Source organism: Actinosynnema sp. NPDC023587, assembly GCF_040640215.1.
In the GTDB taxonomy this organism is placed as follows: Bacteria; Actinomycetota; Actinomycetes; order Mycobacteriales; family Pseudonocardiaceae; genus Actinosynnema.
The window spans coordinates 509,064-563,073 of record NZ_JBFABG010000001.1; the positions used below are offsets into that span (position 1 = coordinate 509,064).

Annotated in this window: 65 protein-coding genes and 1 tRNA gene (1 of these 66 running past the window's edge); 21 read left to right on the forward strand and 45 right to left on the reverse strand. The window is 69.3% G+C overall.

The annotated features are described in order from the left end of the window. On the reverse strand, positions 1 to 356 hold the 5' portion of the coding sequence (locus tag AB0G01_RS02505) for a TlpA disulfide reductase family protein (protein WP_360938853.1). It extends 274 nt beyond the left edge of the window; 356 of the gene's 630 nt are visible here — the first part of the coding sequence; it begins with the start codon at positions 354 to 356; its stop codon lies off the left edge, out of view. Then, complete coding sequence (nth, locus tag AB0G01_RS02510; RefSeq protein ID WP_360938855.1) at positions 353 to 1,120, reverse strand: endonuclease III; 768 nt, start codon at positions 1,118 to 1,120, stop codon at positions 353 to 355. Before nth ends, AB0G01_RS02505 begins: the two co-directional genes overlap by 4 nt. A 179-nt stretch (positions 1,121 to 1,299) precedes the next feature. On the opposite strand from nth, the gene AB0G01_RS02515 reads away from it, so the two are divergent. The 4 genes from AB0G01_RS02515 to dnaN all read left to right on the forward strand — a co-directional run bounded on the left by AB0G01_RS02515 (position 1,300) and on the right by dnaN (position 5,264). Then, positions 1,300 to 1,551, forward strand: coding sequence for a hypothetical protein (locus AB0G01_RS02515; protein WP_360938857.1), 252 nt, complete (start codon positions 1,300 to 1,302; stop codon positions 1,549 to 1,551). Between the two features lie 199 nt (positions 1,552 to 1,750). Further along, entirely contained in the window at positions 1,751 to 2,425 is a 675-nt protein-coding gene (locus AB0G01_RS02520; RefSeq protein ID WP_033441932.1) for a Crp/Fnr family transcriptional regulator, read from the forward strand. Positions 2,426 to 2,833: 408 nt separating this feature from the next. Beyond that, positions 2,834 to 4,069 (forward strand): MFS transporter, encoded by a 1,236-nt coding sequence (locus tag AB0G01_RS02525; RefSeq protein ID WP_360938858.1) that lies wholly within the window; start codon positions 2,834 to 2,836, stop codon positions 4,067 to 4,069. A 94-nt stretch (positions 4,070 to 4,163) separates the two neighbouring features. Further along, entirely contained in the window at positions 4,164 to 5,264 is a 1,101-nt protein-coding gene (dnaN, locus tag AB0G01_RS02530; protein WP_360938860.1) for a DNA polymerase III subunit beta, read from the forward strand. A 265-nt stretch (positions 5,265 to 5,529) separates the two neighbouring features. Here dnaN and AB0G01_RS02535 read toward each other — a convergent pair whose 3' ends face one another. Beyond that, positions 5,530 to 5,862 carry a helix-turn-helix domain-containing protein gene (locus tag AB0G01_RS02535; protein WP_360938862.1) on the reverse strand — a complete coding sequence of 111 codons (333 nt, stop codon included), beginning with the start codon at positions 5,860 to 5,862 and terminating at the stop codon, positions 5,530 to 5,532. Positions 5,863 to 5,887: 25 nt separating this feature from the next. Between AB0G01_RS02535 and AB0G01_RS02540 the strand changes: the two genes are divergently transcribed. Beyond that, positions 5,888 to 6,178 (forward strand): hypothetical protein, encoded by a 291-nt coding sequence (locus AB0G01_RS02540; protein ID WP_360938864.1) that lies wholly within the window; start codon positions 5,888 to 5,890, stop codon positions 6,176 to 6,178. Here AB0G01_RS02540 and AB0G01_RS02545 read toward each other — a convergent pair. Next, a complete protein-coding gene (locus AB0G01_RS02545) occupies positions 6,164 to 6,919 on the reverse strand; it encodes an MBL fold metallo-hydrolase (protein WP_360938865.1) in 756 nt (251 codons plus the stop codon). The two genes, AB0G01_RS02540 and AB0G01_RS02545, sit on opposite strands and share 15 nt — an antisense overlap. Continuing rightward, positions 6,916 to 7,680, reverse strand: coding sequence for an NUDIX hydrolase (locus AB0G01_RS02550; protein ID WP_360939850.1), 765 nt, complete (start codon positions 7,678 to 7,680; stop codon positions 6,916 to 6,918). The genes AB0G01_RS02545 and AB0G01_RS02550 overlap by 4 nt, the downstream gene beginning before the upstream one ends. Before the next feature lie 70 nt (positions 7,681 to 7,750). On the opposite strand from AB0G01_RS02550, the gene AB0G01_RS02555 reads away from it, so the two are divergent. Together AB0G01_RS02555 and AB0G01_RS02560 are read left to right on the forward strand one after the other, a co-directional pair. Then, positions 7,751 to 8,107: a hypothetical protein gene (locus AB0G01_RS02555; RefSeq protein ID WP_360938867.1), complete on the forward strand. Its 357-nt coding sequence runs from the start codon at positions 7,751 to 7,753 to the stop codon at positions 8,105 to 8,107. A 21-nt stretch (positions 8,108 to 8,128) separates the two neighbouring features. Then, positions 8,129 to 9,028 carry a Gfo/Idh/MocA family oxidoreductase gene (locus tag AB0G01_RS02560; protein WP_360938869.1) on the forward strand — a complete coding sequence of 300 codons (900 nt, stop codon included), beginning with the start codon at positions 8,129 to 8,131 and terminating at the stop codon, positions 9,026 to 9,028. Between the two features lie 303 nt (positions 9,029 to 9,331). Here AB0G01_RS02560 and AB0G01_RS02565 read toward each other — a convergent pair whose 3' ends face one another. The 6 genes from AB0G01_RS02565 to AB0G01_RS02590 all read right to left on the reverse strand — a co-directional run bounded on the left by AB0G01_RS02565 (position 9,332) and on the right by AB0G01_RS02590 (position 13,487). Further along, on the reverse strand, positions 9,332 to 11,071 hold the full coding sequence (locus tag AB0G01_RS02565) for a hypothetical protein (RefSeq protein WP_360938871.1): 1,740 nt from the start codon (positions 11,069 to 11,071) through the stop codon (positions 9,332 to 9,334). Between the two features lie 38 nt (positions 11,072 to 11,109). Next, a complete protein-coding gene (locus AB0G01_RS02570; protein ID WP_360938873.1) occupies positions 11,110 to 11,712 on the reverse strand; it encodes a hypothetical protein in 603 nt (200 codons plus the stop codon). Position 11,713: 1 nt separating this feature from the next. Next, entirely contained in the window at positions 11,714 to 12,172 is a 459-nt protein-coding gene (locus AB0G01_RS02575) for a RidA family protein (RefSeq protein WP_360938875.1), read from the reverse strand. Next, on the reverse strand, positions 12,169 to 12,324 hold the full coding sequence (locus tag AB0G01_RS02580; protein ID WP_360938877.1) for a hypothetical protein: 156 nt from the start codon (positions 12,322 to 12,324) through the stop codon (positions 12,169 to 12,171). Before AB0G01_RS02580 ends, AB0G01_RS02575 begins: the two co-directional genes overlap by 4 nt. A gap of 126 nt (positions 12,325 to 12,450) precedes the next feature. Beyond that, positions 12,451 to 12,627: a DUF397 domain-containing protein gene (locus AB0G01_RS02585; RefSeq protein WP_360938879.1), complete on the reverse strand. Its 177-nt coding sequence runs from the start codon at positions 12,625 to 12,627 to the stop codon at positions 12,451 to 12,453. Then, positions 12,624 to 13,487, reverse strand: a complete 864-nt coding sequence (locus AB0G01_RS02590; protein ID WP_360938881.1) for a helix-turn-helix transcriptional regulator — start codon at positions 13,485 to 13,487, stop codon at positions 12,624 to 12,626. The genes AB0G01_RS02585 and AB0G01_RS02590 overlap by 4 nt, the downstream gene beginning before the upstream one ends. 124 nt (positions 13,488 to 13,611) lie before the next feature. On the opposite strand from AB0G01_RS02590, the gene AB0G01_RS02595 reads away from it, so the two are divergent. Genes AB0G01_RS02595 through AB0G01_RS02615 form a run of 5 tightly spaced genes read left to right on the forward strand, consistent with a single transcriptional unit; the run spans position 13,612 to position 16,524 of the window. After that, on the forward strand, positions 13,612 to 13,863 hold the full coding sequence (locus tag AB0G01_RS02595; RefSeq protein ID WP_360938883.1) for a hypothetical protein: 252 nt from the start codon (positions 13,612 to 13,614) through the stop codon (positions 13,861 to 13,863). Further along, on the forward strand, positions 13,860 to 14,114 hold the full coding sequence (locus tag AB0G01_RS02600; protein WP_360938885.1) for a hypothetical protein: 255 nt from the start codon (positions 13,860 to 13,862) through the stop codon (positions 14,112 to 14,114). The genes AB0G01_RS02595 and AB0G01_RS02600 overlap by 4 nt, the downstream gene beginning before the upstream one ends. Positions 14,115 to 14,118: 4 nt before the next feature. Continuing rightward, positions 14,119 to 14,370, forward strand: a complete 252-nt coding sequence (locus AB0G01_RS02605; protein WP_360938887.1) for a hypothetical protein — start codon at positions 14,119 to 14,121, stop codon at positions 14,368 to 14,370. Between the two features lie 43 nt (positions 14,371 to 14,413). Beyond that, on the forward strand, positions 14,414 to 15,406 hold the full coding sequence (locus AB0G01_RS02610; RefSeq protein ID WP_360938889.1) for an ArsA-related P-loop ATPase: 993 nt from the start codon (positions 14,414 to 14,416) through the stop codon (positions 15,404 to 15,406). Continuing rightward, the gene (locus AB0G01_RS02615; RefSeq protein WP_360938891.1) at positions 15,403 to 16,524 is read left to right on the forward strand and encodes an ArsA-related P-loop ATPase; all 1,122 of its coding nucleotides are present in this window, start codon (positions 15,403 to 15,405) and stop codon (positions 16,522 to 16,524) included. Before AB0G01_RS02610 ends, AB0G01_RS02615 begins: the two co-directional genes overlap by 4 nt. Here the strand turns inward: AB0G01_RS02615 and AB0G01_RS02620 are convergent, their stop codons facing one another. Then, entirely contained in the window at positions 16,525 to 16,815 is a 291-nt protein-coding gene (locus AB0G01_RS02620; protein WP_184695454.1) for a WhiB family transcriptional regulator, read from the reverse strand. A gap of 259 nt (positions 16,816 to 17,074) precedes the next feature. Between AB0G01_RS02620 and AB0G01_RS02625 the strand changes: the two genes are divergently transcribed. Beyond that, entirely contained in the window at positions 17,075 to 19,522 is a 2,448-nt protein-coding gene (locus AB0G01_RS02625; protein WP_360938893.1) for a transglycosylase domain-containing protein, read from the forward strand. Continuing rightward, positions 19,519 to 19,974: an ATP-binding protein gene (locus AB0G01_RS02630; RefSeq protein ID WP_360938895.1), complete on the forward strand. Its 456-nt coding sequence runs from the start codon at positions 19,519 to 19,521 to the stop codon at positions 19,972 to 19,974. The genes AB0G01_RS02625 and AB0G01_RS02630 overlap by 4 nt, the downstream gene beginning before the upstream one ends. On the opposite strand, the gene AB0G01_RS02635 is transcribed toward AB0G01_RS02630, so the two are convergent. Continuing rightward, positions 19,971 to 20,438, reverse strand: coding sequence for a GatB/YqeY domain-containing protein (locus AB0G01_RS02635; protein WP_360938897.1), 468 nt, complete (start codon positions 20,436 to 20,438; stop codon positions 19,971 to 19,973). The genes AB0G01_RS02630 and AB0G01_RS02635 overlap by 4 nt on opposite strands. 64 nt (positions 20,439 to 20,502) lie before the next feature. Here AB0G01_RS02635 and AB0G01_RS02640 point away from each other — a divergent pair, with 64 nt between their 5' ends. Both AB0G01_RS02640 and AB0G01_RS02645 read left to right on the forward strand, forming a co-directional pair. Next, positions 20,503 to 21,462 carry a metallophosphoesterase gene (locus AB0G01_RS02640; protein WP_360938899.1) on the forward strand — a complete coding sequence of 320 codons (960 nt, stop codon included), beginning with the start codon at positions 20,503 to 20,505 and terminating at the stop codon, positions 21,460 to 21,462. A 25-nt stretch (positions 21,463 to 21,487) separates the two neighbouring features. After that, positions 21,488 to 21,561, forward strand: a tRNA-Pro gene (locus AB0G01_RS02645). A 627-nt stretch (positions 21,562 to 22,188) separates the two neighbouring features. On the opposite strand, the gene AB0G01_RS02650 is transcribed toward AB0G01_RS02645, so the two are convergent. From AB0G01_RS02650 to AB0G01_RS02760, 23 genes are all read right to left on the reverse strand, one after another. Beyond that, positions 22,189 to 23,652 (reverse strand): hypothetical protein, encoded by a 1,464-nt coding sequence (locus AB0G01_RS02650; RefSeq protein WP_360938901.1) that lies wholly within the window; start codon positions 23,650 to 23,652, stop codon positions 22,189 to 22,191. A 1-nt stretch (position 23,653) separates the two neighbouring features. Continuing rightward, on the reverse strand, positions 23,654 to 24,244 hold the full coding sequence (locus AB0G01_RS02655) for a hypothetical protein (protein WP_360938903.1): 591 nt from the start codon (positions 24,242 to 24,244) through the stop codon (positions 23,654 to 23,656). Between the two features lie 565 nt (positions 24,245 to 24,809). After that, complete coding sequence (locus AB0G01_RS02660; RefSeq protein ID WP_360938905.1) at positions 24,810 to 26,321, reverse strand: LacI family DNA-binding transcriptional regulator; 1,512 nt, start codon at positions 26,319 to 26,321, stop codon at positions 24,810 to 24,812. A 64-nt stretch (positions 26,322 to 26,385) separates the two neighbouring features. After that, entirely contained in the window at positions 26,386 to 26,784 is a 399-nt protein-coding gene (locus AB0G01_RS02665; RefSeq protein ID WP_360938907.1) for a helix-turn-helix domain-containing protein, read from the reverse strand. A gap of 221 nt (positions 26,785 to 27,005) precedes the next feature. Next, on the reverse strand, positions 27,006 to 28,694 hold the full coding sequence (locus AB0G01_RS02670; protein WP_360938909.1) for a hypothetical protein: 1,689 nt from the start codon (positions 28,692 to 28,694) through the stop codon (positions 27,006 to 27,008). A gap of 49 nt (positions 28,695 to 28,743) precedes the next feature. Beyond that, on the reverse strand, positions 28,744 to 29,784 hold the full coding sequence (locus tag AB0G01_RS02675; protein WP_360938911.1) for a bifunctional DNA primase/polymerase: 1,041 nt from the start codon (positions 29,782 to 29,784) through the stop codon (positions 28,744 to 28,746). Positions 29,785 to 29,861: 77 nt separating this feature from the next. Continuing rightward, positions 29,862 to 31,436, reverse strand: coding sequence for a DNA cytosine methyltransferase (locus tag AB0G01_RS02680; protein ID WP_360938913.1), 1,575 nt, complete (start codon positions 31,434 to 31,436; stop codon positions 29,862 to 29,864). 80 nt (positions 31,437 to 31,516) lie between these two features. Beyond that, positions 31,517 to 32,548, reverse strand: a complete 1,032-nt coding sequence (locus AB0G01_RS02685) for a hypothetical protein (protein ID WP_360938915.1) — start codon at positions 32,546 to 32,548, stop codon at positions 31,517 to 31,519. A gap of 38 nt (positions 32,549 to 32,586) precedes the next feature. Then, positions 32,587 to 32,757, reverse strand: coding sequence for a hypothetical protein (locus AB0G01_RS02690; RefSeq protein ID WP_360938917.1), 171 nt, complete (start codon positions 32,755 to 32,757; stop codon positions 32,587 to 32,589). 74 nt (positions 32,758 to 32,831) lie between these two features. After that, positions 32,832 to 33,008: a hypothetical protein gene (locus tag AB0G01_RS02695; protein ID WP_360938919.1), complete on the reverse strand. Its 177-nt coding sequence runs from the start codon at positions 33,006 to 33,008 to the stop codon at positions 32,832 to 32,834. Positions 33,009 to 33,028: 20 nt separating this feature from the next. After that, entirely contained in the window at positions 33,029 to 33,769 is a 741-nt protein-coding gene (locus AB0G01_RS02700; protein ID WP_360938921.1) for a hypothetical protein, read from the reverse strand. A 319-nt stretch (positions 33,770 to 34,088) separates the two neighbouring features. After that, positions 34,089 to 36,389 (reverse strand): hypothetical protein, encoded by a 2,301-nt coding sequence (locus AB0G01_RS02705; protein WP_360938923.1) that lies wholly within the window; start codon positions 36,387 to 36,389, stop codon positions 34,089 to 34,091. A gap of 4 nt (positions 36,390 to 36,393) precedes the next feature. Continuing rightward, on the reverse strand, positions 36,394 to 37,473 hold the full coding sequence (locus AB0G01_RS02710; protein WP_360938925.1) for a hypothetical protein: 1,080 nt from the start codon (positions 37,471 to 37,473) through the stop codon (positions 36,394 to 36,396). After that, positions 37,470 to 37,748 (reverse strand): hypothetical protein, encoded by a 279-nt coding sequence (locus AB0G01_RS02715; protein ID WP_360938927.1) that lies wholly within the window; start codon positions 37,746 to 37,748, stop codon positions 37,470 to 37,472. Before AB0G01_RS02715 ends, AB0G01_RS02710 begins: the two co-directional genes overlap by 4 nt. Then, entirely contained in the window at positions 37,741 to 37,902 is a 162-nt protein-coding gene (locus tag AB0G01_RS02720; protein ID WP_360938929.1) for a hypothetical protein, read from the reverse strand. The genes AB0G01_RS02715 and AB0G01_RS02720 overlap by 8 nt, the downstream gene beginning before the upstream one ends. Further along, positions 37,899 to 38,858, reverse strand: a complete 960-nt coding sequence (locus tag AB0G01_RS02725) for a hypothetical protein (RefSeq protein ID WP_360938931.1) — start codon at positions 38,856 to 38,858, stop codon at positions 37,899 to 37,901. The genes AB0G01_RS02720 and AB0G01_RS02725 overlap by 4 nt, the downstream gene beginning before the upstream one ends. A 101-nt stretch (positions 38,859 to 38,959) precedes the next feature. Next, positions 38,960 to 39,217: a hypothetical protein gene (locus AB0G01_RS02730; protein ID WP_360938933.1), complete on the reverse strand. Its 258-nt coding sequence runs from the start codon at positions 39,215 to 39,217 to the stop codon at positions 38,960 to 38,962. Next, positions 39,199 to 39,357, reverse strand: coding sequence for a hypothetical protein (locus tag AB0G01_RS02735; RefSeq protein ID WP_360938935.1), 159 nt, complete (start codon positions 39,355 to 39,357; stop codon positions 39,199 to 39,201). Before AB0G01_RS02735 ends, AB0G01_RS02730 begins: the two co-directional genes overlap by 19 nt. Before the next feature lie 100 nt (positions 39,358 to 39,457). Then, the gene (locus AB0G01_RS02740; protein WP_360938937.1) at positions 39,458 to 39,922 is read right to left on the reverse strand and encodes an NUDIX hydrolase; all 465 of its coding nucleotides are present in this window, start codon (positions 39,920 to 39,922) and stop codon (positions 39,458 to 39,460) included. A 70-nt stretch (positions 39,923 to 39,992) separates the two neighbouring features. Then, on the reverse strand, positions 39,993 to 40,121 hold the full coding sequence (locus AB0G01_RS02745) for a hypothetical protein (protein WP_360938939.1): 129 nt from the start codon (positions 40,119 to 40,121) through the stop codon (positions 39,993 to 39,995). Positions 40,122 to 40,195: 74 nt separating this feature from the next. Further along, complete coding sequence (locus AB0G01_RS02750; protein WP_360938941.1) at positions 40,196 to 40,774, reverse strand: hypothetical protein; 579 nt, start codon at positions 40,772 to 40,774, stop codon at positions 40,196 to 40,198. After that, positions 40,774 to 41,241: a transcriptional regulator gene (locus tag AB0G01_RS02755; RefSeq protein WP_360938943.1), complete on the reverse strand. Its 468-nt coding sequence runs from the start codon at positions 41,239 to 41,241 to the stop codon at positions 40,774 to 40,776. The genes AB0G01_RS02750 and AB0G01_RS02755 overlap by 1 nt, the downstream gene beginning before the upstream one ends. Then, a complete protein-coding gene (locus AB0G01_RS02760) occupies positions 41,241 to 41,591 on the reverse strand; it encodes a hypothetical protein (RefSeq protein WP_360938945.1) in 351 nt (116 codons plus the stop codon). The genes AB0G01_RS02755 and AB0G01_RS02760 overlap by 1 nt, the downstream gene beginning before the upstream one ends. Positions 41,592 to 41,815: 224 nt before the next feature. Here AB0G01_RS02760 and AB0G01_RS02765 point away from each other — a divergent pair, with 224 nt between their 5' ends. Then, complete coding sequence (locus AB0G01_RS02765; RefSeq protein ID WP_360938947.1) at positions 41,816 to 42,625, forward strand: GntR family transcriptional regulator; 810 nt, start codon at positions 41,816 to 41,818, stop codon at positions 42,623 to 42,625. Next, entirely contained in the window at positions 42,615 to 43,571 is a 957-nt protein-coding gene (locus AB0G01_RS02770; RefSeq protein WP_360938949.1) for an NAD(P)-dependent oxidoreductase, read from the forward strand. Before AB0G01_RS02765 ends, AB0G01_RS02770 begins: the two co-directional genes overlap by 11 nt. A 229-nt stretch (positions 43,572 to 43,800) precedes the next feature. On the opposite strand, the gene AB0G01_RS02775 is transcribed toward AB0G01_RS02770, so the two are convergent. Next, on the reverse strand, positions 43,801 to 43,995 hold the full coding sequence (locus tag AB0G01_RS02775; protein WP_360938951.1) for a MerR family transcriptional regulator: 195 nt from the start codon (positions 43,993 to 43,995) through the stop codon (positions 43,801 to 43,803). Between the two features lie 117 nt (positions 43,996 to 44,112). Here AB0G01_RS02775 and AB0G01_RS02780 point away from each other — a divergent pair, with 117 nt between their 5' ends. Next, a complete protein-coding gene (locus AB0G01_RS02780) occupies positions 44,113 to 44,346 on the forward strand; it encodes a hypothetical protein (RefSeq protein WP_360938953.1) in 234 nt (77 codons plus the stop codon). Positions 44,347 to 44,546: 200 nt separating this feature from the next. On the opposite strand, the gene AB0G01_RS02785 is transcribed toward AB0G01_RS02780, so the two are convergent. The 8 genes from AB0G01_RS02785 to AB0G01_RS02820 all read right to left on the reverse strand — a co-directional run bounded on the left by AB0G01_RS02785 (position 44,547) and on the right by AB0G01_RS02820 (position 51,176). Beyond that, positions 44,547 to 46,970 (reverse strand): tetratricopeptide repeat protein, encoded by a 2,424-nt coding sequence (locus AB0G01_RS02785; protein WP_360938955.1) that lies wholly within the window; start codon positions 46,968 to 46,970, stop codon positions 44,547 to 44,549. 10 nt (positions 46,971 to 46,980) lie between these two features. Beyond that, positions 46,981 to 47,352, reverse strand: a complete 372-nt coding sequence (locus AB0G01_RS02790) for an RIP homotypic interaction motif-containing protein (protein WP_360938957.1) — start codon at positions 47,350 to 47,352, stop codon at positions 46,981 to 46,983. 667 nt (positions 47,353 to 48,019) lie between these two features. After that, positions 48,020 to 48,475: a site-specific integrase gene (locus AB0G01_RS02795; protein WP_360938959.1), complete on the reverse strand. Its 456-nt coding sequence runs from the start codon at positions 48,473 to 48,475 to the stop codon at positions 48,020 to 48,022. After that, a complete protein-coding gene (locus tag AB0G01_RS02800; RefSeq protein ID WP_360938961.1) occupies positions 48,442 to 49,041 on the reverse strand; it encodes a hypothetical protein in 600 nt (199 codons plus the stop codon). Before AB0G01_RS02800 ends, AB0G01_RS02795 begins: the two co-directional genes overlap by 34 nt. Beyond that, complete coding sequence (locus AB0G01_RS02805; protein WP_360938963.1) at positions 49,041 to 49,304, reverse strand: helix-turn-helix domain-containing protein; 264 nt, start codon at positions 49,302 to 49,304, stop codon at positions 49,041 to 49,043. Before AB0G01_RS02805 ends, AB0G01_RS02800 begins: the two co-directional genes overlap by 1 nt. Further along, positions 49,301 to 50,653: a replication initiator gene (locus tag AB0G01_RS02810; RefSeq protein ID WP_360938965.1), complete on the reverse strand. Its 1,353-nt coding sequence runs from the start codon at positions 50,651 to 50,653 to the stop codon at positions 49,301 to 49,303. The genes AB0G01_RS02805 and AB0G01_RS02810 overlap by 4 nt, the downstream gene beginning before the upstream one ends. Then, a complete protein-coding gene (locus AB0G01_RS02815) occupies positions 50,650 to 50,847 on the reverse strand; it encodes a hypothetical protein (RefSeq protein ID WP_360938967.1) in 198 nt (65 codons plus the stop codon). Before AB0G01_RS02815 ends, AB0G01_RS02810 begins: the two co-directional genes overlap by 4 nt. Then, positions 50,838 to 51,176, reverse strand: a complete 339-nt coding sequence (locus tag AB0G01_RS02820; protein WP_360938969.1) for a hypothetical protein — start codon at positions 51,174 to 51,176, stop codon at positions 50,838 to 50,840. Before AB0G01_RS02820 ends, AB0G01_RS02815 begins: the two co-directional genes overlap by 10 nt. Positions 51,177 to 51,459: 283 nt before the next feature. On the opposite strand from AB0G01_RS02820, the gene AB0G01_RS02825 reads away from it, so the two are divergent. Then, positions 51,460 to 52,221 (forward strand): GntR family transcriptional regulator, encoded by a 762-nt coding sequence (locus AB0G01_RS02825; RefSeq protein ID WP_360938971.1) that lies wholly within the window; start codon positions 51,460 to 51,462, stop codon positions 52,219 to 52,221. A 1,043-nt stretch (positions 52,222 to 53,264) separates the two neighbouring features. Further along, positions 53,265 to 53,840 (forward strand): hypothetical protein, encoded by a 576-nt coding sequence (locus tag AB0G01_RS02830; RefSeq protein WP_360938973.1) that lies wholly within the window; start codon positions 53,265 to 53,267, stop codon positions 53,838 to 53,840. Positions 53,841 to 54,010 lie beyond the last annotated feature (170 nt).

The window sequence follows — 54,010 nt, forward strand, 5'->3', positions numbered from 1 at the left end:
AGCTCTCCTTGACAGGGAAGGCACCAGGTGGCCCAGAAGTTCACCACCGCCGGACCCGACAGGGCGGTCGCGGCGTCGACCTCGGAGCCGTCGCCCAGGCACCGCGCGGTCACCCCGCGCAGCACGGCCGGCCCGCCCTGCCCGGTCGCACCGGACGCACCGGCCTGCCCGGCCGGTCCCGCCGGGCACGGTCGCAGCGCGGCCCGCTCGCGCAGCGGACCCAGGTCCTGCGCGGGCCGTCCGGGGGGCGGACCGCTCCCCGACGGCTCGGGGTCCGGCGTGCGGGGCCACAGGGCCACCACCCCGGCCACCGCGAGCACCAGGACGACGGCGGCCCACCGAGCTCCCCGGCTCACGCCAGCTTCTCCCCCGCCCGCACCCGCTCGGCCAGCGCGATCAGGTGCGGGGCCTCCTCGCCCTTGACCAGCTTCTCGGCCTTGGCCGGGTCGACCTGGCCGAGGCCGTAGGACGGGCACTGCGGGGCCAGCAGGCACGCGCCACAAGCGGGCGTGCGGGCGTGGCAGACGCGCCGGCCGTGGAAGATCGTGCGGTGCGACAGGAGCGTCCAGTCCTTGCGCTCGATCAGCGCGCCGATGGCGTGCTCGACCTTGACCGGGTCCTCCTCCTCGGTCCAGCCCCAGCGGCGCACCAGCCGGCCGAAGTGGGTGTCGACCGTGATCCCGGGCACGCCGAACGCGTCGCCGAGCACCACGTTCGCCGTCTTGCGGCCGACGCCGGGCAGGGTGACCAGCTCGGCCAGCGTGCCGGGCACCTCGCCGCCGAACCGCTCGACCAGGGCCGAGCCGAGGCCGATCAGCGAGGTGGCCTTGTTCCGGTAGAAGCCGGTGGAGTGGATGAGCTCCTCCAGCTCGGCGCGGTCCGCCGAGGCGTAGTCGGCGGCCTTCCGGTAGCGCCGGAACAGCGCCGGGGTCACCATGTTGACCCGGACGTCGGTGGTCTGCGCGGAGAGCACCACGGCGACCAGCAGTTCCAGCGGGGTGGTGAAGTCCAGCTCGCAGTGCGCGTCGGGGTAGCCCAGGTCCAGCACGCGGACCATCCGGCGGGCGCGCCTCGTGCGGCCGAGCGGGGTCTCCGGTTTCTTGATCGTGCTGCGAGCCATGGTGAGAAGGTTACTGCCCCCCACCGACACGCCCGGTTGACCGCGCGGTATCCGGGATACCCGGAGAACGTGCGCAACCACCGGGTGGTGACGCACGTCCCCCTACGAGACGACCTCGAAGCGGACAAGAGACCCCTCGGATGCGCGTCCACGGGGGATGCGCAAGGATCGGAGCCATCATGACTGCCTGGTTCGTCATCGCCGTTCCGATCGTGATCATGTTCTTCGCGCTCTTCATGGAGCGCGTGGAAGCTCGTCTGCGCCACGTCGCCGTCCAGGAGGACGAGGTCGAGGAGTTCCTGGAGTCGGTGCGCCCCGACGAGGTCAGGGCGCTCTACGGGCACGGCATCGGCCGCGCGCTGGAGCTGTTCCGGCTGCGCAGGCTGGGCGGTCGTGCCAGGAACCTCCGCCAGCGGCGCACCCGCCGCTAGCGGGACAAGCGAACCGGCGAGGCCCGCGGGGTCACCCCCGGTGGGCCTTTTCGGGCTGTCCGGGCGCTGTGCGGCGGCGCGCCGAAAGGCGATCCACCACACAGCGCCTAGACTGCACTCAGTGATCGACGGCAGGCGCTGATCCGCCAGAAGGCGGAACGCGCTCGACCAGCCGTCGCGTCTCGACAGGAGGGACGAGGTGGACGAGACCCTGGCCCGCGCGGGCATTTTCCAGGGGGTTGAACAGGCCGCAGCGGAGGCGCTGGCGCAGACGCTGGAGTCCGTTGAATTCCCGCGCGGCCACGTGATCTTCGCGGAAGGCGAGCCGGGCGACCGGCTCTACATCATCCAGTCCGGGAAGGTGAAGATCGGCCGCAAGTCGCCGGACGGTCGGGAGAACCTGTTGGGGATCTTCGGGCCCTCCGACATGTTCGGCGAGCTGTCGATCTTCGACCCCGGTCCGCGCACGTCCACCGCCACCACCGTGACCGAGGTGCGCGCGGTGAGCATGGACCGACCGGCACTGCGGCAGTGGATCACCAACCGGCCGGAGATCGCGGAGCAGTTGTTGCGGGCGCTGGCCCGGCGGTTGCGCCGGACGAACTCCATGCTGGCCGACCTGATCTTCACCGACGTGCCCGGCCGCGTCGCCAAGGCGTTGTTGCAGCTCGCGCAGCGCTTCGGCAGCCAGGAGGCCGGTCTGCTGAGGGTCACCCACGACCTGACGCAGGAGGAGATCGCCCAGTTCGTGGGCGCGTCGCGGGAAACGGTGAACAAGGCCCTGGCCGACTTCGCCCACCGGGGCTGGCTGCGGCTGGAAGGCAAGAGCGTGCTGATCCTCGACCCGGAGCGCCTGGCGCGCCGGGCCCGGTAGGTCCTCGGACCCGCACCGGAGGACGTTCTCGTACAACAAGACCGGGCGCCGCCCCCGACGCGGCGCACCGGTCTTGTTGTGTGCGCGGCCCATCCCCCGACAGACCGCGCTTCTCCACACCTCCGACGCCCGCAGGCCCCGACCCTCTGGCGCCGGAAGGAGGCTTGGTTACCCCGCCTGACCTCGGTGGAAACGATCCTGCGGTGGTACTGCCCACGATCGCACGCCACCCACCACCCAACTCAAGCCCGTTCACCCTCAAGGACCTTCTGTACAGCGCTTTCGTTGCGTGGTTTCACCCGGTCATCCCATTGTTGTGACCGAATCGCAACTCAACGCCACCTGGTGACGGACCACACCGGCGAAAACACTGGTACGCGCGTACCAGTATCGTGCACACTGGTACGCATGTCCCAGTCCGCCCGCCTGTCCGACTACCGCGCCGCCCTGACCACGCCGGGCATGCGCGGCCCGGTGGTCGCGTCGCTGCTCGCCCGGCTGCCCATCGCCATGGTCGGCCTCTCCCTGCTGCTCTACGTCAAGCTGGAGACGGGCTCGTTCGCCGCGGCCGGTCTGGTGTCGGCCGCGTCGCTGATCGGCGTGGCGGTGGGCTCGATCGTGCAGGGCCGGCTGATGGACCGCTACGGCCCCACCCGCCCGCTGCTCGGCGCGGTGTCGCTGTTCACCCTGTTCGTCACGCTCGCCGTGCTCGCCGTCGAGAGCCGGGCCCCGCTCGGGCTGCTGGTGCCGGTGGCGTTCGCGGTCGGCCTGAACGAACCGATGGTCGGCTCCGCGTCGCGGGCCCTCTGGGCGCACATGGTGCCCGCCGGCTCGGTCCGCCTCGCCGGCTACGCCTACGAGGCGATCAGCATGGAGGTGTTCTTCATCCTCGGCCCCGGCCTGGCCGGTGTGCTGGTCACCGCCCCGTGGGCGGGCACCGGCGTGGTGATCGGCGCGGGCTCGATGGTGGTCGGCGCGCTGTGGTTCGCGCTGAACCCCACGGTCCGGAGGGTGAAGCCGGAGAAGACCACCCGCAACCTGCTGGGCGCGCTCGCCTCGCCGGGCATGCGCACGGTGGCGCTGGCCGCGCTGGGCTTCGGCGTGACCATCGGGTTCATCGAGGTCGCCGTTCCGGCGGCGGCCGAGGAAGCGGGCCACTTCGGCCTCGGCGGGCTGCTGCTGAGCCTCTGGTCGGTCAGCTCGGTGCTGTTCGGCGTGCTGTACGCGATGAAGCCGTTCCCCAAGGCCATGCACCTGCGGCTGCCGGTGCTGCTCGGCGGGTTCGCGCTGCTGTCCCTGCTGCTGGCGATCCCGACCACGCTGATCGGCCTGGGTCTGGCGCTGCTGGTGGTCGGCACCCTGATCACGCCCCAGGCCACCTCGCACTCGGCCGCCATCGAGCAGGTCGCCCCGGCGGGCACCGCCACCGAGGCGTTCGGCTGGGTGATCACCGCGGTCACCGTGGGCCTGGCCTTCGGCCAGTTCTTCAGCGGCCTGCTGGTCGAGAGCGGCGGCACGAGCGCCGCGTTCATCGCCGCCGCCGGGGCCGGTCTGGCGATCGCCGCGCTGGTCTGGGCGTTCCGCGGGACGATCGCCGCCGGCGTGCCCCCGCGCCAGGACGAGGTGGAGCTGGTCTCGCGCTGAGCCCGCTCCCGGCCTCGGCGGCGATGTGCCCTCATTCGCCCTCTGACCTGCGCTTGTCGTGGGATTGTCGGTGCTCGTCGTTACCGTCCGCGCCATGGATCTCACCGCGACCACCGCCGACCTCGCCGCCGCCGCGACCGAGGTGGCCCGCCTCCTGCCGACCAGGGTGTTCGACCCCGTGCTGGCCGGGCTGGTGCTGCGCGCGAACCGGGACGGCGTCGAGCTGGTGGGCAGCGACCGGGAGCACGCGGTCCGGCTCAACCGGCCAGCGACCGTGCACGAGGACGGCGCGGTCCTGGTGCCCGCCCGGCCCCTGGCGGACACCCTGCGCGGTGTGGAGGACGACCAGGTCCGCCTGGTCGTGGAGGGGTCCAGGCTGGCCGTGCGCACGAGCGCGGCCCGGTTCGCCCTGCCGGTGCTCGACCTCGCCTCCCACCCCGGCGTGCCACCGCTGCCCCCGGTGGCCGGCCGGATGCCGTCCGACGTGCTGACCGCCGCGCTGACCCCGGTGGCCGGCGCGACCTCGAAGGACGACGCACTGCCGATCTTCACCGGCGTCCGGATGCTCGCCGTCGGCGACCACCTGGAGCTGATCGCCACGGACCGTTACCGAATGGCCTTCGCGACCGTCCCCTGGTCGGCTGAAGGTTCCCTGAACGTCCTAGCCCCCGCCGCTCTAATGGCTGACGTCTCGCGCCTCCCGCAGCACACTGTCGTGACCATCCACGCGGACGAAGACCGCATCGCCCTTTCGTGGCCGGGCGGCAGTGTCAGCACCACCCTCCTGGCCGCACCCTTTCCCGACGACAGAGCCCGCAAACTGCTGGAGGCGATCATCGACAGCACTGTGGTGGTGGAGGCGGATGCCCTGGCGGGAGCCGTCCGCCGGGCGACTCCGTACTCGGGCCCGCACGGTTCCGTGACGTTGCAGGTCGAGGACAGCGAGCTGCGCGTGCGCGGCAGCGACCCGCAGACCGGCGAATCCGAGGAGTCGGTCAAGGCCACCATCGAAGGCAACCGCGTCACCAAGACGTTCCAGGCCAGGTACCTGGCCGACGCCCTCCGGGCGTTCAGCGGCAGGCGGGTGGAGCTCCGCATCCAGGACGGCCTGCGCTCGACCGTGCTCACCTCACAACCCGGAGAGGACGGTGTCGAGCTGAAGTACCTGGTGGTCCCCCTGCGCACGGTCGCCTAGCCCCAGGCCCGAGTCGGCACCTCCGCAGCCGACCCGATCCGGGTGCAGGTCGCACGGCCCACTCCGCAGGGCCACGCACGCCCCGCCCGGCACACCGGGCACCACGCGCGCAGCGGGACCGCCCCACAACCGAACACGACACAACCGAACACGACACGGCCGAGCCCGACGACGGCCGAGCCCGACACGGCAGGCTGGGACACGACCGCTCACGCACCACCGACGCGGCACGCCCCAGCCCGCCACGGGCACCGGCTGGCTTGGCTCAGGCCGAGCCCCACTCCCACATCGCGTCCAGCACTCCGCGCAGACGTTCGCCGCGCGGGGTGAGCGAGTAGTGCACGCGGGCCGGCCAGCCCGGCGTGCGCACCCGCTCTGCCACGCCGTGCGCCACGAGCTGCGCCAACCGGTCGGCCAGCACCTTGTCCGACAGCGCCAGCGCCGCCGCCAACTCGCCGTAGCTCCGCACCCCGCCGAGCAGCTCCCGCACCACCAGCGTCGTCCACCGCCCGCGCAACGCGGCCAGCGTGACCTCCACCGGGCAGTCCGGCGAGGGCCGGTCGACCAGCAGGTGGTCACTCACCGTTTGGTTGGTCACGAATCCCCCTCCTACCGTCCCCGACATGCCCGCTCCGACACCCGAAGACCTCCCCGCCCTGTTCGCGAAGCTGTTCAACGAGGGTGACCCGTCCAGCCTCCACGAACCCGGCGCGCACCCGCCCGAGCTCGCCGGCCACCTCTCCGCCGACGCGACCATGCACGTCACCCCGCGCAAAGTCCTCACCAACGGCGACATCGCCCTCCTGGTGGTGGACTGGCGACTCGGCGACGAGCACGGCACCGCCGTCGACGTGGCCCGCCGAGGTCCGGACGGCTGGCGGTACGTGATCGACAACCCGTCAGGACTCGGCTAGGTAGTCCAGTTGCGCGCGCACCGACCACTCGGCGGCCTGCCACAGCGAGCGGTCGACGTCCGCGTAGACCAGCTCCACCACCTGTCGCGCCGTCGGCGACCCGCCGAGTTCCACCACCGCCGCGCGCACCTGGGCCAACCGCTGCTCGCGGTGCGCCAGGTACTGCCGCGCGACGGTCCCGACGTCCGCGAGCTCGGGCCCGTGACCGGGCAGGGCGATCGTGCCCGGCGGCAGGTCGGCGAGCACGTCCAGCGACGCCAGGTAGTCCCGGAGGCTCCCGTCCAGGACGGTGGTCCCCCGGCCGAGCACGGTGTCCCCCGTCAGCACCGCGTTCTCCACCAGGAAGCACACCGAGTCGTCGGTGTGCCCCGGTGTGGCCAGCACCCGGATCTCCAGCCCGCCGGCCCGCACGACGTCCCCGCCGGCCAGCCCCTCGGTGCCCAGCTCCGGGTTCCGGGCCCGGACGGGCGCACCGACCAGCGCACCGAACTCGGCCGCGCCTTCGGAGTGGTCGTGGTGGCCGTGCGTGAGCAGCACGACGTCGACCGGCCCGTGCGCGGCGACCCGCGCCAGGTGCTCCCGGTCCAGCGGTCCCGGGTCGACCACCGCGCAGGACGCCGACCTCGGCGCGCGCAGCAGCCAGGTGTTGGTGCCCTCCAGCGTCATCACCGAGGGGTTCTCCGCGAGCACGACCGACGCGAACGGCGTGACCTCGCGCAACTGCCCGTAGGCCGGGTTCACGGCACGATCACCCGGATCGCGTCCCCGTCCCGCACCAGCTTGGGCACGATCTTCTCCACCGCGCGCGGTGCGTTCAGCACGTCCGACACCCCCGAGTACTCGGCCAGCTCCGTCAACGTCACCCACGTGGGCGGCATCAGCGTCCGCCGCCCCTGCTGCCAATCCTGCAACGCTTCCAGCGGCGTCTGCCAGACCGCGTCCGAAGCTTCCGTGGTCCACCCGTCGGCCCGCTGGCCCACCGGCAGCACGGCCACGAAGAACCGCGTGTCGTAGCGCCGGGGCTCCTCGACGGGCGTCACCCAGTTCGTCCACGGTCGCAGCAGGTCGGCGCGCAGCGCCAACCCCTCGTCCGCCAGGAACCGGGCGAAGGACAGCTCACGCGCCACCAGCGCCCGGCGCGCGTCGCGGTACGAGGTGGTGTCGGCGACGACGGAGTCGGCGGACGTCCCGGCCAGCAGCACGCCGGACTCCTCGAACGTCTCCCGCACCGCCGCGCACACCAGCGCGCGGGCCAGCTCCTCGGACACCGCGAACCGCTCGGCCCACCACCCGGGCGACGGTCCGCTCCACGCCACGGACGCGTCCCCGTCGCGCGGGTCGACCCCGCCGCCGGGGAAGACCGTCATCCCGCCCGCGAACGCCATGCCCCGCACCCGCCGCTGGAGGAACACCTCCAGGCCGGCTTCGCCGTCGCGCAGCAGCATCACGGTGGCGGCGTCCCGAGGGGTCACCGGCACCGCCGGGACGACGTCGGGCAGCATGCCGGGCGGCAGAACCAGTTCCTCGGGGAGTTCGCGCACGGTCCCGAGCCTACGACGAGGATCATCTCCCGTGGACACCACGACAAGAGGCTGCCTGGTCAAGGTGCTGCTGTTCGTCCTGGGCGCGATGGTCGGGACGGGGATGACCGCCGTGCTCGCGGTGGTCCTGCTCCTGCCGTCGACCGAGACGGTCGGCGCGGACCCGGGCACACCGGGCGTGTGGGTGAAGAAGCGCGAGAGCCTGCTGGGCACCGCCGACTACCAGGTGTGGGTGGGGCAGGACGAGGACCGGGGGCACGTGGTCGAGATCCCGCCCGGCTGGGACCACACCCCCGAGGTGGTGCGCGGTGGCGACGGCGTAGAGCTCGCGTTCGACAACGGCGGCCGGATCTTCGTTCCCGAGTCGGCCTATCGCGGCGGCCGGTGACGGTGTGGTGGACGTGACAGCATGGAACGCGTGGACGAGCAGCTACGCGTAGGACTTGTCGGAGCCGGACCGTGGGCGCACCGGGTGCACGCCCCCGGCCTGGCGGACCACCCCGGGACGCGGCTGACCGCCGTCTGGGCCCGCCGCCCCGAAGCCGCCGCAGAGCTGGCCGACGCCTACGGCGCGACGGTCGCCACGTCCCCGGACGACCTCCTGTCCACTGTGGACGCCGTCGCCTTCGCCGTGCCGCCGGGAATCCAGGCCGAGATCGCGACGAAAGCAGCCCTGCTGGGCAAGCACGTGATCCTGGAGAAGCCCATCGCGTCCACGGTCGACGACGCCGAACGCCTGGCCGACGCGGTCACCCAGGCCGGCGTGGCCTCGTTGGTGGTGTTGACCAAGCGCTTCGCCCCGGAGACCGAGGAGCAGTTGACCCAACTGCGCGCCGTCGGCGGCTGGGTGGGCGGCAACGCGCGGTGGCTGACCGGAGCGCTGTTGGACGGCCCGTACTCGCACTCGCCGTGGCGGCACGAACGCGGACCACTGGACGACATCGGCCCGCACGCGTTCGACCTGCTCGATGCGGCCCTGGGCACGATCACCGACGTCATCGCGGCGGACCGCTCGGACGCGGGACTGTGGCAGTTCGTGTTCGCGCACGAGGGCGGGGCGACGAGTAGCGCGACGCTGACCATGAACGTGCCGCTGAACCCGGCCATCTCCGAGGTGAGTGTGTTCGGGAAGCACGGGTACCGGGTGTTGGCGGATCGGGGGACGACGGCGCAGCAGTGCTACACGAACCTGCTGGACGATTTCGTCGCGATGGTCCACAGCGGAACCACGACGCACCGGTGCGACGTGCGCCGGGGCTTGCACTTGCAGCGAATCCTCGACCAGGCAAGGCAGCGGGCAGAAGCGTAGGGACTGAAAGGCGCGCCAGCCCCCGCCCCCCGCCGCCGCCATTGCCCTAGGCCTCGGCCCCGATCCCTCGGCCGCCGGGTGCCTGCCGTCAGGTGCCTGCCGCCGGTCGCCATCGGGCAGTCAGCGGTGCCCGAACTTTCAGGCAGCCTGCCTGAAGATTCACGATGGCACATCTTTCAGGAAGGATTCCTGAAAGTTAGCGCGACGAGAACACCCCGCCGGTCCGGCCGGAAAGACACTTCGCGGGTGTCAGACCGGGCGCGGTGGCGGGGTGGCGGTGGCGGGGTGTGCGACTCGGGTCGCTCAGCCGGAGTACTTGCCGTTGTTCGGCTTGTGAACACCGTTCACGTATTCCGGCCCGTGCGGCCACGACTGCTGTTCGCGTTGGGCGAGTTCCTCGTGGAGCTGCTGCAACAACGCCCGCTCCCGGTCGCTGAGTTTCGCGTCCACGGTCGGCGACAACTGCACCGCCGACGGTGCCTGGCCTTCGGCCAACGCCGCTTGCAACGCGGCGAGGTCGTCCGGCCTCAGCTCGGTCGTCACCTCGGCCCGCGACAGCGGGTGCTCCTCGGGGCGCGAGACGCCGAATGGATCGATGTGCGCAGGGCCCGGTTGATCGGTGTGCGCGGTACTCGGTTGATCGGAGTGCGCGATAGCCGGTTGATCGATCTGCGGGACGACAAGCGGATCGGTCGGCAGCTCCTCGCGCGACTCGTCGTGCGACTCGTCTCGCAACTCGTCACGCGACTCTTCGTGCTCATTGTGCGACTCACCGTTGCGGGACCGGCCGTTTCGCTGGCGTGGGTAGTCCTCGTGGAGCTCGGGCTCGTCGTTCCGCGAATCGTTTCGCACGTCGGCACGCAAGTCGGTGTGCGAGTCGGTGTGCGAGTCAGCGCGCGTGTCGTCATGGGAGTCATCGTGGGAGTTGTGACGCGAGCCGTTGCGCGAGTCCGAGCGCGAACCGTTGATCGACACGACAGGCGAGTCCTGGCGCGAGTCGTTCAGCGAGTCCGGTCGGTCGTCGACAGTCGGCTCGGAGGGCGCGCTGTCGAAGCTCGCGTTGACGTTCGAGCCGAACTCGACCCGGATGTCGTGCGAACCGTTGTACGAACTGTCGTGCGAGTCGGCGCGCGAGTCGTTCGGCTCAGCCGACCCGCCCGACCCGCCCGACCCGTCAAGCCCGGCAGGGCCGCCAGGGCCGCCAGGGCCGTCCAAAGACGGCACCGGGTCGGGTGCGGCCTCTCGCACCGGCAGCCGTTTCACGGGCTTCGGCGGGAAGGGCTGGGCACCCTCGAACGGGTCCACGCGCGCACGTCGGGACTTGGAGCCGGCTTCGGGTTCTTCGGGCACCGGTTCCGGCTCGACCACCGGTGCCTCGTCACGGACCTCGCCGTCGAACCAGGTCGCGGCGTCCGGGGGCGGCAACGCGGGGGCTGTCATGGTCTGGAAGAAGACCTCGCGCGCCGTGGTCACGGCCGCCGCGTGGTACTCGTTCAGCGGCACGCCGACGGTCAGCACCTCGACCGCCGCCCGGATGCCGGCTTGGCGCAGCACGGTGTCCACCCGGTACGCCGTCGCCGGCGCGAACCCGGAGGGACCGATGTCCACGAGGACCACCCGCTGCGGCAACGGGCCGGGGGTCGCGCCCGCCGGGCTGGACCGCCACGTCGCCCGCACCGAGCGCACGTCCGGCAGCACCGACGCGGTCTTGCCGATCACCTCGGCCAGGCCGTCCGCCGGGTCCGACTCGACCGTGAACCGGTGTCGCGCCACGGGGACCTGCTCGACCGCGAACAGCTTGTCGGCCAGGCCCCGGTCCGACCGGACCTCGCCCAGCAACCAGCCGATCTCGCGCCGCTCGTCGACCGACACCGGGATGCGCCCGGCCAGCAGCACGCCCACCGCCAGCTCGACCGCGCGGTCGAGCTCGGCGACGGCCAGCAGCTCCCGCGCCTGGGTCAGCGCGTCGTCGTCAACGCGTCCGGCCAGCGCCAACAGGAGGTCGTGTAAACGGACGGGAAGCCCCACTCCGTCGTTCGTCACGCCTGGTCTCCTTCCGGCCCGCGCGGCAGCGACGAGCTCTACACGGGCACCAGGTGCCCGTCGGCCTCGGCTCCGGCGCAAACCAGCTCCGATGCCGCCAACGCCGCCCGGTGGTAGGGCGGCAGGTCATGTCCGGTGGGCAGGACCTCAACGCAGGGGTCGTGCTCGCCGAGCGCCCGCAGCACCCGCTGGAGTTCGCCTGCCAGCCGGGCGGGCTCGGTCGTGGCCGCGACCAGGATGATCCTCCTGGTCGCGTCCCCGCCCTGCCGCCACGTGGTCCGGACTTCGCCGACCCCGAGGCGACCGCGCAGGGTCGCGCCGAGCACTACGGTCGCGGAATCCCCCATCACCACCCGTTCGGGTGATTCCGGGGTGAATGTGTAACCGGGATCGGGCTCGTCGTCCAGTCCCTTGACAGAACTGATCGCGGAAAGATCGGCTCCGTGCGGCACCAGGGCGTCCGCCAGCAGGCGCTGTTCGCGGTCGGTCAACCCGATCCGGTCGTGCAGCAACGTCCGGGGCAACGCCCGCGCGAGCACCGCTACCGCATCCGTGGCGGCCCAGTCGCGGAACCTCCACAGCACGTCGTCCGGCAGCCGGCCGGCGAGTCTCAGCAGCAGCTCGTGCAGGGTGTCGGACATCTCACTCCCCGATTTCGACGATCAGGTCCACCTCGACCGGCGCGCCCAGGGGCAGCTCGCCCACGCCGACCGCCGCACGCGCGTGCTTGCCCGCGTCCCCGAAGATCTCGCCGAGCAGCTCCGACGACCCGTTGATCACGGCCGGCTGCCCGGTGAACCCCTCGGCGGAGGCCACGTACCCGGTCAGCTTCACGATCCGGACCACCGAGTCGAGCCCCACCAGGGCGTCGATCGCGGCCAGCGCGTTCAGCGCGCACGTCCGGGCGTGGCCCTTGGCCTCCTCGGGGCTGACGTCCGCGCCGACCTTGCCGGTGGCGGCGAGCGTCCCCGAGACGAACGGGAGCTGCCCGGAGGTGTACACCAGCGACCCGGTGCGGACCGCCGGGACGTACGCCGCGACGGGGGCCGCGACCTCGGGCAGTTCGACTCCCAGTTCCGCCAGCCGGGACGTCCAGCTCATGCCTTGGATCGCTTCAGGTAGGCCACGTGCTGCTCACCGCTGGGGTTGGGCAGAACGGTCACGAGCTCCCAGCCGTCATCGCCCCACTGGTCCAGGATCGCCTTGGTGGCGTGGATCAGCAGCGGGACGGTGGCGTACTCCCACTTGGTCATGGGGCGCAGCCTAGTCGCACCCGGTGGCCGGGCACCGTGCTGCGGTCCCGCGAGTGGGCGCGAGGGCTCGAACGCCCCTTCTCACGACGCGGGGCGGGACACCCGGGAAGGGTGCCCCGCCGCACGTCAACCAGCTTTCACCACGGACAGGAAGGCCCGGAACGCCCGTGCCTTGAAGATCAGCGTCCCGCCGTCGCGGTTCTTCGTGTCCCGCACGCCGGTGACCGCGTCCGCCACCGCCAGTTCGACGCACTGCGCCGCCGACGCGCTCCGACTGCTCTTGCGCCAGGTCTGCTCGATCATCGGTCTCCTAGTGTGCTCCGAACCGCCTTGATGAAGTCGACGGACTCCGCGGGCGGGAGCGCGACCGCTGCCGCGTCCCGCCACACCCCGTCGAGCGGTTCCACCTCGTGCTGCTCCTCCAGCATGGCAAGACCCGAGATTTCCTCGGTATAGGCCGCACAGGGGGCGTCTTCCTCCGGAAAGTCCAACAGCAGGAGCAACGCGGTCGGTTGCGGCCCGTACGCGCCGACGCCGAACGGCAGCACCTGCACGGTGATGTTCGGCCGGGCCGCCGACTCGACCAGGAAGTCGAGCTGCTCCCGCATGACCTCGGAGCCGCCCACCAGCCGGCGCAACGCGGCCTCGTCGACCAGCGCGTGGAACTCGAACGGCTCCTCGCGGTCGAGCAACTGCCGCCGGGTCGACCGCTCGGCCGCCGCCGTCCGGTCCCAGCCGTCGCCGACGATCAACCGGTGCGACGCGTGCGCGATCGCCTCGGCGTAGGCCGGGGTCTGGAGCATCCCCGGCACGTGCGTGACGTCGAGCGTGCGCTCGCGGTACGCCTCCAGTTCGTCCATGCGGAACCGGCGGTACTTGATCGGCAGGGCGGCGGCGTACTCGACCGTCGCGTTGTCGACGTCCGCGACCTCCCACATCTGGAGCAGGAAGGTCTTCTGCTCCGGTGTCGCCTCCAGCACGTCGAGGATCACGGAGAGGGACGGCCACCGCGCCAGGTGCGTGCCGGCGAGCAATCGGGTGACCGTGGGGCGCGACACCCGGATGCGCTTGGCGATCTCCTCGGGGGTGAGACCGGACTTCTCCTGGAGTTCCCGCACGAATCGGGCCAGCCTGCGCTTCCCGCGGGTAGTGCCGTCTGCCATTCACTTATTCCAATCACCGTGGGCGATGGTCTGTCACGAGACTTCACCCTGCTGAACTCCCAGGCTGTGCACAGTACAGATGTTAGGCTCGTCTCATTCGAGGGGCAATTCGGGGGCAGGGCGGATGGATCGCGACGAGTTGGAAATGGCGGCCGGGGCCGGGCGCGCGCTGGACGAGTGCAAGCGGTTCATCGCGCGGGTGCTGGACGAGACCGGGGGTCGCAGCACCACCGACTACACCGAGTCGATCGAGCAGTGGGCGCGCGACCTCGGCGTGGTGCTGCTCGACGTCGGGTGGCAGGCCATGAAGTGGGCCGAGGCCCGGGGGCACGTCGTGGTCGACGGCCACGTCGAGATCGAGGAGGACGGGCAGTGACCGGAATCGACGTGGACCGGCTCGCCCCGCGACTGTTCGCCGTCGTCCAGCAGGACGACGAGGACGACTGGGTGGCCGCGTGGGGCATGGCGTTCGAGGACCACGCGGAGGTCGCGTCGACCTCCGGCGACCTGAGGATGCTCACCGCGACGGCCGAAGGCGCGCTGCGGTACTTCGAAGAGGGCGACGAGGTGCGAACCACGATCGTGTGGGTGAACTCGGCGCGGTGCCGTGCTCCGGCGCTACGTTGATCGCGTGGAGACGTGGCGGATCGTCGCGGCGGGATCGTTCATCGTCGGCGGGCTGATCATGGTGCTCGTGGGCATGGCGCAGGCCCGGGACCGCAAGAACGCGCGGGGGGCCGACGTGTGGCGGGCCGCGCTGATCGGGTTGGGCGTGGTGGCGGTGGTCGCCGTGCTCATCGCGTACGTGCTGCCCTCGGTCGCGGCGTGGGGGATCGTCGCGGCGACGGCGATCGCGGTGCTCTTCGTCACGATGATGGACTGAGCGTGTCCAGCGGGTCTCAGCTCGGCGCACTTAGGCTGAGCAGGTGAACGGCTGGACCGACGAACTCGCCCGCGCACGCCTGCACGTGGTCACCGGGAAGGGCGGCACCGGCAAGACGACGGTGGCCGCCGCGCTCGCCCTGGCGCTCGCCACCGGCGGGCGGCGGGTGCTGCTGGTCGAGGTCGAGAACCGGCAGGGCATCGCGCAGCTCTTCGACCGCGCGCCGCTGCCGTACTCGGAGGAGCGGATCGCGTCCGCGCCCGGCGGCGGCGAGGTGCGCGCTCTCGCCGTCGACCCGGAGGCGGCACTGCTGGAGTACCTGGACATGTTCTACAACCTGGGCTTCGCCGGGCGGACCCTGCGCCGGATGGGCGCGATCGAGTTCGCCACGACGCTGGCCCCCGGCCTGCGGGACGTGCTGCTGACCGGGAAGGTCAAGGAGTGCGTGCGCCGGGCGGGCAAGGCCGGGCGGCACGAGTACGACGCGGTGGTGCTGGACGCGCCGCCGACCGGGCGGGTCGTGCGGTTCCTCGACGTCACGCGGGCGATGGCGGACCTGGCGAAGGTCGGGCCGATCAAGGGGCAGAGCGACGGCGTGGTGAAGCTGCTGCACTCGGGCGACACGGCGGTGCACCTGGTCGCGCTGCTGGAGGAGATGCCGGTCCGGGAGACGCTGGACGCGGTGGCCGAGCTGGACGCGGCCGACCTGCGGCCCGGCGCGGTGTTCGTGAACCGGGTGCGCACGCCCCGGCTGCCGGACCACGCGCTGCCCTCGGCCGCCGGCGGGCAGGTGGACGTCGAGGGGTTGCGGGCCGGGCTGCTGGAGGGCGGTCTGGACGTCGCCGACGACGTGCTGACCGCCCTGGTCGACGAGACCGTCGAGCACGCGATCCGGGTGCGGATGGAGCAGGACGCGAAGGAGCTGCTCGCCGAAGCCGACCTGCCCACGCTCGAACTGCCCGAGCTGCCCGACGGCGTGGACGTGGGTGCCCTCTACGAGCTGGCCGAGGTGCTGGTCGAACGGGGTGTGCGGTGAACCGGCTGGACATCGACGCGCTGCTGGACAACCCGGCGACCCGGGTGCTGGTGTGCTGCGGCTCGGGCGGGGTCGGGAAGACCACGACCGCCGCCGCGCTCGCCGTCCGGGCCGCCGAGCGCGGGCGGCGGGCGGTCGTGCTGACCATCGACCCGGCGCGCCGGCTCGCCCAGTCGCTGGGCCTGCGCGAGCTGGACAACCACCCGCGCCCGGTGAAGGTCGACGGGTTCGAGCCCGCGGGCGAGCTGCACGCGATGATGCTCGACATGCGTCGCACGTTCGACGACATGGTCTGGCAGCACGCCGGCCGCGACCGGGCCGAGCAGATCCTCCAGAACCCCTTCTACCAGACGATCTCCACGTCGTTCTCCGGCACGCAGGAGTACATGGCGATGGAGAAGCTCGGCCAGCTCGTCGCGCAGGACGAGTGGGACCTGATCGTCGTGGACACCCCGCCCAGCCGCAGCGCCCTGGACTTCCTGGACGCGCCGCAGCGCCTGTCCACGGTGCTCGACGGCAAGCTGATCCGGATGCTCTCCGCGCCCGCGCGGGCCGGCGGCCGGGGCCTCCGCAAGATCGTCGGAGCGGGGTTCGGCCTGTTCACGAAGGCCGTCTCCACCATCGTCGGCGGTCAACTGCTCCAGGACGCGTCGACGTTCGTCCAGGCGTTCGACAGCATGTTCGGCGGCTTCCGCCAGCGCGCGCAGGCCACCTACGAGCTGCTCCGCTCGCCCGGCACCGGCTTCCTGGTGATCGCCGCCGCCGAGCCGGACGCGCTGCGCGAGGCCAGCTACTTCGTGGAGCGCCTCTCGACCGAGGACATGCCGATCACCGGCCTCGTCGCCAACCGCACGCACCCGGTGCTGGCCTCCCTGCCCGCACCGGGCGCGCTCGCGGCAGCCGACCGCCTGGAGCGCTCCGGAGGCGCTCCGCTGGCCGAGGCCGTGCTCCGGGTGCACGCGGACCGCGTGGCCGTCGCCGATCGGGAAAGGCGACTGCTCGCGCGGTTCACCCGCGCACATCCCGGGGTCCCGCTCGTGGGTGTGCCCGCACTGCCGGCCGACGTGCACGACCTGGTCGGCCTGCACGAGATCGGCCGGCGGCTCGCGGGCGAGTGACTACCCGACCTTCTCCTCGTGGTGCTCCTGGCGCGCGGTGTCCAGGAGCTCGTGCCAGGACGTGACGTCGGGCCGGCGGCGCAGGAGCGCTCGACGCTCCCGTTCCGTCATGCCGCCCCAGACGCCGAACTCGATCCGGTTGTCGAGCGCCTCGGCGAGGCACTCGGTGCGCACCGGGCATCCCAGGCACACCACCTTGGCCTTGCGCTGCTCCGCACCGCGGACGAAGAGCTGGTCCGGCTCCTCATCACGGCACGAGGCCTTGATCCGCCAATCCCCCTGCTGCTGCATAACCCCCACCTCAGTTCACACAGTGCCCAGACTCTTTTAAATCCGCCACACCCCTGCCGCGGATGCCGTAGGCTCCCCACATCGAGTGGTCGTGCCGTCGGCTGCTGTCTTGGACAGTGACGGACTGTAGAGCCTTCTGGTTCCACCTCCAACCCTGGGTTGCCCACCTGTTACCTGTCTTGAGTACGAGTACTCATCCTGGGTAATGAACGTTGCGCGATGCTGATCACCCGTTCAGGTCCCCGCTACGCTCTGGACCATGCGAGCCAGGAACGGCGTGCTGAAACTGCTCGGCCTGTGTCTGCTAGCCGGCGTGTTGCTGGCAGGCATGATGTTCCCTGTCATCGGCTCGCTGGGGCTCGTGTCGAACAGAGCCAGCGACACGGTGGACAGCATCTCCGCAGATCTCGTGACCACGGACCCGCCGCTGATCTCGACGATCACGGACAAGGACGGCGCGCCGATCGCGTACCTGTACGACCAGTACCGGGTGCTGGTTCCGCCGGACAAGATCGCCGCGTCGATGAAGGCGGCCCTGGTCTCGGTCGAAGATCGGCGTTTCTACGAACACGAGGGCGTCGACTGGCGGGGCACGATCCGCGCCGGCCTGACCAACCAGTTCAGCGGGGCGGTCACGCAGGGTGCCTCCACGCTCACGCAGCAATACGTGAAGAACTACCTCGTTCACGTAGTTGCACGGAACAACCAGGTCGAGCAGCAGAAAGCACAAGAGCAGACAATTGCTCGCAAGGCCCGCGAAGCGCGCATCGCGTTGCAGCTCGAACGCAAACTCGGCAAGGACGAAATCCTCGCCCGCTACCTCAACGTGGTGCCGTTCGGCTCGACGATCTACGGCATCGCGGCGGCGTCCCAGGCGTACTTCAACACCACGCCCGAGGCGCTGACCGTGCCCCAGGCCGCGATGCTGGCCGGCATGGTCAACAGCCCGTCCGCGCTCAACCCGGAGGTGTTCCCGGAGAAGGCGCTGGAGCGGCGCAACCAGGTGATCGACAAGATGGTCGAGAACGACAAGCTCTCCCGCGACGCCGCCGAGGCCGCCAAGAAGGAGCCGCTCGGCCTGGCCGACCCGGTCCGCACCCCGCCCAACGGCTGCGTCGGCGCGGGCCCGGAGAACGGCTTCTTCTGCTCCTACGCGGTGACCTACCTGGAGCGCAACGGGTTCAGCCTGGAGCAGTTGAAGAACGGCGGCTACACCATCCAGACCACGCTGGACCGCGGCATCACCAGCCAGGCCAAGGTGGCCGCCGAGGGCCAGGTCGGCAAGGACACCGAGGGGGTCGCCAACGCGATGGCGATCGTCCGGCCCGGCCGGGACAAGCACGAGGTCGTGGCGCTGGTCGCGAACCGCGACTACGGCCTGAAGGCCGACCAGTTCCAGACCACCTACGACCTGCCGTCCGGCGTCGAGAACAAGTTCGGCGCGGGCAGCATCTACAAGGTCTTCACCGCGGCGGCGGCGCTGGAGAAGGGCATGGGCATCGACAACACGATGGCCACGCCGAACTCCTACGTGTCGCGGGTGTTCAAGGGCGGCGGCGCGAAGTGCCCGGGTACCGGTGAGCCGGACACCCGGTGGTACTGCCTGGGCAACTCGTCGTCCGGGTACCCGCCGCAGATGTCGTTGCAGACCGCGTTGCAGACCTCGCCCAACACCGGGTTCGTCATCCTGGAGGAGCAACTGGGCATGGACCCGGTGGTGGACATGGCGTCCCGGCTCGGCATGCGCGAGACCATGGCGACCAACATCGCCGGCACCCGACCCGACCCGAAGGCCAAGGACAAGCAGCTCCGGATCTCGCAGACCGAGTTCTACAAGGCCAACGGCGGCAACGCGTCGTTCACGCTCAGCCCCGCCCCGGTGAGCACGCTGGAACTGGCCAACGTGGCGGCCACCGTCATGAGCGGCGGCGTGTGGTGCCCGCCCACCCCGATCGCAAAGGTGCTGGACCGCAACGGCAAGGCCGTCCCGGTCAACGAAGCACCGTGCGAGCAGGTGGTGGCCGAAGGTCTGGCGAACGGCCTGGCCACCGGGATGAGCAAGGACGACCAGGGCAGCGGCACGGCCGCCGCCGCCGCGCGCAACGCGAAGTGGTCCCGGCCGATGCTCGGCAAGACCGGCACCACGGAGGACTACAAGTCGGCGGCGTTCATCGGGGCCACCCCGGACTTCGCCGCGTCCGTGCAGACGTTCAACGACGGCACCAACCCGCGCGGCATCTGCGTCAACGGCGGTCCGCCGAGGCTGTGCGGCAACGGTGACATCTACGGCGGCACCGTGCCCGCGAGGACCTGGTTCGACACCATGACGAAGGTCCACGAAGGACTCCCGGTGCGCGACCTGCCGCCCGTCGAGGAGCGGTACCGCAAGGGCGGCAAGGAGATCCAGATCCCCGAGGTGGTGGGCAAGCAGGTCAACGACGCCACCCGGGTGCTGGAGGAGGCCGGGTACAAGGTGACCACGTCCAACCGGAACTCCGAGCAGCCCAAGGGGACCGTGGTCAGCCAGACCCCGCGCGGCAGCGCGCTGCGCGGCACGGTCGTGACCCTGTTCGTGTCGACCGGGTACGTCCCACCACCGCAACCCGCCGACCCGACCACGCCGCCGCCGGCGGTCGAACCGCCGCCCGGCGGGCGACCGGGCGACCCGCCGCAGATCACCATCCCGACCGATCCGCCGGGCCGGTGACCGCGCGTCCGGTCGTGCACCTGCTGGTCGGGCTGCCCGGGTCGGGCAAGTCCACGTACGCGCGCGGCCTCGGGGTCGTGCGGCTGTCGGTGGACGAGCGGGTGAAGGCCCGGCACGGCAGGCTCGGCAAGGACTACCCGTCCGCCGACCACCTGGCGCTGCTGGGCCCGGTGGTCGCGGAGGTGCGCGCGGAACTGGTGGCGCACGTGCGCGCGGGCCGGTCGGTGGTGCTGGACCACGGGTTGGGCCGGCGTGCGGAGCGCGACGAGTACAAACGGCTGGTGGAGGACGCCGGCGGGACGTGGCGGCTGGTGCACTTCGCCGTGCCGCACGACGAACTCCTGCGGCGCTTGGCGGCCCGCAACGAGGACCCCGAGGCCGGTCGGATCACGCCGGAGGTGCTGACCTGGATCGCCGACCGGTCCGAGGAACCGGCCGACGACGAGTTCTAGACCAGGCGGGACTTCACCGCGGCGGCCACCTTGCCGCCCTCGGCGCGGCCCGCGACCTTGCCGCTGACCAGCTTCATGACCTGGCCCATCTGCCGCTGGCCCGGCTGCTCGCCGAGCTGCGCCGCGACCTCCGCGACCGCGGCGTCCACGATCGAGTGCAGCTCGGCGTCGTCGAGCTGGGCGGGCAGGTAGTGCTCCAAGATCGCGGACTCGGCCTGCTCCAGCTCGGCCTGCTCGGTGCGCCCCGCGCCGGCGAACGCCTCGGACGCCTCGCGGCGCTTCTTCACCTCGCGGGTGATGACCTTCAGCACCTCGTCGTCGGTGAGCTCGCGCGCGGTCTTGCCGGAGACCTCTTCGGTGGTGATGGCGGCCAACGTCATGCGCAGCGCACCCGCCCGGACCGTCTCCCGCCCCTTGATCGCCGTCGTCAGATCGGCCTGCAACCGCGCCTTGAGCTCCGCCATGCGGGCAAACGTTACCGGGCACCGCGCTGCGCCCCGAACCGGTCAACCCCCTACCCTCGGAACTGTGAACACGTTCGGTCGCGCGCTCCTCGCCACCACCGCCCTGGGCACCGCCACCGTCGCGTACGCGGCCGGGATCGAGCGGAGGCACTGGACCCTGCGCCAGGCCACGGTGCCGGTGCTCGCGCCGGGCTCCGCGCCGATGCGCGTGCTGCACATCTCGGACCTGCACATGCTGCCCGGACAGAAGTCCAAGCAGCGGTGGGTGGCGGCGCTGGCCGAGCTGGAGCCGGACCTGGTCGTGAACACCGGGGACAACCTGGCGCACCAGCAGGCCGTGCCCGGCGTGATCCGCGCCCTGGGCCCGCTGCTGAACCGGCCGGGCGCGTTCGTGTTCGGCAGCAACGACTACTTCGCACCGCGCCCGAAGAACCCGGTCCGGTACCTGCTGCCGTCGTCGAAGACGAAGCGCATCCACGGGATCACCCTGCCGTGGCGGGACCTGCGCGCGGCGATGATCGAACACGGGTGGCTGGACCTGACGCACGTGCGCGAGACGTTCACCGTGGCGGGCCAGTCGGTTTTCGCCGCCGGGCTGGACGACCCGCACCTGAAGCGCGACCGGTACGAGGAGATCGCGGGACGGGTGCCCGCAGCGGCACTGCGGCTGGGCGTGACCCACTCCCCGGAGCCCCGCGTCCTGGACCCGTTCGCGGCGGACGGCTACGACCTGGTGCTGGCGGGCCACACGCACGGCGGACAGCTCCGCATCCCGGGGTACGGAGCACTGGTGACCAACTGCGACCTGGACCGCTCGCGGGCGCGCGGCGTGTCGAGGTGGGGGTCGCACATGTGGCTGAACGTGTCGGCGGGCCTGGGCACGTCCCCGTACGCCCCGGTCCGCTTCGCCTGCCCACCGGAGGCGAGCTTGTTGACCCTCGTGGCCCGCCCCGTCGACGCTGGTCAGGACCGGTCGGGCGCGGAAAGCGATACCCGGTTCGGAGTCGGTGGGAACGTCAGGTAGAGTTCTCCTCGTTCGAGAGCAAGACCGGGGTGTGGCGCAGTTTGGTAGCGCGCTTCGTTCGGGACGAAGAGGTCGCAGGTTCAAATCCTGTCACCCCGACTCGTGTACTTGCAGGTCAGGCCCTGTCCGCAGAGGTTGTGGACAGGGCCTGATTCGTCTCCGGGGGTGGTCCTGGGAGAAATCTGGGAGAAGATCTTGAAAATCTCCCCGCGAACCTCCTGGAGACGAACGCCCAGCGCCTTGACGAGCGCGGTCGCGCAGCGCACCTACCTCCACGTCACCCGGCCGTGTTCAGAGTTTCTCTTCTTGGTTTCAAGGCGGCCCTCTCCAGGGGTCACTGGCCGTTGGTGCCAAGCCGACGCCGAAGAACCGACGCCCCTGTAGTGCGGCACGCCCAAGCGGGCCTGGCGGCCCGTGGGCGTGCCACGCGAGTAAGGGCACCGGTCCAGACGTCAGCGAGGAACGGCCAGCGACCCCGAAGGCGACCGCAAAGATCACAAGAAGCGCTCGCCGCGCGGCAGGCCAGCAGGATGACCGGGACGGCACCACCAGCTCGGCTACCAGCGTGGGCCGGGGCAACGTGTCATCCCGCCGACCTCCACGAGGGCAACCACACGTGTCAAGGGGGCAGACCCAGCCCAAGCGTCCAAGCCGTGCAAGGTGCCCCCTTGACACGCGCGGTTGGGGCGAGCCAGGTCGGCGGGATGACACGAAGCCCCTCTTTAATTAAGTACCCGCGTCGGCTTGAGTTTCCCCCAGAAGTGTTGCCATATCCGCAGGGCTCACAGGATAGCGGTGTCCGAGAACCCCCAAAGAGGCGCGCGTCAAGTAGTCAACTGGAACATTTGCGCCCGTCGCCATGAGAGTTGAGAAGTCGAGATTGACGTCAGCAGATTCTTCACCCGCTGGCCGAACCTCCACACTGCGAACGAAGAAGGTATCGTCAATATTTCCCTGGACCGACACTACGTCACCAAGAACATTGACAGCCGCTTCAGCGTCCGCCGCGATCGAAATCCTGCGGGTGATTCCCTGCAGTTCAACCTTGGACACACTGAAAGATTGTACACTTGGAAGCACTTTTTCCCATCGCGGGAGCGTTGAATCCTCGCGGGATCGCAGCCCACGCCGCAGATCAGAAGCGAAGTGGATATTCCATGCACCTGCCGACGCACAAAGACTTCCACCATGCATACGCCAACGAGGCCCTTGGTAGCCTTCTTCTTCAAGCGCGTCAGCGTTGAAGGACAGTACTGCCTTGGCCGCACGCCAGGCTGGTAGATTTGCCTGAGCCAGGGGGGTCAAGTCGTGATCACTGAGCGTTGAGGCCATATTCTCTAGCTGTGCAAGCGTAAGCATCTGCCCTAGGTGCTGCCAGAATCGGACGTCATCAATAGACTGACCTCGATCCAACAAAAATGGCAGCAAGGCACGCAACTCTGTGTCGTCAAGCTTGCCGGAAATCGTCGCGACTCCGTCGTCACCATCGTCAGGACGATCGAGAATAGAAACTTCTCCCGACAAGGCAATCTTTACAAGGTCGGCAGCACGTCGCAGTCTCAGCGTAGCCGCTTCATCAAAAATCCCGGATACCGCTTCTGTGAACCTATCAACATAGAGAAAGTCTTCCTCAACATCCGTCGACGTTGACCGCTCTAGACGTTCCGCTACATTCGCGACGATCAGGCCCCGCCCGCCGCGCACGACGTTCCGCCTGAAAAGATTCAGCAACGGAGGAGCCGGTGAGTCTCTATGCTGCGGTTCTTCAGTCTCCGCATCGAGTGTGATTCGATCTATAGCAGGAGCATTGGTAAAAAGTGATCGCGGAGCGCGCATAAGCTCTTCGCGAATCGATCCCGCGAACTCTTCGTCATCGTTTGAAGAATTCAAGGAGAAAAATATCGGCCCACCCTTCCCGAGAATGTCCACATCCCCGGCGGCTTGCGACGAACCCAAACTGTAGCGCACATAGAGCTCGCGTGTCTCTTCTTTCCTGGCAGCAGTTTTCCAGGTGAGAACCAGATCCGGCGCGAAACTGTGGTTGAAGTAATCTGTTTTCTTAATCTGCACCGCCGGGTCAAGATTCTCAATTTCAGCGATAACAGCCGATTTGACGTCGTCTATTACGTCTTGAGGAGAGTCTTGATTGAGGGCATCCGCGATTGCGTCCCGAAGTGGGCTACCCGGCATTTCAGGCCCCCTCTCGCTTGAGTACGGTCATTGCTAGCTTAACTTCTTCAGGAGATAGAACAAGTTCCTGTTGACGTTCAGTTAGGACAACCATCCAAAGTCGCCTGGAAACCTGACGACAAATATTCTCGTCAACAACCTCTTCGGGAGGCTTACTATCTATTTCTCCCAAGACATCCGGACGCTTAAGGACCGCCTCTTTGATGTAATCAAAGTCCATAAGGCGGGTCCAGTGATTAAGTCGAAAAGGGTGCCACGTAATCCACATGAACTCAATTTCTTGGTCCATGTCCTCTTTAATCGCGCGAGCCGTAATGCTGTACGCGTTCGCAAGATACTCGTCGTATGCCGTACCCTGCCCGCCCGGCGTCGTGTACTTTTTCGACTCCACGTAGAGCGGAAAGCGGCGATCGCCGAGGAAAAAACCGCTCAGATCGTACTGTTTTTTGTTGCCGTCAAGTTTTTGCAGCAAACACAGCTTGCCGTGGTCGTATGCAGTCCAGGGCATCTGGAGGTAGGTCGTGCTCTCCAAGTACTGCTTTACTCGCATGACGCCCCTGCGTCCGAGTTCCTGAGACTCCTCGGCTGACATGGCTCCGTAGCGTAGCGGTTGGATACAGAGAGGTGTGAGAGTCAACTCACTCCACCTCCTCACTGTGTCCAATCCGTTGCAGCCGCCCACCTAGCATCACGGATCTTGAGTTTGTTTCACATCCTTCCTTCGGAGCATCGTTGAGTGCCTGCCACAGTGCTACAGGTGCTAGCTCACATCCAGTGGCAGAGGTGTCCCCAAGGCAGGGTGCCGCCTGGTAGGCCGACCCCGTAGGACGCCCGACTGCACCGTCTGCAAAGGAGTCGAGGCGCTCAGCACTGCATTCACCGGACGAGAGAAAGATCATCTCCATGCCTTTCCCCTGTGAAACGACAGCAGATGACCATCGCGGACAGTTGGCCATGCTAAACCTGCGTCCAGCATCGCCCCAGGTCAGGAGCGCTGTTCACTGATTACAGCGGACGATGGCAGACGTCTCGCTCTAATCCCGAGATGGAAGGTCGGGACGACCTCCGAGTGGTCAGGCCCTGTCCACAGAGAACGCGAACAGGGCCTGACTCGTCTCCGGGCCTCGGCTGGTAGAAGATCTTGAAATTTTCCCCGGTCACCCGGCCCGGAGTAGCGCGTCCAGCACCGTCACGGGCGATGTGGGCCGCATGGCCCTCCGAACCTCCAGAGCGGCTTCCCACAGCCCCGTTAGGCCCTCCAAAAGCGACTCGCGCATGGACGCCGTCACGTGGGTGTAGCGGCCCTGCACGGAGCCGTCCTCATGGCCCATGCGTTCGTCGATCAGCTTGTCGGGCACCCCTAGCTCCACCAGGAGCGTCCGGTGGGTGTGCCGCAGCCCGTGCGGCGTGAGCGCGGGAGCGATGGGCAGCCAGCACGAGTCCGCGCGCCCGGCAGCGTTCCGGCCCCGCACGGGCACGCCCGGCCACGGCTCCCCGATGACCGGCACCGGCCGGGTCGGCGACGGAGCCTTGCTCGGGTACCAGCCGGTCGCGGCGGGGTGGAACAGCCAGGTGGCGAATCCGTTCCGCCGCCAATGCGCGGCGAGCCGCGCGGGCGCGCCACCCCGCACGTAGCCGAGTTCGGCGATCGCCGTCTCGACCGGCTGCCTCGTCGCCTCCTTCACCGTGTCGGGTCTGTTGAGCACGGCGGACACGGTCCCGGTCGAGACCGCGGCGAGCCGGGCGACGTCGACCAACTTCGCGCCCACCTTCCTGACGGACCCGGCGGCCGCGCGATGCCCGCCGAACAGGTAGCTGCGTCCGTCGTGGCACGAGCACGGGGGCGGCGAGTTGTGGGCCAGGTGGTCCACCAACAGTTCCGAGTGCCACTCCGGAACGTCGATGGTCCGGTACGAGTCGTCCTTGGGCGGGCAACGGTGCAGCTCGCCCGTGTCGAGTTCGTAGAGCTGTGACTCCACCTGGATCGCGGACTCCCCCACGCACCGCGCTTCGAGGCCGACGAGCTCGCCCCACCGCATGCCCGTGAAACCCAGCGTGACGATGGCGACGAACTCATCGTCGCGGCCGGACAGCAGGGCTGCCCGTTCGGCGATGAGGAGAACGCCCGATGCCGTCGTCACCGCCTTCTCGGGTCCACGATTCCGCGAGCGACCGGCTCTCTTCCCTCTCCCCCGCCGTCGCGCCGCCGGGTTGGAGTCGATCAGTCCTTCGTCCAGCGCGTCCGCCAGGATCAGGTGGAGTGTCGCCCGCCAGGTCTTGATGCTCGATTCCGCGTACCCGGCCTGGCGTTCCGCCTTCTCCCACGCGTTCACGTCGACTTGGCGGATACGGCGTATCGGCTCGTTCTCGAACCGCGGGAGCAGGTGTTCCTCGATGTGCCTCTTGTAGTTCTGCATCGTGGACGCGGCCAGGTCCTGGACCGCGTACCACTCGCTGACGAACTCGCTGAACAGTTGCCCGTTCTTCGCCGAAAACACGCGCTTGCCGTTGCGGACGAATGCCTCAGCTTCGTTCGCGGCCTTCTCGGCATCGCGCTTCTTCGCGAAGCGGATGACGCTACCGTCTGAATCGGACACGGTCCCGTATTGACCCGGCCCGACCTTATATCGGCCACGCCAGTAGTCCCCACGCTTCTCCGCGTAGCCCATGGGTTTCTCCTCGCGCTGGAAGCGCCCGCCGCAGTGCAGGACTGCGGCGGGCGTTCGGGTTCGGTCAGGCGGCGTTCGGTTGGGTTGGAACGCCGCGAGCCCGCCTGGGTGTGCGTGCCCGGAGTCGGGCGACAGGAGCGGTCGACCGGCGAGCGGCGGTCCGTGAATCACGGCTGTTCCCGGAGTCCGCAACTCCAGCTCCTGCGGACTCCGGCGGCCGCTGCTCGAAGATCGTCACGATCGCGGCGACGTGGTCGGCCGTGAACAGGTACCGCCCGCCGATCCAGGCGTACGGGATACGCCGGTTCCGTGCCTGTTCCTTGACCCACCATTCCGAGCAGCCGAGTTGCTTGGCGACCTCACGAGGGCGGTACAGGCAGACGTCGCCTGCGGGTGTCGTTTTGGTCATGCGGCACTCCGTTGGTGAGGCGTGTCGTGGGTGGGTGTTTCGGGCATGGGTCATCACCTCGGGTCGGGCGGTGGTGGGTGGCGTGGCCGTGTGTGGCTGTGCGCGCGGGGGTGTGGCGGGTCAAACCCGCAAACCCGCAGGACGGCTTGCGTAGGGCCGTGAGCTGGGCGAACGGGGTGCGGGTTTGGGTGTCGGCCAAACCCGCGTCAAAGCCGCGGACGGCTGGGTCAAACCCGCAGCCTCGGGGTGCGCGCGGGCTCGTTGGGCCGGTCGGGCTACTGCCAGAGGTCGGGTTCGGCGGGTGGGGCCTGGTCGTCGTCGGCCTGGTGGTGAGCGCCGATGCGGGTTTCGGTCCAGAAGACGCGGGCTTTGGCGTGGGGGTCCATGGCGCTGCGGATGACGTGGTCGCCGTGCCAGCGTCCGATGTGGCCGGTGAGGATGCGGCCGATGGATTTGGTGGAGGGGGTGCGGCCCTGGTCGTCGGTGAGGAATGCTCCTTCCCATCGGTCGACGGGTTGGTTGTTGACGATGTCGATTTCGGCGCTTTGTCGGAGGTGTCGGCTGGTGACGGGTCGGTCGTGGTTGAGTTCGTGCCAGCGGGCGAGGAAGCCGGTCCATTCGGCGTCGTCGTCGTCGGCTTCGCGCATCTCTGCGAGGTTGTCGAGGAATCCGTCGATGCCGTGGTGGGCGAGCAGTCCACCGGAGGCTGCGGCCCAGGTGGTGAATTGGCGCATGGTGTGGCCGGTGCGGGGTGCGCCGGCGTTGATCCAGTCCATGGCCAGGACGAGCAGGTGACGCAGGACGGTGATCCGGTTGTCGGGGTGTTTGAGCCAGTTATCGAGGTGGGGGATGCCGAACGCGGTCTGGTCGCGTTGGTCGGGGTGGGGGTCGTCGGGGTCGAGGCGGACCAGGACGGTGCGGGTGGCCATGTCCCCGCCCAGACGGATGTTGTTGCCGGTGGCCAGCCACAGCCGGTCGTTGGTTGCGATGAACCCGGCTCCGGAGGATCCGAGCATCCGGGCGGACCATTGCGGCGAGGTGAGTAGTTGGGCGAGCACCGCGGAGGAGACGACGGTTCCCTCGGCGATGTTGTCCCACAGCATGATCGGCGAGGCGCTGTGCAGGGCGCTGGTGATGGATTTCTCCAACTCGCTGTCGTCGCCTTTGCGCCACACGAGGTTCTTGCAGCCGTAGAGGTAGCCGGGGATCTCGGCGAGCAGGGTCTTGCCGCTGGACTGGGTGGTCGCGGAGATGAGGCCGAAGGGGGTGAGGCCGCCGAGGTAGGGGCGCAGGATCGGGGCCAGGAGCAGGGCGAGGTGGTTGGCGCGGTCAGCGGGGGCGACGAACGGGAAGTCGCACAGCAGCCGGTCGAGCACGAAGGCTTTGGCGTCGGCGACCTCGGTGGTGGTGGGGTGGGCGGGCACGGTCGGCATCGGGGCGCTGGGGGCGTAGTAGAGGCCGGTGGCGGGGTCGTAGCCGGCGGTCTGGACCAGGGTTCCGTCCGGACGCAGCACGGGTGAGCCGACGATGCCGGTGAGCGGTCGGACGTCGGGCCAGTAGCGGGTGGACAGCACCGCGGACAGCGCAGTCTTGGTGGGACTCGCCTCGACCTCCGACAGTTCGCCGGAGTCCTTGTCCTTCTTGAGCCGGTGGACGTAGGTGTGGTGGGCGAGCAGCCACGCCAGGGCGGGGGCGGTGAGCGGGTCGGCCTGCACCGGCAGCGCCGCGGGCTGCCCGCCGGTCCGGTCGCCGGCGGCGGCGGGGCCGGAGACGCGCGAGAGATGCACGAGCTGCCCGCCGGCGACGAACACGTCCGGGAGGGCACCGCCGCCGACGGCGGCGGTGAGCACGCGGATGGTCTCGGCTTCCCCGCCGATGCGGATGGGCGGCCGGTCGGCGGGAACGGTCCTGCCGGCGGTGTCCGCGTCGAGGTCGGCGTTGGCGGGTTCGGCGGCGGTGGTCATGCGGCGGGCCTCCCTTCCGGGGTGGTATGGCGGGTGGATGCGGTGGTGGTCACGCGGCGGTGTGTCCGGTCGGGGTGCGGGGGCGGGCGAATCCGGAGGCGAGCGCGTAGCGGACTTCTCCGGCGGGCAGGCCGGCGGTGTGGGCGGCGTCGGCGAGGGCGGTTTCGACCTGGTCGCGGTCGATCCAGCCGGCCTCGACCATTCCGGCGAGCCTGGTGGCGCTGCGGAACAGCTTGCGGTTGCGGCCGGAGTCGACCCCCATGCCGGCCAGCTCGGCGCATGCCGACCGGAGCGCGCCGGCGGCGTAGCGGGCCTGGCGATCCTCACCGTGGGCGGTGACCGTGACCGGCGTCGGTCGGGTCGGGGTCGGGGTGGCGTGGCGGTCGTGGCCGGTGCGCACGAGGTCGGCGGCGAGCCAGACGGGCAGCGCGGCAGGGACGAGGGTGGTCGAGGCGCGGCGGTAGGTGCCGGCGGGGATGGTGGAGCCGGGCAGTACGACGTAGCCGGCGTGGGCCTTGATGTCGATCTGCCAGCCCACCCCGCTGCGCACCGCGTGGTCTCCGTCGCGGACACGGCCGCTGCTGGACTTCCATCGGCCCGGCTCGGCGGTGTAGAGCAGGTGCAGCCCACCGGACGGCGTCTCCGTCAGGAGGGTGTCGACGTCGAACGCCTGGCTTCGCAGGCCGGCGAGCGTGGCGTAGGTGTCGATCCCGTCGGCGGGCGGCGGGGCGTCATTCGGCCAGGGCTCGCCGTTGAGTGGTTGGGTGGGCGGGGTGCCGCCGTGCGTGTCGAGGTCCACCGCGAGCAGTCCGGACACGCCCAGGTGCACCGCCCACACGCTCGTACGCCACCGCCCCGCCCATGAGCCGATCACCTGAGGGTCGGCGGTCGCGGCCCATACCCCGTGGCACAACGCCCCCGCCGCACGGGCCAGGCACGGACACTCGGCGGCGGTGTGGTCTCCCCCGCCCCGGCAGTCCGGGCAGCCGGCCAGCGGACGTTTGGTGCCGGGGTGCAGGGGCAGTACGTGCCAGCCGTGCCGCCGGGCCACCCACAGCGCGACGGCGGCGGTGGGCACGATTGTGGTCATGACGGTGATTCCTCTCGATGGGCGTGCCGTGGCGATCGACGTGGGAGTCAGCGCGGCTTGCCGGACGGCGCGGTCTGTCAGGCGGTGTGGCCGAGGGATCGGGCCACGGCGCGCACCAGGAATTCGGCTGCGGGGGGTGTGACGCCGTTGCCGAGTTGCCTGACGCGTTCGCGTTTGGTGCCGGTGACGATGTAGTCGGGGGTGAAGGCCATCGCGGCCTGGATCTCGGAGACCTGGAGCATGCGGAAGGTGCAGTCCTCGACCTGGGGCCGGGTGTCCCAGCCCACGAGGGACTGGTGTCCGGCGGTGGTCAGGGTGCGCATCGGTTCGGTGACCGGGGTGGAGAGGTAGCCCTCGTTGCCGCGTGCGGTGTTGTGGCGCACGAGCATGTGGTGGTTGCCGGCGGCGGTGACGGTGGCCAGCGGTACGCGCACGTCGCGGACGGTGCTGCCGCCGCCGCGCAGCTCGGCGATGAACGCCAGCCCGTAGCGGTCCAGGGTGGTCAGGGTGCCGATCGGCCGGTCGGCGGGGTGTGCGGTCCCGGCGGCGGAGTAGTAGGGGACCACCAGGGCTTCGTTCTCGCGGGTGGTGCGGGCGCGAAACGGGAGGAGGCCGGTCGGTTGTGCTTCCTCGTTCCAGGTGCCGCCGCTCGGTACCAGCAGCGCTCGCGTCTGCGAGGTCGTCAGCGTGGCGGTCGGCTGGTCCACCGGCCATGCCCGCGCGTAGGACGGGCGTCCGTTGGCATCCGTGCGTACGAACGTGTTCCCGCTGGCCTCGATCGTCATCGGCTTCCCGTAGCGTTCCAGTCCCGCCCGGATACGGGCGATGGTCTTGTCCGACAACGGCTTGTCGCGGTCGCCGATGCGTTCGCCGGGGGTGGACCAGTCGATGGCGGACGCGGCGGGCAGTGTGTAGGGCTCGACCTGCCGGCCGCAGCCGGGCGTGGTGCACACGTAGAGGTACTGGGAGCGGTACTTGCCCCAGCGGGCCAGCGGCCACGACCTGCCCCGCGCCTTGAACGCCTGCCGGGTCTCCACCTGGCGGTCGCATCCCGCGCACCATCCCGCCGGCCGGATGTCCAGGTCGGGGCGCGGGTTGCCCTTGCGCCAGAACACCACGTACATGCGGTCGCGGGACTGCGGTGCGCGGGGCGCGGCGATCGCGGGGGCGTGCATCGAGTTGAGGAAGACGACGTGGTGGTCGTAGCCGTAGGAGTCCATGGCCATCAGCCACGCCCGGAACGGCGGCCAGGCGGCGGCGTCGACCACGTTCTCCACGATCACCGCGTCGTAGCGGTGCACCTCGGCGAAGCGCGGCACGTCCCACATCGTCGCCCGTGAGCGCTCCGCGACGTGGTCGGGCACGGGCTCGTCGAACAGCGTCGGCGTGTCGGCGGTGCGCTTGCGGCCCTTGGCCACGCTGTGGTTCGTGCATTCCGGCGAGGCCCACAGGATGTTGGTGCGCCGGTAGCGGCGGGGCTCCACCTGGGAGATGTCCGCGCAGTCGTGGGCGCAGAACGGGAAGTTGGACGAGTGGGTCTCGATGGCGCGCGGCGAGTGGTTGGCCGCCATGGCCAACTGCACACCGGGGACAGCGGTCGCGCCCAGGCCGGAACCACCGGCCCCGCAGAACAGATCGGTAACGGTCAGCATGCTCGAACTCCTCGGAAGGGCGGGGGCAGGCCGCGCCGGGTGTCACGTCCCCGGCGCGGCCTGCCGAAAGTGGGCGGTTGTCAGCGGAAGCGGAACCCGATCTGCTGGTCGACGTGGTCGTCGCCCGACGCGACGTTGCGGGTGACGTGCCGGCCGTCGCCGTGCTGCCGGTGGTCGTCGCGCGCGGCTCGTTCGGCGCGGCGTGATGGTTCGCGGTCGGTCACGTCCCCGTCGTCACCTGTGCCGGAGTCGCGTCGTCGGCTGGTCCGGGTGTCGGTGTCGGTGGTCAGGTTGACGGGGCCGCCGTGGAATTCGAACCGGTCGGTCCGGCCGTGTGGGTTTGTGGTCTCGTGGGTCCACGGGGTTGCCCGATCGCCTGCCCGGTGGGTCCGGTGGGTTCGGTCGGGGTGGTTGAACTGGTTGCCGTCGCCGAGGTTGACGTTGGCGGGTCCGTGGAATCTGAAGACGTTGCCGCCCTGTCCGGTGGCGGGGTTCGTCGGCGGGGTGGTGGTGACGCCGTCGGGTGCGAAGTGGATGCCGGTGCCGGCCACGACGGTGAGGTTGTCGGCGTTGTACTGGTGGCCGGTGCCGAGGTTGACCGCTCCGGTGGGGCGGTCGATGTGGGTGAGGTGGGTGGCGTTGACGGTGCCGATCCCGCCGGCGCGTGGTCGGTGGCGCGGCGGGCCGGTCACGTCCCCGTCGTGGTCTGCGGTGACGCCGTCCCCGACGGTGACGCCGATCGGTCCGTGGATCACGTTGCCCTGTACGAGGATGCCGTTCACGGTGCCGGTGACCTGGTTGTGGACGGCGAAGGTGTGCCTGTCGTGGCGGTCGGTGTGGGCGGTGGTGTCCTCTGCGGTCACGTCCCCGTCGTGACGTGGGGTGTCGTGCGCGGTGGTGTGGTCGTGCTCGTGGTGGTCCATGGCGTTTTTGGCTTCCTGGTGGGCTTTCCTGGCGACGGCGAGCCGTTCGCGGGCGGTTGCGACGGTGTTGTCGTCCCCGCACGCTTTGGCTGCCCGCAGGGCCTGGCGGGCGCGGGAGACGCCCTTGCGGGTGTTCTGGGTGGACCTGCCGCCGGCGTTGGGGCAGCGGCGTCCGCCTGCTCTGCACATGTCACGTCCCTGCCGTGAGGTGGGTTTCCCGTGCGGTGTCAGCGTTTTGCGCTGATCTTCTGGCAGGCGGGGCACATCGTCCGGGAGCTGCACCAGGCCCAGATGGTCTCGGCGTCCTGGATGGTCCGTCCGCAGAGGGTGGTCGACCTGCCGTTCCACCAGGAGCGTTTGACCTCGATGTGGATGAGGTTGTCGTCTTGGGATGCCATGGGGTCACGTCCCTTGTGTGGTCAGCCGTTTCACGGAGGATCACCGTCCTGGGTGGACGGTGTCCGGGTGGTGGTCAGTGGCGTTTGTCGTGGGTCCAGCCGGCTTTGGTGGCGCAGGCCGGGCAGAGCGGGGCGGTGCGGGCGGCCCCGGTGATCCGCACGCCGCAGAAGGCGCGGGGGCCGCTGGTCAGCCGCAGGGTGTGGGCGAGCGTGGCGGTGCCGGTGGCGATGTGCATGACTGCGTCGGTCAAGACGATCACTCCGGTCGGGGTCAGTGGATGCGCAGGACGGCGGCGGTGGCGTTGTCGCGGGTGCCCCGGGGGGTGGAGGTGTTGAGTGCGGCCCGGGTGAGGCGGTCGGCCAGTTCCCGGGGCAGGGGGTGGAGTTGGGCGATGGCGGCGACGTGCTCCTCGGCGTCGTCCCCGAGTGCGCGGTGGACCCCGTCGCTGGTGAGGATCACGGTGTGGTCGCCGGCGGTGAGGGTGGTGGTGGCGATGCTGCCGACGGTGGCGCGGGCGAGGGTGGTGCGGACGCCGTCTTCCAGGCCGCCGAGTCCGACGCGTCGCCACGCGCCGCGTTCGGAGTGTTCGCGGACGAGTTGGGCGAGGGTGTGGTCCACGGTGTGGATGTCGAGGGTGTGGCCGTTCCAGGAGTGGGCGCGGGCGTCGCCGCAGTGGCCGACGACGGTCTGACCGTCGGGGTAGACCACGGCCAGGACGCCGATGGCGTTGGGGACGGTGAGGTCGGCGGTGCCGGATGAGACGAGTTCGGCGGCGGCCAGGAGCCCGGCGAGTGCGCCGCGTCGGCAGCCGACGCGGGCGGCGACGCGGGCGAGCAGCCCGGCGGTGTCCGCCACCTCGGGGGTGTCGCCGATGCCGTCGATCAGGGCGACGGCGACGGTGCCGTCCGGGGCGGTCGCGGTGGCGGTGGCGTCGCACTGGTGGGCGCGGTCGCCGATGCCGGTCGAGATGCCGATCGTGACGGTGACCGGGGGCATGGTGTTGCCGGACAAGGGTTTCTCCTCGCGTAATGGGTCACGCCACACATGTTTCGTGACCGTGTGTGACGGTGTGTGGGTGTAAGGGGGTGCCGCGCGGGCGGTGTCGCGGGTGCTGGCGCGTCCGGGGTATGCGTTGTTGAGGGACCTCGCGGGAGGAGGGCGGACAGCGCCTGCGGAGAGGTTCTGGCTGGTTGCCGGCGCGGGGGTCCCTGGGTCCCTGATGATGTGTTTTTGCTGCTGAGGGCTAGGGACCCTGTTCAGGGACCCCGGCAGGGACCTCTCCCTGTCGGGGGTGGGGGTCCCTGGGCGGGGTCCCTGACTCCGGCGAGTTTCAGGCGGTGCCGCCGGAGTTGTCGGGAAGCCCACCATTATTACGTTGAGTAATGGCGGTGTGGACGTCGTCGGCCTTGATGACTTTGACGCTGACCTTGCGGATGGGGATGTTCCAGCGCTTGAGTTCCTCGGCCAGGCGCTCCGCGCCCCAGGTCTCGTAGACCTCGGGGTTGTCCTCGACCATGCGGGAGAGGACCACGGTGGTGCCGGTGTAGTTCTCGTCGCGCATGGCGCGTTCGATGTTGGTCAGGTGGTCGACGGGTGCGTCCTGCTCGGCGTCGTCCTGGATGGATTCGACGGTGCGGCCGTGACGGTTGAGGATGGCCATGGCGCGGTCGATGACGCCGTAGGCGTCCTTGGTGGACACGTAGTGGGTGCGGGTGATGACGAATGCCTGTCCTGCGGGGATGTCCTCGACTTCGCCGGTGGCCACGACGGTTCCGGCGTCCGCGCCGGGCCGGAGGTCCTGGGGGCGTGCGCCCCGGTCGACGGCGTCGGCCAGGATCATGCGGGCGGTGCCCTCGTTGGGGACGTTGAGCGAGCAGCGCACGTGCGCGCCCTCGCGGACACGGACGGGCAGGGTGCGGTCGTCGGGTCGCTGGGTGGCCTGGACGAGGTGGATGTTGACCGCGCGTGCCTGGTCGTGCAGGCGTTTGGCGGCCTTGACCGCGCGGGAGTCGTCCTTGGTGCCGCCGATGGGGTGCGGTGCGCCGTAGAGCACCTGGCATTCGTCGACGAACACGTAGACGGGGTGGAAGCCGGAACCCTTGCGCCGGGACAGCTCGCGCGGGATCGGGCCGACGATGCCCTGGTCGGACTTGGCCTGGTAGCGGCGTTCCATCTCCGCCACGGCCCACTCCAGCATGTCGCAGGTCCGTCCGGCGTGGTCGTCGGTGGAGCCTTCGATGTACTGGGTGGCGCGGCGGGCGAACATCTTCCAGTCCCCGTCGCCCTTGAGGTCCGCGACCAGCAGCTCCACTGTGGGGTCCAGGGCCAGGCCCAGCGCGAGCAGCCGCATCACGGTGGACTTGCCCTGCTTGCTGGTCGCGCCGATCAGCCAGTGCTTCTGCAACATGCCCACGCCTATCTGCTCCTGGCGCATGGTCACGCCGAAGGGCAGCCGGTCGCGGAAGACGTCGAACTCGCCGTCGGTCAACAGCGGCCACGCGGGGGCGGGGCGGTCCATGGTGCCCTTGTCGGCCACCCACAGATCGAGCACGCGGGCGTCGGCGGTGGGGTCGCGCTGGGGCCACACCTCGTGCTTGTGCCGGCTGAGGTTGCCCGCCAGCAGCTCGACCTTGCCCGAGGGCAACAGGTCCGCGGCCACCACGCCCATCGGAAGCTTGATCTGGGTGTAGGTGCCGCCGCCCTGCTCACGGGGCTGGACCAGGTACTCCAGTTGCCCGCCCTGCTTGAGGAACCCGGTCAGGGCGGTGACCTTGACGTGCGCGAGCGCCTTGGTGATCAGGTCCGGGGTGATCTCGGAGTCCAGTTCCGCCCGCTCGGTCTCGCTGACCAGCCAGCGCGGCACCATCGCCGACCGGCGACCCTCGCGCCACGCCGCGACCAGCAGCGCCGGCACCGCGCCCCACACCAGCAGTTGCACCGCGATCGAGGCCAGCACGCCGAGGACACCGGCGATGTCGCCGAGCACGCCCCACCAGGTCGCCCAGTCCCACCCGCCGGGGGTGAGCTGGATGGCCACGCCGCAGACCAGCAGCACACCGGCCAGCACCGTGACGGCGAACATCAACGCCTTGAGACCGGCCCACAGGGTGCCGGGCAGGGCGCGCAGCCGCTGCACACGCCCGTTCCTGAGCGCGTCGAGCCGGTCGGTCCACTCCGCCAACGCGACGGAGTCCCCGGCGACCTGGGCCAGGCGGATCTGTTCGCGCACGTGCCCGTAGGTCAACGCCTGCGCCGCGCGACGGGTCCACGACAGGTGGCCCTGCGCCACCGTCCACCCCGCCCGCGCCGCGACCCGCGCGCCCTTGGCGGCCTTGCCCGCCGTCGGGTTGGCGCGCACCACGCGCACCAACTCCCCCGCCCGCGCCCGCACGGTCTGCTCCGCGATGCGCCGGTCCAGCTCCTCGGACTCCGCCGGGGTGAGCAAGTGCCCCGCGATGGCGGCGTCCGGTGCCAGCTCCCCACCGGATGCCACAGGGGCGGCGGCCACAGCCGGACCGGCGTCCGCACGCACGGCGTCCGCGTGCCGCACCGGCAGGTGCAGCACGTTGGTGCGCTCCCGGTCCTCGTCGTCGGCCTGGTGTCCGTCGTGGGTGTGGGCGGTGGTGCTCATCGGGTCACCTCGCTTCCGGTCGGGTCTGTCGGGCGGGGTCGGTCAGGGCGTTGCGCAGTTCGCGGGCGTACTCGCTGCCGCAGCGCAGGTGCGCGCGGATGGCGCTGGCCGAGGCGGTCGCGGGCAGTTCGCCGGCCGCGATGGCGGCGTGCAGTCGGGGAAGCAGCGCGGTGGACCTCGGGGAGAGTTCTGCCTGAACGATCGGGGTGTCGGGGGCCTCGTCGGGGGCCTTGTCGGTGATCACCGGGTGGGGTCCGGTCGGGGTGGTGTCGGTCGGGCCGTCGGTGTGGAGGCCGGTGGTGTGGTCGAGGCGGGCGAAGCCGTCCCAGACGATGGGCAGGACGGTGACCGCGCCGACGGCGACCAGGGGGCCGATGGCGTGGGCCAGCAGCGTCATGGGGGCGAAGGTCTCGGCGACGCCGGGCAGGTAGGGCCAGACGTTGAGGGTCAGGGTGACCCCCAGCGCGCCGGACTCGACCCAGGCGAGATGGCGGTGGGCCAGCACCTGGCCGCGTACGGCCAGGAACGCCTTCGCGCCGACGACCACCAGCAGCACGGCGGAGATGACCGGTTCGACCGCCCATGCGCCCCACCACGCGGCGCTGCGTTCGACCATGTCCATGGTCAGCGTGTGGTGCACGCCGGTGGTCGACCACCCGAGCGCACCGACCAGCGCGACCAACGCGGTGACGGTGAGGACCAGCCGTACGCGGGCGGCCTGCCACGCCCGCGCCATCGGGTTCTGCCCCAGGGTGTGCAGGCGCGCGGCCTCGCGCGACCGCTTGAGTGCCTTGCGCACTCGCCCGGTGTCGACCAGCAGCGGCGCGGTGTCGTCCTGCAACGCCAGCAGGGCATGTGCTTCGGCGACCTCGGCGCGCAACCCGCGCACCCGCCGCGTGTCCCCGGCGACGGTGACCGCGGTGTGGTCCTGGCCCTCCTCGCCGACGAGCTGTTCGCACCGGCCAACGGGCGGGATCTGGTCGACGGGCACGGCGGCGGCGACGTAGCGTTCCAACTCGGCCACGGTCGCGGCGAACGCGTCGGACTCGTCGGGGCCGGGCAGGGGAAGAACAGTCGTGCTCACGAGGTCACCTCCTGTCGGGTCATGCGGAACACGGAACGGTTGCGGGACAAAGGAAAGCGGTGCTGGACACCCGGTCGCCGGGCGAGCAGGACCAGCGCGAGCGCCGGTATGCCGATCGCGATCAGGACGGCGGTGGGGCTTTCGGTCTGGGTGATGACCAGCCATTGGGTCAGGCCGATCAGGCCGGCGGCGGCGAGCAGCTTCCACAGCACGACCACGCCGACCACGGCCAGCGCGGCGGTGAGCAGCATCAGCGGGGCGGGGATTTCAGTCATCGTCGGCCACCCCCGCCCGGTCGCGGGCCTGGCGGCGGACCCGGTCGCGCAGCCAGGCCGGGGCGTCGTCCCAGCACCGGCCCAGGTGACCCGATTCGTAGGTGTCGCGGGCGGCGGTTTCGACTACCGAGTTGTCCCGGGTGGTGGCGGTCATGCCGCACCGCCGCATGCCAGCGGTCCGGCGACGACGGCGGTCTGCCCGAGGACCATGCACGCCAGGTCCAGGTCGTGGGGCAGGACCACCGGCCGGCCGAGCAGGGCGGTGCCGACCGCGACCAGGAACACCCGGGCGACGGCGTCGCTGCCCTTCTTGTACTGCGGGGCCTGGTAGAGCAGGTAGGCGGCCTGCCACCACGCGGCGGTGTCGCCGTGGCCGGCGGTGGCGAGCACGGTCATCGCCTCGGCGAACATCAGCCGGCGGGACCGGTCGGGGGCGGTGACCGCGTAGAGCAGGTCCCCGGCCGTCTCGACCTGGCTGACACCACGGCGGGCGTACAGGCGCTCGGCCAGCGCCTCGGCCGCGTCCCGCGCCACCGCGCCACGCAACAACGTGTTGCCCGCGACCCGACCGCCGGAGGGCAGGGTGACCTGGTTGTCGAGCACGTCGGAGTCGGGAGCCTCGACCGCGAACCGTGCGAGCGCGGCCCGCTGGTAGGCGTCCAGGATTCGGCTGGCGGGGGTGCTGCTGCCGCCGGTCCACCGCCTGGTGGCGGTGTCCCAGCGGGCGTCGGCACGCAGGCGGGCACCGCCGAGCCGGTCGAGGTTCGGGCCGTCCTGGTCCAGCGTCACCGCATAGCGGGCACCGGCCGCCCGGCCCGCGCTGTCGTAGCGGGCGTCGCCGGAGACCGCGACCGCGCGCCTCCACCGCACCACCGCGTCGTAGGCGGCGGTCAACACCACGACCCGCCCGGCGGTGGGCAGCCCGGACAGCCGGGTCGCGATCCGGTCGTGCACCTCCCGCGCCGCGCGGGCCTGCTCCGTCGCGAACACCCGCACCCGGGTCTGGTCGGCGGTGCCGCGCACCGCCAGGTGCGGGGTGGGGAAACACTGCTCGGTGATCCCGGGGCCGGACCGCAGCCCGGCGGTGTGGTGTCCAGTCGTGTCGGACATGCTGGTGCTCTCCTGACCCGCCCCATGGGGCGGTGTTGGGGGGTGTGGACCGGACCGGCGGCGTCTTCTTCGCGGGAGTGGGCCGCCGGTCCGGGCGGGGATCAGTACTCGTCGTCCTCGTAGTCGTCGTCGGACTCCTCGTCGTGGACCTCGACCAGTTCGGCGTGGTGGGACCGGCTGTCCTTGAGGTGGTGGCGCAGGCCGGCCCGCGCGTCGTCGATGTCGGGGACGGTGATGACCGAGGTCTTGCCGCAGTCGCACTGCCAGCCGTATCGGGTGACCCAGACCATGGGGTGGTGTCCTTTCCGGGCGAGCGTGGTCGGTTGTTGCGGGGTGGTGGTCAGCGGCTGGCGTGCCACAGCACGCACATCGGGCCGCCGCAGGTGATGCCGTCGGCCAGGCGGCCGGTGAGCAGGCGCTTGCCGCAGTGCCGCCCGTTGCGGCCGGTCGGGGCGGTGCAGTGGGTCGCGGAGGACGTGACGAGCAGGGTGCGGAACACTTTGGTGGTCTCCTGACCCGCCCCGTGGGGCGGTGTTGGGGGGTGTGGACCGGACCGGCGGCGTCTTCTTCGCGGGAGTGGGCCGCCGGTCCGGGCGGAGCTAGTGCGCGAGGCCGATGCCCCGGGTCAGGGCCAGGTCCAGGGCGTCGGTGAGGATCTGGTCGTGGTCGAACGCCAGCGGCCCGAAGTCGGCCACCAGCACCTCGGCGACCGGCCACCAGCGGGCCTGGCGGGCGTCGTCGCCACCGACGGCGGCGGGCAGGTGGTCGAGCACCGCGCAGTAGGCGACCGACACGACACGGCCGCGCGGGTCGCGGGCGGGCTCGTCGTACACGCCGACCTGGTCCAGCTCCCATTCCGGGAGCAGGACGCCGGTCTCCTCGCGCAGCTCGCGGGCGGCGGCGGTGGCGGCGGTCTCGTGCGGGTCGACGTAGCCGCCGGGCAGCGCCCACCGACCCGCGAACGGGGCGTGACCGCGTTCAATCAGCAGCACGCACCACTCCCCGGTGTCGTCCTGGGCGAACAACACCACATCTGTGGTGAGCGAAGCATTGGTGTCCTTCACAGCGGTGAACTCCTCGGAATCGTTGGTGCGCAAAGGGAAGGGGGATTGGTCGGTTCGGCGTGGCCGGCGGTCAGCTCTCCCCGGGGCGCAGGTCGCGGCGGATCATCTCCCTGCCGCACACCGAGCAGGACCAGACCCGCTCGCCTCCCAGCTCGGTGCCCTCGGTGATGACCGTCGCGGAATCGCAGGTGTGGGCCATGTCGGACGTCCTTCGTGGTCGGGTGGCGCGGTGAACGGTGGTGCGGTCGGCACCGGGCAGGACCGGGACGGTGGTCAGGCCACCCCGGCGGCGGTCAGCCCGGACAACACCGGCTCCAGCCGGCGGTTCAGCTCACCCACCAGCACGACCACGGCCCGTTTGGCGGTGGCGAGCTCGGGGACGCCGTCGCGATAGCGCGGGGACGGCAGGTCCCCGACCGGCAACGGCACGCGCAGTTCCAGCATCGGCAGCGCCACCGGACGCCCGTTGTCGTCGGGAGGGACCCAGTCCCTGACGCCGCCCAGGCTCACGGTCTCCCAGGTGCGCCACTCCCGGCGCATCCCCCGCTCCAGCACGGTGGGCAGCGCCGACACCAGCGTGAACGCGAGTGCGCAGCGGCCGTCCTCGCCCCAGTGACGCCCCATCCGCGTCACCCGCATGTCCACCGACACGTACCCGGGCGACATGATCGGCGGAACCGCCGTCAGGAACACCGCCGCCGCGAACTCCGCCGGGTCGTCGGTCAGTTCGCCGTCCTCCCGGAACGACCGGGCGTGACGCTCCAGATAAGCGCCGAACCGACTGCGGCCGTCACTGGCCCGGTCCCGGTCGTAGTGGTCGTCCACCCGGAACGGCACCACCGGCGCGGCCATCACGCCACCACCGCGGTGAGCAGCCCGGCCCCGGTCAGCATCAGCCAGTGGAAAGACTGGTCCAGCGCGTACGCGCCGGTGCCGATCCCCGGGTTGTCGTCACGACCCTCACGCGGCGCGCCGAACCGGTAGAACTCGCCCTTGCCCGCCGCCTTCGCCAGCCGCGCCAGGGTGAAACGGCGGTCCGCCCAGTAGTGCGTCACCGCCGACAACACCTGACCCGCCACGAACCCCGCCGGCGAGATCGGCAGCGAGAACAGCCACCACACCGACGCCACCGCTACGGCCGTCACCAGCGTGTACGAGGCCACATGCCGCACACACGCCCACCGACCCGCCCACGACCGGCCACCCTTGGCCGCCGACTGGTGAGAGGTCTGCACCCAGTGATCGGCCACGGTGTGCGCCACCAACAACACCGGCAGCGTCACCGCGAACGTCACCGCCCGCAACACCTCCGGCGACATCACGCCACCCGCTTCGCGACCACAGCAGCCGCACCACGCGCGGCGTTCCGACGCGCCTTACGGCCCTTGGCCTTCCGCGACCCGAACACCGGGACCGGCAACACCGACGCCGCCACCACCGGCCGCACCGGCTCGTCCAGCTCGGCCACCGCCTGCCCCAACGTCACGCCGAACGACGGCGTAATCCCCGCCAACGCCCTCGCCAAGATCCGACGGTTACGCCGCTCCCGCGCCGAACCGTCCACCAACGCCGACGACGGCCCCGCCGACGCCGCGATCTCCACCGACACCTGCTGGTCCAGCAGCGACAACGCCGCCGGGGTCAGACCGTCCGGGTACTCGCTGATCATCTCGTTACCTCCTGTGGTGGCCGCCACGTCCGGCAGCCACCGAAACCTAACAGTTGAATGGTTTCCAGGTCAACTGTTAGGTTTATATTCGCCCCGAAGTGGGCTTCTACCTGCGAAGATGCTGGTTAGAAAGCTGTTAGCTCACTGGTACGATGAGAGCTTGCGCATCGGCGACTGGAGGTTCCATGGCAGGCCGGGGTCCTCGTGTGACGCGAGGTGAGTCCTTGCATCAGCAGGTAGCTCGGAACATCCGCAACCAGATCGCTGCCGGAGTGCTGCGCGACGGGCAGCAGCTGCCGTCTACGCGTGATCTTGCCGAGCAGTGGAACGTCAGCGTCTTCACGATCAACGAAGCTATGAAGCTGTTGGCAGACGACGGCGTGATCACCAGCAAGCCGCGCGCCGGACGGGTTGTGAACGCTCCGGACCAGGCACAGCGCAGCGAAGTGCGCGCGGAGACTCCGCGAGTGCTGCTCGTGGGCGGCTACGCGGGCAGTGGGAAGACCGAGCTTGGTCGAGTGCTGGCACGTGAGACGGGTTGGCCGATGCTCGACAAGGACACCTTGACCCGTCCGGTTGTGGAAGCCGCCTTGGAAATCCTTGGCCGATCTCCCAATGACCGCGAATCCGACGTGTACCTGTCGCGAATCCGCCCGCGCGAGTACGAGTCACTGGTCAATACCCTCGTAGAGAACGTTCAGTGCGGCAACAGCGCCATCGTCACCGCACCATTCATCAAAGAGTTCAAAGACCCTGCTTGGCTAAACAAGATCGAGGCCATGTGTCACGACATGGGCGCACAACTCTTCGTCGTGTGGGTTTTCTGTGATTCTGACACCATGAACACCTATATACGGCACAGGGGGGCTGCTCGCGACTCATACAAACTCGACAACTGGCCTGAATATATCGCTTCGGTGGACACGTCCTTTCGTCCGGCGGTTCCGCATCTAACCATCGACAACAGCGCGTCCGGTGAGCCTTTGCAGGCTCAGGCTCGCGAGCTTGTCTCCCACATCATGAGTGAAGGTTGATGTGGAAAAGGTAAGCGTTCTGGTGAGCATTGAGTCCGACGATCGCGTCGGGAGAGAAATACTCGGCCAGTTGCCAGGTGTCGAGGTTTTGCCCTATGACCCTGCGCCTGCACGTCTCAATGATATGCAGCGGAACGCGCAGATACTCATCCCTCCTTACCGGGGAAGTCATCGCCCGATTCCCCTTGTGGATCAACTCCCCTCGCTTCGGATGGTCCAACTTCTTTCCGCTGGTGTAGACGAGTGGGCGGGGCACGTGCCTGCTGGTATCGTTCTCGCCAGTGCACGTGGAGCGCATGCAGGACCGGTGTCCGAGTGGATCGCCTCTGCCATTCTCACACAGTTTCGTCAATGGCCAACACTGCTCCAATTTCAAAATGAGGGAACTTGGGCGCACCGTCAATTCGAAGCGGATACTCTCGATGGTAAGCGGGCCTTGATAGTCGGCGCTGGGGCGATCGGCACAGCAACGGCGCGCCGACTCTCCGTTTTTGGCGTCGAACCGACCTTGGTCGCCAGCGCTGCGCGTGAGGGAGTTCATGGGCCGGAGGATCTTCCCCGCCTGGCGCGCGGTCATCAAATCGTAGTTATCACCGTACCGCTTACGAACCAGACACAAAGGCTCATCAACGCGGATTTTCTTGCATCCATGGATGACAGCGCATTGCTAGTTAATGCCGCACGCGGTCAGATCGTCGACACCAATGCGCTAGTGTCTGAGCTTGAAACAGGACGCCTGCGCGCGGCATTGGACGTTACAGACCCTGAACCCTTGCCGTCCAATCACCCCCTGTGGCGATGCAAGGGCGTGATCATCAGCCCGCATTCGGCTCGTACCGTTCCGGGTACTAACCGACTTTGCTACTCGGTCGCGACTGAGCAGATCAGTACCTTTATCGCCGGAAAGGTGCCATCCAATGCGGCGTCGCAGGTCGGAGTATCCTAGCCACGTCGGGCGAGATCGCGGTTCTGCTTCCTGCCTCATAGCACGGAAATCGCGGCAATGGATAGCAAATTCAGATGCCGGAGGATGAGCCTGCCGAAACCGGGCGCACAGAAAGCCGAAGCGGGGATGAGCCCTCAGGCACGGTGAAACCGTGCACCCCAAGGCGCGAGCCGCCAGCTCGTGGGAGGGGGCGCAGGGTGTTCCTGCGCCCCCTCAACCTCAAGGCAGGTCAGCCCTCGTTGCGGCGCGCGCGTTCACGCAGTTCCCGGCGCAGCTTCTCCACGTCCCAGCGAGCGTGACCACCCGCCGTCACGAACTCGGGATCAACGAGGCCAGCGCGCCACCAGCGCGCGAGCGTGACGCAGTCGATGCCGAGTTCGGCAGCCGCCATGCCGGTCGAGACGAGCTTCGGACGGGGTGTCACGGGGTCACTCTGACGGACTAATTGCCTCGAAACATCCCAGGTGACGCGCTTGTCACTGAACGACTCAAAGTCCTCGCTAGACTCAGATGCATCGTTCGCCTCAGTGGGGAGGACTCCATGGGATTCCAGATCACGCTGACCGAGGCTCAGGTGGCCCAGCTGTGGGCCTACCTCAGACGCTGCGTCAACGAGGTCGAGAGCTACCTGCGGGCTGATGACATCAGCGGCGCGAACACCTTCATGGACCAGGTCGTCAACGAGGGAGGCAAGGGCTGCCACGATCTCGTCCTCGACGCGGTCGCCAGGATCAGAGGGCAGTCGGACTGGCGAACGTTCATCAGCCACGAGTAGGAGGACCAGGAGCTTGCTCGGATCGCCTCGCGGCCATGCTTGGGAATCACTCCCGCTTGTGCGGGGAAGACCCGGTTATCGTGGACCTGCAAACCCACGCGGGCCAGGGAACACCCCGCGTGCGCAGCGAAGACGCTTCTTCCGCGAGGCCTCGCTGGAGAAGCTCGTGGCTTCCTACATCTGCCCTGTGAAAGTGAAGGTCAGTCGGCAGCGGTTTTGCGCCAGTAGGCGAGATTGTTGCGGGTGTTGAGCGTGTCGGGGTGGTCGGGCCCCAGCACACGCAACCGATCGGTGAGCAGTTCAGCGAACGCCTCCGCCGCCCCAGCCGGGTCGCCGGCCTCGCCCCGCCAGGAGGCGAGGTTGTTGCGGGTGGTGAGCGTGTCGGGGTGGTCGGGCCCCAGCACACGTAGTTGGTCGGTGAGCAGTTCAGCGAACGCCTCCGCCGCCTCAGCCGGGTCGCCGGTCTCGCCCCGCCAGGAGGCGAGGTTGCTGCGGGTGTTGAGCGTGTCGGGGTGGTCGGGCCCCAGCACACGCAACCGATCGGTGAGCAGTTCAGCGAACGCCTCCGCCGCCCCAGCCGGGTCGCCGGCCTCGCCCCGCCAGGAGGCGAGGTTGTTGCGGGTGGTGAGCGTGCTGGGGTGGTCGGGCCCCAGCACACGTAGTTGGTCGGCGAGCAGCTCCTCAGTCGCCTCCCCCGCCCCGGCCGGGTCGCCGGCCTCGCCCCGCCAGGAGGCGAGGTTGTTGCGGGTGGTGAGCGTGCTGGGGTGGTCGGGCCCCAGCACACGTAGTTGGTCGGCGAGCAGCTCCTCAGTCGCCTCCCCCGCCCCGGCCAGGTCGCCAGCCTCGCCCCGCCAGCGGGCGAGGTTGTTGCGGGTGTTGAGCGTGCTGGGGTGGTCGGGCCCCAGCACACGCAACCGATCGGTGAGCAGTTCAGCGAACGTCTCCGCCGCCTCAGCCGGGTCGCCGGCATGGCCCCGCCAGGAGGCGAGGTTGTTGCGGGTGGTGAGCGTGCTGGGGTGGTCGGGCCCCAGCACACGTAGTTGGTCGGCGAGCAGCTCCTCAGTCGCCTCCGCCGCCCCGGCCGGGTCGCCGGCATGGCCCCGCCAGGAGGCGAGGTTGTTGCGGGTGGTGAGCGTGCTGGGGTGGTCGGGCCCCAGGCGTTCATGCAGGACGGCGTGGAGTCGGTGAAAGTGGTCAATCGCTTGAGCATTCAGGCCCGCATTCCCCAGACTGAGACCGGTGCGAAACAACAACTTATGTATGCCGGTTTCAGAGTCGCGGTCGAGCAGATGTTCCTCTGCGGTATTCCACAGCGTGGTGGCGTTGGATCGCAGACCCGCCGCTGTCGTCTGATCGCGCTCGACTTGGGGCCAGACCTCCGTCAGCGCGTCGCCGGCCGTCCATGCCAATCCTGGCATGTTATCGGCGGAGACCGCGTCACGGGTGGCCCGCTGGACCAGGGCGTGGACCCGTACTGCGCGTGCCGGTTGACTGAGGTCCAAGACGATGAGACTCAATCGTTTGAGGCATCCCAGGGCGTCTCCTGCCGCCTCGGCGTCGACCGGGCGGCCGACCCGTTCGGCCAGGTATCCGCACACCGCCTGGCCGGTAAGTACGCTGGTGGGAATACCGGCGGGGTCGAGCAGGGCAGCGATCTCCAGCAACGGACGTGCCAGACCGGGCGGCCGCAGTTCGTCAGCGAGGTCGATCGACAGCGACCACGTCGCGGCCACGGTCGCGCGGTGGCCGGTCGGCAGGCTTTGGTCGTCGGGCATCACCTCTACCAACCGACGGCGCTGGTCGGCCAACCGCGCCCGGTAGTCGGCCGGGGCCAACAGTGGGTTGTCTGCGATGAATGCGGCGGCCTGGGCCAGCGCCAACGGCAAATGCCCCAAGTCTTTCGCCAGCCCCCGCAGTTGCTCGGTCTCCTCGTCGGTAGTGGTCTTAAAAAGACGATCTTGCAGGTAGGCCAGTGATTCGTCGGGGTCGAATACGCCGACTTCGACCACTTCCCAGTCCTGCCTCATCACGGACGTGTCTTGGCGGCGGGTGGTGACCAGTAGTTGACCGGTGCGGTCGTGCGGCGGCCACAGATCGTTCAGGTCCGCAGGCCGGGTGAGGTCGTCGAGAACCATGAGCCAGCGACGGTCAGTGGCCGTCAACCACTCCAGCAGCGCGTACGCCGCACGTTCCGGCTCGACTTCGTATCCCACGAGCAGCAGGTGTCGCGCGGTCTCGGCGTAGCCGGTCACCACCGCGTCCCGCGACGTCGCAGTGATCCACACCACCACCTCGACCGACGCGTCAGGCCACACACGACGGGCATACCGGGCCGCGACCTGTGTCTTGCCCACCCCGCCCATCCCGTGCAACACCGCCGTGACGGCAGGCACGAGCACTGCGGCACCGTCCGAGGTCAACGCCTCCCGCACGCGCCGCTCGGCGGCCCGGTCCTGGTAGCAGTCGGCCGTCAACGGCACCGCACCCACCCGGACCGGCCACACCACCTCCCGGCCCGGATACAGCGACATCCGGTTGCCGTTACCGACCTGTACCGCCCTGCCGCCGCGCAGATCGACGTCGAACTCCGACCTGTGCCCGTCGTTGTGACCGGATCCCACCACACCGCCTCGCCTAGAAGGTGACCGTCATCGTGTTGTTGTCGCCCACCTGCACGGCCTTGCTGTCCCGCAGGTCGACGTTGTACTTCCCGTTCGTCGCACCGTGCGGGTCCGTCGCCTCCAGCACCTTGCGCGCGGCGGCGACCAGGTCGGAATCGGCATCCACCCCCGCGGCCTCCAGCGCCTTGCGCACCTGGGCATGCCCGGCCGGATCGTCCACCTGCTCCTCGGTCACCGGCTCGGCACCCTTACGGCCGACCGCCTTCACCACCAACCGCTTCAGCGATGTATAGGAGTCCTTTACCGCCGTAGAGGCCGTGTCCGTCAACCCTGCCCCGGCACCGGCCGCCAACGCCGCCATCACAAAATCCAAAGACTCGATCACAGGTCACACCTCCATCATCCGACCACGACACCGGAAGTATCGGACCATCCCCCACCTATGACACACCTCTCCATCACTGTCCCCTGAACGGACGTACCGCCATGGGCCCGCACCGCCACCACAGGACGGCCCTACTAGCCCGCGCGGGCTAGTAGGGCCGTCCTGTGGGGTTTGGCGGGTTTGAACGCGGGTTTCAAACCCGCCGCCCGAGCCAAACCCGCACCCAAACCCGCTCCCTGTCCTCGCAGTTCAGAGACCTTGTTGTCCACGTTGTGCGGGTTTGCGGGTTTGTTTTCTGACTCTGAGAGGAAGAAGAGTGGTAGTAGTACACGGCCACGATGGTGGCGACGGTCTTGCTGAGCTGGTCGACTCCGTCAAGCATCGCTCAGGGCTCAAAGGCCGACGGCGTCGACCAGCGAACGAGGCTGCTGGTGGCTGGGAGAAATCTGGGAGAAGAAGTTCTCCCAAGGCCCGTTGGCACCCGATACGGACCGACAGCGTCCGACGCTCTGATCAGCGTATTCGCGGTGCGGTGCAGGTTGCGCACGCTGCCGGACCTTGTTCGGGACGAAGAGGTCGCAGGTTCAAATCCTGTCACCCCGACCAGCTCAGGGCCGGTATGTCGCAAGACATACCGGCCCTGTTTTGCGTTCTGGTCAGCATCCAGTCAGCGGACGGGCTGACACAGGCCGTCATCGTCGTCGTCATCGAGCGCCTTCAAGCTCCGCTCGTGGTCCAGCGTGCGACGGGTGTAAAGCTGTAACGTGGTCGAGGCGTGCTCGTGCCTAAGGACCCATTGAGCCATGTTGACCGGCACGCCATCGTCCACGAGCCACGTCGCGTACGAGTGCCGCAGGTCGTGGAACGTCATGCCGCCCGCCGCGAACTTGGCGACGTGCCGGACGGCCTGGTCGTGCTTGGCGAACCGTTCGACGTGCTTGACGCCCTGGTCGTCGCTCCACCGGCCCTCGAAGCCGTCGCCGTCCGGCAGGATCTCGCCGAGCAGGCCCGCGCGGACGAGGGAGGGCTTCCACACCCGTGACCGGAACAGCGTCCGACGCAGCGGCCCGCCCGCTTCGTTGGTGAAGATCAGCCCATCTGCGTTGGGCGGGTAGGTCGCCATGTGCTCCCGAAGGATCGGCACCAGCCAGGCCGGGAGCGGGATCTCCCGCCGGCCGACCTTGGTCTTCGGGAACGGCTTGTAGGAGGTGTGGCCGCCGACTTCGATGATCGTGCGCACGACCCGGACGACGGGTTGGAGCCGATCAGCAGGTGCCGGACCGCCGCGCCGAGGACCGCGCGCATGAGCCGGTGGCACTCGGCCACGGTCGCGGGAGCCAGGCGACCGCCCAGCTCGGTGACCCAGTCCTGGACGTCCAGGTGCTCGATCCTGCCGACCGGCCAGCCCGCCCACTTGGCGAGGACGTGGTTGGCCATGATCGAGGCGTCACGGGCGATCGTGGTCGGCTGGTCGTTGCGGGACGCCAGCCACCGTTCCGCGACCACCGCGAACAGGGTACGTCCGGCGTGCGGGTTGACGTAGCGGCCCGCGTTCTTGGACGACTCGACCTCGGCGAGGTAGGCGTTGGCCTCCTTGCGGGTCTTGAACGTCTTGGCCCGTTGCTTGCCGTCAGGCTCGCGCCAGTTGGCCCGGAACTTGCCCGAGTCGGTCGGAGTGACGTGGCCCATCAGCGGCCCCCGTCCTGGTCGTAGGGCAGGGCGTCGAGCCAGGCGTGGAATCGCTTGCGCGGGATGATCCAGCGACGGCCGACACGTTCAGCGGGGATGGTGCCCTCCCGAACGGCCTGATAGGCCGCGCCCCGGCTGAGGTCGAGCAGGTAGGCCGCCTCGTCCACGGTGTAGATCAGCCGGTTCGAGTCGATCACCGGCACCGAGCCCGCGTCCCGGTCGGACGGGTCAGGCTGGGGCGGGAAGGCGATGATGTTGCTCATGCTGGGGTCTCCTGCCCTGTGCGGCGGGTGAGTTTGCGGGATGCGATGGCTGCGGCGAGTTCGCGTTCTGCGTCGGTGCGGTAGCCGACTCCGGTCATGGCCCAGTCGTTGACCACGACCACGTCGGTGGTGTCGGTGATGCCGAGGCGGTCGAGGTGTTCGGCCAGGCGGTGTTGCGCGCGGGCCGTGCGCAGGGTGGTGAAGGTGACGGAGTAGCGGCGGGACTTGGTCAGGAAGTGGCCCCGGAAGCCGAGCATGTGCGCCCAGCGCCGCAGGTTCAGCGCGGCGAACTCCGGTAGCCCGCCGAGCCGCCAGGCCGTGCGGATGGTGGCCTTGTGGTGCGCGGAGACGTCCAGGCCGTCGATGGCCTCTTCGCGTTTGATGCGGGAGTCGACGCCGGACGTGGCGCCGGTGCCCTTGGTGGCGTACTTGGCGATGTACCCGGCAACGCGCCGATCGTGCAGCAGCGCGTCAGGGTCGTCGGAGTCGTGCGCGGCGATGGGTTCCGCGTCGACCTGCTCGCCCCACGTCAGGGTGCGGGTGCCGACCGCGTCGCTGTCCTTGGTGGTGACCGCAACGGAGGCAGTCGCGGAACGCACCACTCCGCACAGCAGCTCCGGAGTCACGGCCGCAGGGGCGGGTGTGTCGGGACCGTCCGGGCCGTCGACCCGGATCACCGCGTGGAAGTGCACCAGCCCACGCCGCTGATACTCCGCCACCTTGGCGTAGGAGATCCGCAGGTGCTCGCGCAGCTCGGCGGGACGCAGGCCTAGGGCGGAGGCCAGGTGCCGGGCGGCGGTGATGGTGAAGCGCCGCCACAGCTCCGTGCAGTGCGCCTGCCACAGCACCGCGCCCACGTAGTCGTAGGCCGCAGGGTCCAGCGGTGTCCCGAGGCGGGTGTCCGCGTCGTGGTGGAACTCGCCACAACCGCACGCACGCGCCTTCCCCGACCGGGTGCGCGGCTGGTTGTGCACGCGGCCGAACGACGGCGCGGTCAGCGTGGCGAACACCCGCACGTGCCCTGAGACCGTCTCGGGAACGCCCTTACCACCCGTTAGACCGGCCCGGACCAGGTGGAACGTGTCGGAGGCGTACCGGGCCGAGCACGGTTCGCAGACGGCCTCACGCCGGTTGCCGCACGGCACCAGGAGCGAGCCCTCGAAGCCGTCCAGGACCACGCCCACCGAGGCGTCCTCCATGCGGGTCGAGCCGATCAGCCGGACCGGACGGGCACACCCGCCCACGGACTCAACCTTGCGTCGCCAGGACCGGTAACCGTTGGAGCGCAACAGGTTCGTCAACCGCTCGTCCTCAGTGGACAGGCGGGACACCAGAGCGGCAGTCGTCACGCCGCCACCCCCGACAACGCCCCGTGCCGCGCCAGCCAGGCCCGCGTTTCCGCGCGCTCGACCTCGGCCGTGCCTGCCTCATCCAGGATGCCGATCACGCCACGGCCCCGGCAGACACCGCACTGCCCGCGCCACTCCACCAGGCCGGACCCACCACACGAACAGGTCTTCTCCGTGACCGTCATCAGGGCCACGCCCCGTCCTCGTCGGCCCGGACCACTTCCAGGCCCGGACGCTCGAACCGGCGCGTCCACCAGCCCGACTCGGTCCGGCCGACCCAGAACACCTCGTCCGGGCTGACGAAGTCATAGACCTCACCGTCCGCCACCAACACATCCCACTCACCCGCGCACATGCCCAACCGGTCCTCCACCACCACATCCGCGAACGCGGGCAGGTCACGGAACATCGACCGGGCATAGCTGCCCGAGGTCAACGGGTTCGGGTCCGAGAACCGGAACTCACGAGGAGCGGGAACGTCCTGCAACACCGGCCGCTCATCGGCCATTACTGCCAACGCCATGTCCAGCCCTTCCGAGGGTCGCTCGGGCGGGTCGGCTTTCCAGCGGCAGGCGTGCGCGATACCCTGAGAGGGCACTTAGCGGTGCACACGACTCCGGCGGGTAGCCGCCCACCTGGGTCACGGGAGCCCTCTCGGTAGCCGCCGAAGAGGGCTCTCTTTGTCCAGCAACAAAAGGGTATACCCTTTAGCCAAGTGCTGCAACTGGCTGTCACGCGACGTCATAACAGCAGGTAGGGGGCTTGGAATCGGGTGGACGCCAACTAGGCAGAGTGAGGCCAAGACGATGACCGGGAGCTTCGAAGGTCGGCCCGCATACCTCCAGATCGCGGACGATCTACGACGACAGATCCTTGACGGCGAGCTGCAAGATGGCGACCAGCTCCCGACCGCGCAAGAGATCATGGACGACTACGGCGTCTCCCGGATCGTGGTTCGCAACGCGATCAACGTGCTTCGCTCCGAGGGCTTGGTTCGCACCCAGCAGGGCAGCGGTACCTACGTCCGGCAGCACAAGCCGCTCAAGAAGCGGGTCATGGGCGACCTGTACGGGAAGCGCCCAACAGCCTCACCCTTCGCCCAAAGCGCTCGGACCGCAGGCAAGCAGGCTGATTGGGAGTACCAATCGCGAGTGACCAAGGCGACCAAGGCCGTAGCGGACCGCCTAGGCATCGAACCCGGCGACGACGTCATGCGCACGCAGTACCGGTTCTTCGTGGACGAGGTGCCGACCATGCTCTCCACGTCCTACGAGCCATTGGCGATCACCAGGGGTACCGACATCGAACAGCCCGAAGCGGGCAAGGTCACCGGCGTAGTGCCAAGGATGGATCACATCGGAGTGCACATCACCCACGTGACCGAGGACGTGTACGCCCGCGCGCCCAGGCCCTTCGAGGCCGACAAGCTTGAGGTGCCTCAAGGCGTTCCCGTCATGGCGATCGAGCGGACGTACTACGCGGACGACAAGCCGGTAGAGACCGCAGACATCATCGTGCCCGCCGATCGCTACGCGCTGTCCTACACGATCCGGGTTCCCGAGGCGTAGCAACAGGTTCGGCCTACTGGTGAGCATTTTCTCTACTGGTTCAAGGCGGCCCCTGCGGGGCCGCTGGCGGGCCGCGCAGCACCACCCCCGCCGCGAGGTCCTTTTCCGGCCCTCTCCAAGCCGCCCCGGCAGCGGGCGTGCGGCCTCCGGCCGGTCCCGCGTCGGGCGGCGGGCCGGGACCGCGCGACGGGCGAGGAGCAGCCCGCCAGCGACCCCACAGCGTCCGCAAATCCAAGAACATGTCCTCGCCGGACGGGCAGGCCAGCAGGATGACCGGAAGCCACGGCAAGCTCGCGAACCAGCGGGGACCGGGTTTCGTGTCATCCCGCCGACCTCCACGAGGGCAACCACACGCGTCAAGGGGGCAGACCCAGCCCAACCATCCCGTGGACGGAAGGTGCCCCCTTGACACGCGCGGTTGGGGCGAGCCAGGTCGGCGGGATGACACGAAGCCCTCATTTAGAGAGCTGAGTCACTTTGCGCATCCTCCATACGGGTGATTTTAAGTCAACTTCTAACAGATCGAGTCTGTGGATAACCCTGTGGATAACTCGAACTACAATCGTGTAACTACTGGTCAACGTCCTGAGGCACGTATGAATCGCACTAGATGAAGTATCCACAGGCTGTGGATGGCACAACATCTTGTGGCGAACACAGGTTCGAAGTGCTTGCGCCCGGACGGGTGGTCCCTCACACTCACATCACGGGGTCGTCACAGGGAGTGGCAGCCAGGAGGCTCATCCAATCCCGATGACGACGTAGGCGACGAAGCCTAAACACAAAGAGACCGACATCACACTCATTGGAAGAGCGGACAGCGGTCTCTTGTGATACCCTGGTGGATAAGCCAAAAGTGGCCAGCATCACACCAGACGCTATTAGTGCGGCTTCAGCAACCATGACTATATAGCGTTCATGCCCCCAGCGACAGGGGGTATGGCCTAGTTCACCCGACAGGCTTGGTGTGTTGCCTAACGAGATAGGTGATACATCAGTTGACACAAATCAAGATCGGCGCACTGTCCTTCTTGGACTACGCCATGAGCACGCCCAAGGGTTGCGTCAAGATCGTCAAGGCGCAGCGCAACATGTACAACGACCCCAGCAACCAGGGGTTCTACGGGTACGAGTCGATCAAGAGCGCGATGCGCCGATCGGTCACGGCGACCGACCCCAGGAGCGTGCTCGATAGGTCGGTCGCGAAGGCGACCGTGCAGATGAGCTCGCACTATGAGGCGATCGCCAGTGGCTTCGACGCTTGGCTCCGCCGGGCGAAGGGCACTGGGATCCCAGCCAAGAGCGAGACGATCTGGACCATCGGCAACCTGACCATCACGCTCAGGCACCTGATCGGCTTGTCCTTGCCGAGGGCACCAAAGGTGATCGTCTTGACCTACGTGAAGGAGCCACCCCTCACGCAGGACTCGGCCGACCTGTTGCTGCGCATCATGGAACACGCCATGCCGACGATCTTGCTCGGCGCAGTTCCGATGGTTGTCGACACGCGGCGGGGTAAGTCGTTCAAGTTGCGCGCCAACACGAACCGTGCCGACTTGGACGCAGTCCTCGCGGCCGAAGCGGCGAAGTACGTCACCCACTGGATGATGGCCGCGTGATGGTGCGCTGATCCATGCGGCGAGGGGCAGGCAACCCAAGTGGTGTCTTGCTTGCTCCTCGCCGCGTGGGCCCGCAATCTCAGATTTCCAGAGCTAACGACTGGTCAGCACGCAGTCAGCGAACCAGCCGGTACGAGGCTCTACGCAAGGGCACGGGACGACACGAACCA

Bases quoted from the DNA above. Each gene is read 5' to 3' on its own strand.
- AB0G01_RS02705 (WP_360938923.1), bottom strand. From the start codon at position 36,389: ATGAGCACCACCGCCCACACCCACGACGGACACCAGGCCGACGACGAG.
- AB0G01_RS02670 (WP_360938909.1), bottom strand. From the start codon at position 28,694: ATGACCACCGCCGCCGAACCCGCCAACGCCGACCTCGACGCGGACACC.
- AB0G01_RS02715 (WP_360938927.1), bottom strand. From the start codon at position 37,748: ATGACTGAAATCCCCGCCCCGCTGATGCTGCTCACCGCCGCGCTGGCC.
- AB0G01_RS02560 (WP_360938869.1), top strand. From the start codon at position 8,129: ATGGAACGCGTGGACGAGCAGCTACGCGTAGGACTTGTCGGAGCCGGA.
- AB0G01_RS02830 (WP_360938973.1), top strand. From the start codon at position 53,265: ATGAGCACGCCCAAGGGTTGCGTCAAGATCGTCAAGGCGCAGCGCAAC.
- AB0G01_RS02720 (WP_360938929.1), bottom strand. From the start codon at position 37,902: ATGACCGCCACCACCCGGGACAACTCGGTAGTCGAAACCGCCGCCCGC.
- AB0G01_RS02580 (WP_360938877.1), bottom strand. From the start codon at position 12,324: ATGACCAAGTGGGAGTACGCCACCGTCCCGCTGCTGATCCACGCCACC.
- AB0G01_RS02820 (WP_360938969.1), bottom strand. From the start codon at position 51,176: ATGGCGTTGGCAGTAATGGCCGATGAGCGGCCGGTGTTGCAGGACGTT.
- AB0G01_RS02620 (WP_184695454.1), bottom strand. From the start codon at position 16,815: ATGCAGCAGCAGGGGGATTGGCGGATCAAGGCCTCGTGCCGTGATGAG.
- AB0G01_RS02595 (WP_360938883.1), top strand. From the start codon at position 13,612: ATGGATCGCGACGAGTTGGAAATGGCGGCCGGGGCCGGGCGCGCGCTG.
- AB0G01_RS02540 (WP_360938864.1), top strand. From the start codon at position 5,888: ATGCCCGCTCCGACACCCGAAGACCTCCCCGCCCTGTTCGCGAAGCTG.
- AB0G01_RS02725 (WP_360938931.1), bottom strand. From the start codon at position 38,858: ATGTCCGACACGACTGGACACCACACCGCCGGGCTGCGGTCCGGCCCC.
- AB0G01_RS02515 (WP_360938857.1), top strand. From the start codon at position 1,300: ATGACTGCCTGGTTCGTCATCGCCGTTCCGATCGTGATCATGTTCTTC.
- dnaN (WP_360938860.1), top strand. From the start codon at position 4,164: ATGGATCTCACCGCGACCACCGCCGACCTCGCCGCCGCCGCGACCGAG.
- AB0G01_RS02635 (WP_360938897.1), bottom strand. From the start codon at position 20,438: ATGGCGGAGCTCAAGGCGCGGTTGCAGGCCGATCTGACGACGGCGATC.
- AB0G01_RS02570 (WP_360938873.1), bottom strand. From the start codon at position 11,712: ATGTCCGACACCCTGCACGAGCTGCTGCTGAGACTCGCCGGCCGGCTG.
- AB0G01_RS02590 (WP_360938881.1), bottom strand. From the start codon at position 13,487: ATGGCAGACGGCACTACCCGCGGGAAGCGCAGGCTGGCCCGATTCGTG.
- AB0G01_RS02685 (WP_360938915.1), bottom strand. From the start codon at position 32,548: ATGTGCAGAGCAGGCGGACGCCGCTGCCCCAACGCCGGCGGCAGGTCC.
- nth (WP_360938855.1), bottom strand. From the start codon at position 1,120: ATGGCTCGCAGCACGATCAAGAAACCGGAGACCCCGCTCGGCCGCACG.
- AB0G01_RS02825 (WP_360938971.1), top strand. From the start codon at position 51,460: ATGACCGGGAGCTTCGAAGGTCGGCCCGCATACCTCCAGATCGCGGAC.
- AB0G01_RS02690 (WP_360938917.1), bottom strand. From the start codon at position 32,757: ATGGCATCCCAAGACGACAACCTCATCCACATCGAGGTCAAACGCTCC.
- AB0G01_RS02795 (WP_360938959.1), bottom strand. From the start codon at position 48,475: ATGGCGACCTACCCGCCCAACGCAGATGGGCTGATCTTCACCAACGAA.
- AB0G01_RS02665 (WP_360938907.1), bottom strand. From the start codon at position 26,784: ATGACCCATGCCCGAAACACCCACCCACGACACGCCTCACCAACGGAG.
- AB0G01_RS02575 (WP_360938875.1), bottom strand. From the start codon at position 12,172: ATGAGCTGGACGTCCCGGCTGGCGGAACTGGGAGTCGAACTGCCCGAG.
- AB0G01_RS02760 (WP_360938945.1), bottom strand. From the start codon at position 41,591: ATGATCAGCGAGTACCCGGACGGTCTGACCCCGGCGGCGTTGTCGCTG.
- AB0G01_RS02675 (WP_360938911.1), bottom strand. From the start codon at position 29,784: ATGACCACAATCGTGCCCACCGCCGCCGTCGCGCTGTGGGTGGCCCGG.
- AB0G01_RS02625 (WP_360938893.1), top strand. From the start codon at position 17,075: ATGCGAGCCAGGAACGGCGTGCTGAAACTGCTCGGCCTGTGTCTGCTA.
- AB0G01_RS02655 (WP_360938903.1), bottom strand. From the start codon at position 24,244: ATGTCAGCCGAGGAGTCTCAGGAACTCGGACGCAGGGGCGTCATGCGA.
- AB0G01_RS02780 (WP_360938953.1), top strand. From the start codon at position 44,113: ATGGGATTCCAGATCACGCTGACCGAGGCTCAGGTGGCCCAGCTGTGG.
- AB0G01_RS02660 (WP_360938905.1), bottom strand. From the start codon at position 26,321: ATGGGCTACGCGGAGAAGCGTGGGGACTACTGGCGTGGCCGATATAAG.
- AB0G01_RS02745 (WP_360938939.1), bottom strand. From the start codon at position 40,121: ATGGCCCACACCTGCGATTCCGCGACGGTCATCACCGAGGGCACCGAG.
- AB0G01_RS02680 (WP_360938913.1), bottom strand. From the start codon at position 31,436: ATGCTGACCGTTACCGATCTGTTCTGCGGGGCCGGTGGTTCCGGCCTG.
- AB0G01_RS02750 (WP_360938941.1), bottom strand. From the start codon at position 40,774: ATGGCCGCGCCGGTGGTGCCGTTCCGGGTGGACGACCACTACGACCGG.
- AB0G01_RS02585 (WP_360938879.1), bottom strand. From the start codon at position 12,627: ATGATCGAGCAGACCTGGCGCAAGAGCAGTCGGAGCGCGTCGGCGGCG.
- AB0G01_RS02755 (WP_360938943.1), bottom strand. From the start codon at position 41,241: ATGTCGCCGGAGGTGTTGCGGGCGGTGACGTTCGCGGTGACGCTGCCG.
- AB0G01_RS02805 (WP_360938963.1), bottom strand. From the start codon at position 49,304: ATGAGCAACATCATCGCCTTCCCGCCCCAGCCTGACCCGTCCGACCGG.
- AB0G01_RS02525 (WP_360938858.1), top strand. From the start codon at position 2,834: ATGTCCCAGTCCGCCCGCCTGTCCGACTACCGCGCCGCCCTGACCACG.
- AB0G01_RS02550 (WP_360939850.1), bottom strand. From the start codon at position 7,680: ATGCTGCCCGACGTCGTCCCGGCGGTGCCGGTGACCCCTCGGGACGCC.
- AB0G01_RS02650 (WP_360938901.1), bottom strand. From the start codon at position 23,652: ATGCCGGGTAGCCCACTTCGGGACGCAATCGCGGATGCCCTCAATCAA.
- AB0G01_RS02800 (WP_360938961.1), bottom strand. From the start codon at position 49,041: ATGGGCCACGTCACTCCGACCGACTCGGGCAAGTTCCGGGCCAACTGG.